The sequence below is a fragment of the Bradyrhizobium sp. CCBAU 53338 genome, assembly GCF_015291665.1.
GTDB lineage: Bacteria > Pseudomonadota > Alphaproteobacteria > Rhizobiales > Xanthobacteraceae > Bradyrhizobium.
On sequence record NZ_CP030048.1, the window covers coordinates 1,978,006 to 2,035,676 of the forward strand.

Sequence of the window (57,671 nt, forward strand, 5' to 3'; positions counted from 1 at the left end):
GGTGCGGTGATCGATCAACCGGTGCCGCTGAGGCGACGTCGGATCCCGCCCGGCGAACCATCCGAACGACTCGACACCCTGCCGGGGGCGGCCCCGGAAGATACCGGTTAAAGCCGGCCGATCGGTCCGGTCCGCCGTCGTGTCGAAGCCATTGTACTTACGCATGCAAACCTTTCAGGTCGACCCCATCCGTACTGCATCCATAGCAGCGACGTCTGGAAATGTCAATATCTAGATATCTAAATATCTTACGATGGTGCGATTCCGACGTGTTTCCCTTTAGTCAAGAGCCTAGGGAAATCCCGAGTACGGTACACGCTAGGCTGTGTGCAAGCCTACCGGCTCACTTTCGAGGGGGGCCAAGTGGGCTGGAGATCCGTTCGTTTGCTTCTTCATTTGTATTCCATGTGCCAGAACATGTTCGTATGCGCGACGCTAGGCCGCCGCGCCTCATCGATCAACATGTTTGGATTCCGAGCGAGAGGTCGGTTGCCCTTCCGTTGCCTGAGCGGAGCCTGAACGTATGGTCTGCCGGGTAAGATATCTGAGCAGCGCTGGCATTCACCGACGGGAGATTCCGGGCATCGGCGCGTTGTCAGCCGCCTTTCCGCAAGATTGGCTTCTATACGCCTCGCTTCAATGCTTCCCGAGGAACGACACGCCGATCGAAATGGACGCAATGGTCGTGATGCACGATCGCGTCCTCATTCTTGAGCTGAAGGACTTGGACGGGAAGCTGACGCACAACGGGGACCTGTGGCGCAACAAGAAGAGGACATTCCGTTCGCCCGTTCAGGCGGTGGCCTTGAAGGCCCGGAAGCTGAAGAGTTTCCTTAAGGAGCGCATCCCGGGCTTCGACTACTACGTTGATTCCCGCATCGTGCTGACGGGCACGTCGACGAAGCAGGAGCTGGACCCCGCGGAGCAGCCGATGGTGTGGTCGCTCCAGGAGGCGACATCGATCGCGACCCTGCAGGGAAGGAAGGCGCTCCTGAGGCCCGTCGCGCTCGGGCTGACGAAGGCGTTTCAACAGGAACCGGAGTTCGAGCGGGTCACACTCAATCCGAAGATGTTCGGCCCCCTCGAAACAGAATGGGACGGCTATAGGGTCGTCGAGCCCGACTTCGTCTCGCACCCCTCCGGCATATGGTCCGAACATCGGGCCGAGCAGGCTACCGATGACAGATTCAAGGCTCTCGTTCGCGTGTGGGCTTTCGACAAGCTACCCGCGGGCCTCAATAGCCAGGAGAACCGGGCCTTCATCGCAGACCGCGAAATGCGCGCCATCGGGCGGCTGTATGATCTCGGCAGTCCGCTTTTTCGGCGGAACGCGATCCTTGAGCCGATCGGTGACATCAAGCGCGAGATCCTGACCCAACATTTCGAGCTGCGCAGGCTGACAGCCGGCTTTACGACGATCGACCGATGGCTCGAAAGCCACTCGGACGACATCGACGTGGACGATCGCGTCACGACGGTGGCAAGCCTGCTCGAGATCGTGGCTGAACTTCACGCCCAAGGGATCGCGCACCGCGACCTCGGACCGAGGTCGATATGGGCGATGTCTCCCACGAGGATCTCGCTCACGGGCCTGATGGCCTGTCAGTTGCCCGACGATGAATCCCTGGCGGAGTGGATATCCATCCTGCGGGGCCATTCGGGCCGGCTTCCGGAGGATGCCGATAGAACCCTCGCAGGAACTGCCAAGCAACGGGACGTCTACGCGCTGGGGCAGTTGGCCTTTCGCATACTCGCCGGCGCGCCGGCGCCCGAGGATCCGGGGCAGTTCTCGCATGCGTTCCCGGTGCCGGAGCTCGTGCCATGGCTCGCCCGCGCTCTTCAGGCGAACGGTGGTGCGAGGTATTCCGACGCGCGGCAGCTCGCGGACGAATTTGCGTCGGCGGTGGATCGGATGGAGACGGCAGGGATCGACCAGCCGCTCATAGACCGGCACGAGACCAAGGATCTTCCCTATCTGCTCTGGCCACCGGTCCGCCAGCTCGAGGGCGACAACATCTACCTGGCCCGGGACGCAGACGGGGCCGAGGTGGTCGTCAAGACGTGGCCATCGGTCCGGCGCGGCGAGAGCACCGCTGGGGACCTCGCTCTCACGCGCCTGTTCGACGGCGTCGGCCGGCTGGTGAGCAGCCCTTTGCCCGGACTGCCGCGGTACGTCAGGGCCGGATTACACGCGATGGGACCCTTCGTGGCCTACCGTTACGAGCCCGGAACGCCCCTTTCGGTGTCGATGCCGAAAGACCCGGAGGTCGTCCTCCGACTATCGGATCGACTCGTGGAATGCGTCGTTGCAATCCACGCCATGAGCCATTCGCACGGCGACATCGCCTTCAAAAACATCCTCGTGTGCGAGGGCGACACGGATATCCGCCTGCTGGATCTGTTCGACATGACGCCACTGGGGGATGGACGCGTCAGAACGCCGGCAATGAGCCCCGACAACCGCGACGCTCTGACAGACGAGCAATTGGACCGGTATGCCACCGTCAAGGTCGTCCGGGCTCTCTTGGAAGGCACAAGCGACCCGAGCCTATCGGGAGAGATCGCGATATTGGACCGCGAACTCGAAAGGCCGAGGATCGAGACCTTCGAGCCGATCATCTCTTGCGTCAGAGAAGCCCTCGACCGCCTCCAGGCGGCCAAGCCTCAGCGTTTCACGATCACGTTCAAGGGTGGCAGTAAAGGGCCGTTTGTCTCCGACGGGGGGGCCTATTATTTGACCGTAGAACGCGGGGAGGCTTCCGAAGTCGAGTACCGCCTTTTCGGGATCGATCGCATGCTCGGCATCCAGGTGCGAGGAAGCGAGGTGATGGGCGTGCGTTATACGCCCGCGAATTTCACGATGCTTTCGGCTGCATCGCAGTTCGGCATAGCGGCGAACTTGGTCGTCGAGGTCAACGAAGGAGCCGAGGCCGGGATCGATAGCCTGCTGTCGTTCCTCGAGACGCTGGCTGGTCCGCCCGTCGCTTCCGAGGCAGAGGTCCACGAGACGCTACCCCAATCCATCGACGTCCCGCGCTACTGGCGTAAGTTGCTCGAACTGGAGGAGGCGTTCCAGCCTGGAGTAGAAATCCTTCAGGATATCGGGCCGCCTTCCGGACCGATCGCCGTCTACGCCTACGAACGCCTGGGGCGGGACTTCGACTTCGACACGGGAACGACCGTCGATGTGCTTTTGCCGACGGGGAGGCGTGTCGGAGAGGTCAATCTCGATCAGACCGACGGCCAGCGGCTGGTCGTCGAATTCTCCGATAGGCGTCTGGCCCCCGGCGACCGCGTCAACCTCGTCGAGCGAAGGTCCCGTACTTCGTTCGACCGCCGTATGAAGGCTGTCCAGCGCATCCTCGACGATCAAGCCGCCATTCAAGGCCTCATCGACTTTTTCAAGCCAGGCTCGTCGATCCGCGCGAACGACTACGGCGAGGCGGTATCGGACGAGGAGCTCAAGCGCTATCGGCTGAATAAGGGGCAGCGCCTTGCGTTCCGACACGTCATCTCAACCGGACCCGTCGCGATGCTGCAGGGACCGCCAGGCACGGGAAAGACGCTCTTCATTGCATCGCTGGTCCACTGGCTCACGGTCGAGCGGGGAGCGCGAAAAATACTGATCGCGAGCCAATCGCATGAGGCCGTCAACAACGCCATCGAAGCCTTGCTGGACCTTTTCAAGGGCCTCGGGGGAAGGCGACCAAGCCTCCTCCGCATTGGTTCGAAGGGCATCACCCAGAAGATCCGGCCCTACCATACCAGCTCGCTGCAGGAGCGCTCCAGATCCCGCTTCGAAAACGCCTTCCGGCAGCGCGTGCTAGGCCCCTGCAGCGCGGTCGGAATCGCCAAGTCGCTGGCGACCGATGCCATCGAAATCGATCGTACGATCGGTGAGAGGGCTCGCAGGCTGAAGACGCTCACGGAGGCCGAACGGGGCCGGTCGCGGTCACCCCGACGCGAATTCAAGCACCGGGATGCTACGCTTGAGCGAGCCGCAAAAGCCTTTTCCGAAGCCGCCGAAAGAATTCTGGGAAGGGCAGGCGATCCCACCAGCATCGACGCCGAACTGGATGAGGCTTTCGCGACGATATTGGCGCGCCATCCGGGTTCGTCCATGGCGGACGTGGTAAGGACGAGGCGGCTCATCGAGCTGTCGCGCGAGTGGGCTGCTTCTCTTGCATCGCCCTATCGCAATTTCGAGGAGTTTCTGGCCAAAACGCGCACAGTGGTCACCGCCACCTGTGTTGGCGTTGGGCAGACCAAGATTCGCATGGAAAGAAACGTCTACGATTGGGTCATCGTCGACGAGGCCGCCCGCTGCACGCCAGGCGAGCTCGCGGTGCCCATCCAACTCGGCCGGCGCGTGCTCCTCGTCGGCGACCACCGGCAACTGCTCCCCATGACGGAGCGGGCGGTGTTGCGCGGTCTCCGCGGCGAGATGCCCGACACGCCACGCCAGGAGTTCGAAAGGAGCGACTTCGAGCGTGCGTTTCTCTCCAGCTACGGTCGGGAAAACGGACACACTCTGACTGAACAGTACAGGATGGCTCCTGACATATGCGATCTTGTATCGCGTATCTTCTATGAACCGCACGGCGTGCAGCTCCGGACGTCCGAGGACCGCGAACCCGATCAGGCATTCCAACAGTCGCTCGAAGCTCCTCTGTCCTTCCCGGTGACCTGGATCGATACTTCGCACGAGCCGGATCACGCCGAACTGCCGGCACCGTGGGACCCCACCACTTTCACGAACCCCGCCGAGATCGAAGCGATCATGCGGCTGCTCGAGCGCATCGCGGCGGACGCGGCCCTCGTCAAGGCGCTGTCGTCCAGCAAGAGCGAGACGCCGATCGGCGTCATCTGCATGTACAGCGCGCAGAAGACCCGGATTCAGGACACGTTCGCTCGGCGGCCATGGGATTCGAAGTTCCGCAGCCTGGTGCGAGTCGATACGGTGGATTCCTATCAAGGCAAGGAAAACACCATCGTGATCGTGTCCCTTGTCCGGTGTAATCGGTCCGGAGACCAAGGGCACGTCCGCATTCCCAACCGCTGCAACGTCGCCATGTCGCGCGCAAAGGAGCGCCTGTTCATAGTCGGAGCAAGTCGGATGTGGGGGGCCGTCCCAGAGCGCTGGCCGATGCGCCGGGTCTTCGATGAGGTCAAGGGAGGAGCACAGGGCTGCAAGAAGATCGACTCGAGGACCATGCGATGACCGGCATTCCGGGGGCGACGATCATCCGCAGCTTCGGCTTCAACGTTCCTTGCAGGCGATACCTGATCAGGGCCAACGTTACGACTGATCGTCGCCTTCCCGTAGTAGACGAGTTCGTACTCCGCATCTTAAAGGTCTGCGACACCCTGCCAGTGCGGCGATTGTCTGCCTTCTTCGGCTTCAGCGGGACCGAGATCAATGCCGTCGTAGCAGATCTGTCGGCGGCTGGCCTGGTGACGGTCGAAGGCAATTCCCTACGGCTTCACCGTTCGGCTCTGGATTATTTCCGCGGCCCTGAAGAGGATGGACCCCGCATATTGGAGGTCGAAAGCTGGGTCCGACGCCTGTGGTTCGATCTGGTCAGTAAGAACATGGTGGCGCCGGACCGGACTAGGTCCGCACGCCATCTCGTCGACATCCGGCCCGCAGGCACGGCCAGAGATCTTCCGCTGTCATACGCGCGGGAGGCATTCGAAGCGAATTTCCCCGAGTACCTCCGAAGGGTTCTCAAAATGAGGAACCCCGATCGCTTTTCGCTGTATTCCGTGTCGGAGGTCATTGCCGAGCGCTTTGGTTCGCAGGTTTTCCGGATGGAGGAGGAGCTGACGTTCGATCCAGAACCGCGACTCCGTCCGAATTTGACGAGCATCGACAGCGATAGCGCGGGCCGGTTCAATCTGCTCTCCGAGGAGATTCTGAATGCGTATCGAAAGCTCGATTGGGTGCAGGCGGCACCGGGCGGCGTTTCGGAATTCTCAGCGCTCTCCGGCGAAGGTTCGGTAGCGGACGCCTACGGTGGATCCGCTCGCTTCGACATCACCAAATGGCTCAGGCTAAATCCCGATCGTAGGAAGCCCGATCGGCAGAACCTCGTCGGCGCCTCGTACATTCGGCGCAACGTTGATTTCCTCGTCAACCTGATCGATAACGCTGCGCTGGCCCCGTCGGTGCAGGCATCGCGGGAACGCGAGATCGTCTGGTATCGGCCAGGCGGGTCGAACTGGGGGCGATCGCCCGACCTCCAGGAAGCCTTGCGCTCGATCAAGATTGCGCTCAGGCGCAAATACGGCAAAGTCGAGATCCGTACGAGACTGGTTCTCCCCGACGACTCCCGCCGAGATCATCCCGAAAACTTCAAGAACCTGTTCGACGAAGGCTATCTCGCGCCGCCGGGTTTCCTTCATCCCTCCGTTGAGGTCGTCCACGTCCGCGGCATCGCCGCGATCATGCTGGTAACGGTGGCGCTTTCGCCGACCGTCGAAGTTCCGGTGGGATTCGCGACTAGCGCGACCGATCCCTTGGCAAGGATCGAGCGCAAGCTGACGAAAGTCGATGCCATCTTCGAGGAGGTCTGGAAGGGAGAGCGGATCGAGGAGGAGGAACACCCCGTCGGGCCGGAAGATGAGGAGCCCGAAGATTAACGGGGGCGCTCGGAGAGCCTTGCGCGACGAGCGAGACTCACCATAGTTTCAATCATCATCGATTTTTTCGTCATTCAGCAAAGCACGATAACGTATGCATAGAGCAAATCGCGACCTACCTGCGAGCGGCTTCGCCCTCATCGTCGATGGAAGAGTGAAGACGGAGTTCACCACGAGAGAAGGTGCAGATAGCGGCGCTAGAGATTTGAAACAGCGCTTCCCCAGCCTGCAGATCAGGATCTACGACGCCGAGAACAGGTCGCACGCTGATATCTGAGAGTTGTCGCACCCGAAAATTGGACGTCGTTATCCGGATCTTTCATCTTCCGTGAGCGCCGCTCCGATAAGGCGCCAGACGCTCTGACGACGATCGTGATCCCGCACGAAAACAGTGCGCGTGGCCGGGGCATTGCCGGTCAGCGGGTTCTCTCCCTCCGAAATATCTACCCGATAGTCGCTGCGGTTCGCGAGATCGGAGATGTTCCCGATATGCATCACCGCGATCGTGCGACGAAAATCTGCCGCTCCTCCAGGAAATAGTTCAACTGTTACTCTGAGCATCAATCCTCCGTTTGGTCTTCGTCGTGTAACTCGGGCTTTACGGTCTGCGTCAGCAGGAGCCGCTCGATCTCGGAGCGATCCAGATATCCCGTCGTCTGCAACCGAGCGGCTACTGCCTCTACGGCCGGGCGGTTCTTTTCGATGAGGGCGCGAGCACGCTCATGACAGCGGTCCAACCTCTTTCTGACAAGGGAGGTGACGCCGGGATCATGAAGGAACATCTCCCGCGTATTCTTCGCATAATGGACGACACCCAGTGAGCCCAATCCGTAGCCCAATTCGAGGTCCAGGGCGGCACCCGTAGCACGGGCGAAATCGCTGTCATCGCCGATGCCGGCACCTATGGTCGCTTCGGCCCGACCGAGCAGGATCTCCTCAGCGGCCCGGCCGCCGAGGAGTGCGGTGATCAGATTTTCGACGCCAGCCTCGGTTTGGGCGTTCGCACTGGAGAGATCGACCCGGGTCGTTCCGCCATGATCCAGGATGCTCAATGCCTGCGGCTCGAATACGTCGAGCGCGACACCGACGATCAGGTGACCCGACTCGTGGACGGCGCAGACCCGCCTGAGCTTGTCCGGCAGAGCTTCGCGGCCGGACCGTATCTCGTGAACGACATCTTCGATCGTAAGATCGCGTTGCGCGCGCCGTGCACGGGATCTCGCCCGCCGGACCCATGTCTCGACGTCGGCGCCGGTATGCCCGATCGCCGCGAGCGCGGCGTGGGTCAGGTCGGCGCCAGGCAGAAGGTTCGGCCCTAGATAGTAGCGCAAGATCTTTGCGAGCGCAGCGGCGTCGGGCAGCGGGATCTCGATGGTCCGGTCGAGTCGGCCGGCACGTCTTACCGCCGGATCGATCCGCTCGGGGAAGTTAGTGCAGCATACGACGATCACACCGGGAGGAACGGCCGACAGCTGCTCCAACAACAGATTCAGGATCTGAGTCCAGTATTCCCGGTATTCCCCGCCGATGCTGGCGCGGTCGCTTATTCCGTCCAGTTCGTCCACGAACAAAACGGCGGGCGCGAGCTGCTTCGCCTTGGAGAAGCTGTCCTTGATGGCTGCGAGCGTGCCCGATAAATATAGAGCGGAATTCCAGTCCGCGACGCTCGTCTTCACGATGGGCACGTTGCAGGATTTGGCCAGAGCCATGGCGTATTGCGTCTTGCCGACTCCGGGGGGGCCGAAGAGGAGCAGGGAGCTTTCGATATTTTCCCAGTCCAGGCGCCCCGTCCGATACGCCCGCAGGTCGGCTACGAGTTCGAGTCCCCAATCGCGCGCGGCGCCGTAACCGGGAAGGTCTTCCAGTGAGGGGCCGTCGTAATCGAGAACCGTCTTGTTCGAGACCATGGCGTCCATTCGGCGGATGCAATCGTCCGCCGAGCGGTCAGGTCGGATGGAGAGTGCCAAATCGGAGATGTCCACGACCTGCACCAACTGTTCGTCGACGGCGATAGTGGGCGCTTCCCCGGTCACCGCCTCGACAACCAGCGAGATCGCGGACGCATCCAAGCGCTCCAGCGACAGGTGATGCTCCGCGGCCCTCAACAGATCGCGAGGCAGATGGCGACGGGGATCGGGAGCGATACCGACGATGGGCGCAAGAGCATGAAGAGCCTTCGCCACCGCTTCGTTGCCGTTTTCGTTGCGATGCTGCTTCCCCGATCCGTCGCGGGACACCAACAGAACGGGGTTGGCGCAATTGGCTTCGAAGTGCTGCTCGTCCCTGATGGAGGCATCCTTGCCGAAGGCGCAGACCTTCAAGATCCCGCGGACGAGCGGTACGACGGCGGCCGAGTGCGTCGTGATCGAGACCACGGGGCACCCGCGGCGCAATTCCCGAGCGAGGCTGTCCACGCTCTCGACCGCCCGCGCGAGAAGGACAGCCGCCGCCGCCACGTCGGGTGGGATGGAGCCCTTGACCGCCGTCCGTGAGACGCCGGACAGATGGTCGATCGCCTTCTCGACAGGATCTCTTTTCTCGCTGCCACGAAGCGGCCGCGCGTGTGGCCCGGCGTTATGTCCCAGCATGTCGAGGTATGCTCTGGCCAGCAGATCTTTTCGCGCGTTCGTCTTCAGATGCTTCAAGCGTTCACCATTCATCGCACTAGCGGCGCGGACGGACGAGCGTCTTCGGCCCGAGCTGGTGGTTGTCGATGTCGAGTTCGAGCGCATTCTCGCACGCGAGGGTGCAGACCACGCTGAGGGCGCCCGATTCCGTGACGACGAGGCGATCGAGCTCGCCGACCGTCTGGGGGCCGCGTTCGCCGAGCGTTTCCAGGATACGGTGCCGGTCGCGGGCGGAATGGCGGTCGTTCCTGCATTCCCAGATGCGCCGCGCGTTCCCGAACCGCGGCTCGCTGCGGATATCTTCGCGAGCGATTTCGCGACGGCGGATGCCACGAGCGGTGAGACCCCGGTCGACGGTTTCGTCGTCGGCGGGGGTCCTGAGGGGCGACGGGCCGACGACTTCCATCATGTAGTCGCCGTCATCGCGGTGGACGATGATCGACCCGACAGTAACGGCGCGACCGCCGTGCACGACTTGGTGCATGAACTGAATGGACCTGACATGTGGGTCCAATGCCGTCTGGATAACGAGGTCGCGCCGGACCGTGTCTGGGACGGGAATGGCGGTCTTTGTCTTCGGAGTGCTGACGACGGGCGTACGCCGGCGGATCGTGCGCATGAAAGGGTCCTGGTCTGCGTGAAGGGCTGTGGTGCGGAAAAACGTGGCCGTCGCCGGCTTCGTCGTCGTCGTGATGCATGGGTTCTCCTTTTCAGATTTCGAAGGTGAAGTACGGGTCGAAGGCGCGGTTTTGCCAAGCGCTTGGGGTGGCGCAGGTGAAAGGGCCGTATCCCTTGGGATTGCTGATCAAGCGCGTACGGCCGACGACACGCTCATGACGCTCGTGAATGTGCCCCGACACCCAGCAATCGGCGCCGAGCTCTTCGACGAGCTCCAGCCCGTTGCTGCAGTAGGCGGATGCCGCCAGGTCGTGGCGGAAGGCACGCGGCAGCGCCGACGGGTCGACGGAATGATGCGTCGCGATGATTCGGCGGCGCCGGGGATCGCGTGCACAGTGGTTTCGCAGGAAGGCGACGCTTCGCCGGTGCGCCGCGAGGGTGTCCGTCGACCGCAACTTGCGGCTATACTGGTCTGCACGGATCTTGCCGTAGTCGTTCATGCGAGCCTCGGCGGCGCGCATGGCATCGGTGACAGTGTCGTCGCCGAACAGGGCGAAGTCGGTCCAAAGAGTGCATCCCACGAACTCGACGTCACCTATTGTCACCGCCTCGTTCTCGAGAACGTGGATGCGCGTACCGGCCGCTTCCGCTCTGGCCAGTTCGATGGTGGCATCGAAGTCGGTGCCGTACCGTTCGTGATTACCGGCGACATAGACCACGTCGTGCTCCGGGAAGCGCTCGCGGAGCCAGACGACGCCACGCTCGGCACGCGTGATCAAATCGCCGGCGACGACGAGAACATCGAATTGAGGACGCTTCTGCGGAAGATCCCAGACCGACATCTCAAGATGGATGTCGGAAAGCAGCCAAACGAGCACTGAAGGCACCTGGAGGAAAGAAGATCGGCGCGATCCGGCGGGGGGGGGGGACCGGACCGCGCCGCGGGACGCTCCCGGATCTAGCCGATCCGGCGCGGCCCATGGAAAGGACGGGTGAGGGTGAGGCTACGCTGCGTCGGCAACGCCGCGCTGCCCTCGAGCCACCCGAAGGTCTTCAGACCATGCAGGGCGGGGCCCCTGAACGGCTGAGGACGCGCCGACGCCGTGCGCGTCGTATCGCGGGCGCGATTTTTCGAGTGGTTGTCGTAGATGCCGGACATGGCCAGCTCCTTTCCTTCGATCCCGTCCATGATCGAAAAGTAGCACGCCGAGTCAGGTATGTCAATATCTAGATATCTAAATATTCAAGGCTGTCGGATTCTTTGGGAGGCCGACGGTGGCCGTCCTAGGCGGATATGAATGGAGCGGATCGTCTAGGAAGAGGTCTTCTCTTGGTCGCCGGCTTCGATCAGGACCGTCTCGAGGCTCGCGATTTCCGGCACGGCCTTTCCTGCGATCGCCTGCAGGTCACCTACCAGACCGACCGTCGAATCGACCACCGTCACGATCTGCATCTCCCGCTTCGCCCACTGCCGGCCCATGAACTTGCGCTCTTTCTCGAGATCGTCGCGCATATCGTTGAACTTCTCGACGACGGCTTCGACGCGTTGCCGGAATTTGGTGCCGGTGAGGTATCGGTAGACCAGTTCGGTCTTTGCCAGTTGTCCTTGCTGGGCGATCTTCGACTCCTCCACCTCCACGATGGTCTGTCTGAGCGCGATGGCCAGCACCACGGCATATCGGGGATGAGACACCCATACGCCTTCGACCAGATCGAAATGATCGACCTTCTTGGGCAGTGCGTGAGAGACGATGATCGCCATATCCGCACCGCAGCGCCGCTGGTCGTCACGCAGCTTGGCGAGCCAGGCGTCGCTCCAAGCCTTGGTGCGTTTTGTTTCCCAAAGGATGGTGCCGGCATTCCGTCCCACGTTCCCGTTGACCTTCTGGACGACGTCGGCGCCGATCTCTCCCTTTCCTACGGCCTCGACGAGATCCGCCGGAAAGCGGGAGCGGAGTACGTCCTCAAGTTCGAGCTCGAAGGCTTCGCCAAGTCCCTGCTGCGAGCTCAATTCCGCCTTGCGCTTCAGCTCCTCGATGGTGCGCCCCATGGATTCGATCGTCTGGTCGCGCTCGATCACGCGGAGGCGCGCCGAAGCATCTGCCTCCTGCTGGGCCTTCAACCTGATCGCCTGGAGCGAGGCCTCGACGCGTCTTTCGACCGTCAGGTCCAGCTCGCGCCTTTCCTCGTCGAGCTCGCGGTGCTTGCGCAGTAGCTCCGCCTGCGTCTTCTGGGCTTCGGCCAGCTTGGCGTTGTTGGCTTCGATCGCGTTCCGGAGTTCGACGGCCTCGGCGTCCTTCGAAGCGATCTCCGCCGCCACCGACTCGCGGGCCTTCCTGCTTTCCTGGGAGATGATCCGTCCGCGTTCCTCTCCGATCCGCCGGGCGATTTCACCCTCCATGCCGTCGCGGTCCCTGGCGAGCTGGTCGCGTTCCTGTCGGAGCGCATCGGTCCGGCGGGCCATTTCCGCGTCTTTCGCGACCAGTTGCTCCTGAAAAACGCGGCGGTTTTCCTCGATCAACGGGGCCGCGAGCGACTCGGTCAGCTTGATGGCGTGATTGCAGTTCGGACAATGAAGAACGGCCTCGGGTTTGACGACTCGAGGCAGACCGGTTTTGAAGTTCAATAGTCGCTCCAATCTAGGCGGCCCGAGAAGGCGGTACACGAACGCGTACGAGGGCATGCCGGCCGGGCCAGCCGTTTGCAGAGGCGATCGGCTGTTAGGAGGCCGTCGCTATCTCCCGGCGCAACGGACGTGCGTTAAGTGCTTGGTTCGGCGTTCAATTTAACATGGCTATCCAGAAATGTCAATATCTAGATATCTGTCGCAATGGCAGCGTGGATAACGTGCGTCACGCGGCTTTCAGCTGTGGCCACCGACTGATATGGACATCTAGGTATCCACGGGAAAGTCGAACATGAAGAGAGCCAAGAAGGATGAACCACCCGGAAGGCCAGACGGACGGAAGGCGACGTCGATGTACCTCATGCCTCACATTCTGGACGCCTTGAAGAAGGCCGCCATCGACGAGAAGAGGAATGCGTACGAGATCGTGGAAGACGCGGTGCTCGCATATCTCAAGAAGACAAGACAGATCTAGCTATGGCTTCGAACCGAGCGTTAGGGCCACCGTCCCGCATGAAGGGGGCGCAACGCCCACGAACGACCGCTCAGCCTCAAGAGGGCCGAGCTTCCGCCCTCGCAAACCTATTCCTCCTGGAGGCCATCCCGACGTGCCGGTGGAGAGTTGCCTCAAGGTTCTGCTCTCCAATGTGCTGAGCGAGAAAGGTCGCTCATCTGGTCAGATTAGCGTCGCATGGTATTATATAACCCTTCAAACCGCGATGCGCGAAACACCCATCGTCTTGCATTATCGCAAATAAAATTGCATGATCACATAGTTTTATGCATTATTAACGTCTTTCGTGCACTGGGCCCATTGATTGATGAGTTCGCGCGACATAGGTTCTGGCCATGAAACATGGTTCGATCATACTGACCATCTGCCGGCAGGGTCTGAAGAACGGCGATCCGGGGTTCCGGCGTCAGGTCGAGCGCTTGCAGTCCGCGCTTCTCGCCGAATCCGACAAGGACGCCGCGATGCTGAGCCGACTGCTCGAGACGGCCGCCGACAACACGCTCGAGCCGGCGCGCGCGCGGCTCGCGAGCGGACTGCTGCGAGGCGAAGCCTTGGAACGTGGGGTTCAGGCTCCCGTGGATCGGGACTCCGGCGCTTCGCTCGCCGACGTGGTGCACGAGTTCGAAACCTCCGGCGACCTCGAGCTCCCGGGCGAGGCGAAGGCTGCACTCGAGTCGGTCACCGCCGGCTGGCTTCGTTACGACGAACTCGATCGGTTGGGGGTGGCTCCTCCTCGGACATGTCTGCTGTTCGGTCTACCCGGAACGGGGAAGACGATGGCCGCGTATGCGATAGCGCGTAAGCTGGGTCTTCCCCTGGTGGTCGCGCGTCTCGACGGCATCGTTTCGTCCTTTCTAGGCACGACGGCTCGCAACATCGGCAGCCTGTTCGAATTCGCCAACCGCTATCGATGCGTGCTTCTGCTGGATGAGTTCGACGGCATCGCGAAACTCCGGGACGATCCCCAAGAGGTCGGCGAGATCAAGCGCGTGGTGAACGCGCTGCTTCAGAACCTGGACAAGCGAGAAAACATCGGGATCACGATCGCTGCGACCAACCATCCGAACCTCCTCGATCCCGCGGTATGGCGCAGGTTCGAGGTGAGGATGGAAATGCCGCTGCCCGGTCAGGCGCAGCGTCGTGCCATCATCGAGCGTTTCATCACCCCGCTGAAGCCGGACGACGCGACCGTCGACTTCCTGACCTGGGTGACCAGGGACCAGAGCGGCGCCGACATGAAATCGATGGTCAACGCGATCAAGAGATTCGTCGCGCTGAACGGAAACGGAGTGCCGATAACGCTCATCGATGGCGTGAAGGATTATGCGCTGACCAGCGCCTCCGTGCGCAATCCCGAGCGCCTACGCGTGCTCCGGGAAGGCGAACATGCGCTCGCGCGAGCATTGATAAGCGACGAGGAAACCCCCTTCACGCGGGCAGCAGTGGGAAGTCTACTCGACAAGGATCCCAGCACGATCGGCCGGTGGCTCTCGAAAGAGGGAGCCGCGGAGCTGGCCGGTTAGGATAAGGAACGATGGCGAACAACCCGGTCCAGATCGTTCTGAATCACGAGGATTTCATAACCGCGCCCGAGAAGGCGCGCGGTGGCCCCACTGCGGATCCTTTCAAGGGTAGGGATGAAGATTTCGTCTCGCACAAGAAGGAAATCCGGAAGCAGGTCGCGGTGATGGCTCAGGCGCTCGGAGCCTCCGAGTTCGGAGAGGTGGGCTATGCCCGCGTCGTCCTGCAGGAATCCGCATTGGCGAAGTCGAACCGGCCCGTGAGAGCCATGTTTCCCGTGCGCGGTTCGATTCCAGTCGGCGCCGGCAATCTCGGGGAGCTTTTCTACCGCGTCACGCGCAAAGACATCGACCGGCTCGCCGAAACTGTGGAATCCGCCGAGGAGACGGCGAGATGGACCAAGGACGCCAAAGGCAATAACGTTGCGCTCGCGTCTCCTGCGCGGGCCGACGTCGCCGCGATTGCCGAACTCAGCCTACCGGATCCGCAGGATAAGCGGGATTTCGACGTACGAGACGGCGTCGAATGGCTCGATGATCCCAACACCGACGGCCGCTATCAGGTCGAGCTGTTTGAGAAGATAACGGAGAAAGTATCCCGGACTGACCCGAGGGCAAAGCTTTTCAGCACTTTCAGAAGCTTGGTGAGGGACATCGACCGTTCAGCGGCACATATCGACGCCGACCGTCAGGACCAAGCTCTTCTATCCTTGCAGATCCATCAACCGACCGAAGGCGCTCAACTCGCCAGCGCCATCGAGCGCCGCAGAGCAAGACCGCCGACCGACAGAGTGGTCGTACATCATCGGGACGTACTGAACCGGTTGGCCGGTCATCCGCTCGTGCGGAAGATATCGCTGCCCCTGCGTCTTCAGCTCGCGGACAAGACCTCGTCATCAGTCGAGAACACCGATTTGCGTTACCGACCGACCAAGCGGAACGCGACCGCTCGCTATTCGAAGGTCGGGGTCATCGACTCCGGAGTCGACGACTCCTTGGCCGCCTGGATCGAAGCGAGGTCCGAGTATCTGGATCTCGAAAGGCTCAACCGCGAGCACGGGACCCAAGTCGCCGGGCTTCTGGTCGAGGCCCGGAACTTGAACGGCAATGGCATCGGTCGTGAAACCGACGGATGTCTGATCTATGATGTTCCCCTCTTCATCGAGGGCAAGTTTCGCGACTCCTTCGCCAGCTTCGAGGACTTTCTGAACCAGATCGATCTCGAAGTCGGCGAAATGGCGGAAAACCACGGTGTGCGCGTATTCAACATGAGCATCACCGCCGATTCGCCCGTCGATGGCGGTCATTACGGCCGACTTGCCAGCCGTCTGGACGAGATCCAGACCAAGCACGACGTGATCTTCGTGATCTCCGCCGGCAATCTGAAACAGACAGGCAGGCGCTCGCCTTGGCCGGCCAAAAACGGGGACGTGCTCAGATACTTCGCCGCGCGGACGGAGACGGATCCGATCTTTCAGCCCGCCGAGAGCGTGCTGTCGATCTGCGTCGGTGCAGTGAACCCCGATTCCGGCTCGCACGTGTTCGGAGCACCGACGACGTATACCTGCAGAGGCCCCGGCCTCAGGGTCGGATGCAAGCCGGACGTGGCGCACTTCGGTGGAGCGCTCCCTGCTGCGAAGACGGGATTGGCGACGGTGACGGTCGGCGGAGTTCCGATCTACAGCGCAGGCACTTCGCTGGCGGCTCCGCTCGTTGCCAAGACGCTCGCAACGATCGATGCCAAGATAGAAGACACCTTTCCGACGCACACGCTGCACGCCCTGCTGGTCCATCACTCCGAGCTGCCGGACTGCCTGATATCGCCGCGATTGAGGGAGCTGGCTCGGCAATTCTGCGGCTTCGGACTGCCGTGCGGCACCGACGACATGCTGACGACCGACGACTCGGCGATCACGCTGGTTTTCAACAGCGCGTTGCCCGCCGTAAGCGGTCGCGCGCAGATCATGCGTTTCGATTTCAACTGGCCCGCCCAACTGGTCGACGACTCTGGCAGGTGCACGGGGATTGCGAAGATGACGCTGGTCTCGCGCCCGCCCCTCGATCCGGCCTATGGCGCCGAGTTCGTCCGGGTCAATCTCGATGCGAAGCTCCAGCAGCGCCAGGCCAGGATCACTCGCAAGGACGGCGAGTACAGCTACAAGAACGAGATCGAATACGTGAGCTTCAGACGCGCCGGCGGACAGGTCGGATTCGAGCGTGAGCTCATTAAGCACGGCTTGAAATGGTGGCCGGTGAAGAAGTATGAGGTAGACCTCGGAACGGGGGTCGGAGCTTCGTCGCGCTGGCGCATCGAAGTCGACAGCGTCACGAGAAGTGGGCAGGACTTCCCCGAAAACGTGCCCTTCAGCCTGGTGCTGACGATCAGGGATCCGGAGCGACGCCCGATCTTCCAGGGGATGCGCAGGTCGCTGGAGGGGGGGAACGTCGCTCTACGCGATATTCGCGTGTCGAGCCGCGCGCGCCCGCGCAGCAGAGGCTGAGACTTATATCTCTATCGACAGGCATCCCTGGTCGGCCGGCTGCGGAAACACGCAGCGGAAATTGTTGTCCGCCATGAACGTCTCGTCTTTCCAGCCCGCCAGCCTCGGCTGGTCGTAGTTGAAGTAGATCGTCTTGAGGCGATCCGACGACCTCACGATACGGGCAAGGGCAACATCGTCGGGATGTTCGTGGTGCGAGCCGTTGGTCGAGATCGCGAATCGGGTGCAATCGACCACGGACAGAAGTCCGGCCGTCACGTTTCGGCCGCTGCCATGATGGGGCACCTTCATCAAGTGGAGCCGTAGAGGGTTCGTCTCCGAGTACGACATCCGCCGAAGCGCCTGCTCAAGAACATCGGGATGGGCATCCGCGCCACACAATATCGTCTTCCCGTCGTATTGGAGCAGGAAGGCAATGCTGGAGCCATTGGGTACCCCATCGTCGTTATCCTCCGGCTGCGCGCACAACGAATCGAGATCGGGAATTCCGCCGCCGAAGGACTCGATCTCCTGAACCTCGGGCTCGTCCGGCGGCTCCCCTTGTTCAGGCTTCAGCCCGGCCTCGATCAGCCATTTGTCCCAATCGCCCATGAGAGAACGCAGACCGTGCCGTGTCGGGGATAGCAGCGTCACGCGAAGGCAGCCTGCGAGAACGAGGGTTTCGAGCGGATCGTCGCCATCGGGGATCCTGATCGCCTTTCCGCCGAAGCGCGCGTTCCAGCTCCAGGCGCGATCCGCCAGGGCGGTCGACAGTTGCTCGCCTTGGGCAACACCGAATTCCTCGATCTCGTCGTCCGATGCTACGCCGTCCAGATGTTTGTAGGCGTTGAACCAGAAATCTCCTACCTCCGCCCGAAAGTCGTCGTCGGCGCAAAGCTTGAGCATACCTTCAATGTGGTCACGGTCGATGTGGGTCACCACGATCGCTTCGAACCGCGTGCCTTGACCGACCTCCAGAAGCTGCTTTTTCTTGACGTCCTTCCACGTTCCCGTTCGGCCTCCGTCGACGAGCATCCTATGCTCGCCGGCCGGGCCATAGGTCACAAGCAGGCAGTCACCCTCGCGGGCGGGCAGGAGAGTGAGCCGAAACGTCACGCGCTCTTCCCCTTGGGATAGCGCAGCACGGTGAACGGCTGCCCGGGATCGAGCCTGGTGGTCACCTTCAGGATCGAACGGTACATCCGCTCGACTTCCGGATCTTCACCGCTAAAGGTGAACAGTCCGTCCTGAAGATGCTGAACGCCCGCTGCGAAGAAGGGAAGGCCGCGCCGGAACGCCGTCATGAAAGCCCTCTTCGCGATATGCAACTGTTTCTCGTCGTCGGCCGTTTGCAGCATTCGCTTGGCGAAGATCACGGCTCCATCGGGAATCCCCGGGAATCTGGTCATGAGATTCTGGATCCAAGGCTTCCATTTCTCGAAGATGGCCTCGTCGCTTATCGCAATCGCGCAGTAGCCGGCGGCGCACGCCGCAAGCGGATTGGTCTGCTTGCTGAGAAGTGCGCTTTCGATCATACCGTTGTTGACGAGTTCGTGCAGGATCAGGCGACCGGCAGCGACCGAGCCCGCGGTCATGTAGGATAGAAGACCTCCCATCTCGGCATCGGCGACTGTCACCGTGGTGCGCACCGGCCGATAGGTCGCGCGCCGGTCCACGAGCACCTCGATCGAGATCGGCTTCGCATGGCGCTTAGGCGCTCCCCACGGAAAAGGTAGCCTTGCGATCTCGATTCCGAATTCGTGGCGAACCACAGCCCACCGGTTGAAGTGCGCCGAGCGGCGGGTCGCGTCCACCCTCCAATGATAGAAACTGCTGTCCTCGGACAAGGCGTAATTCGTGCGGAGGAGGCGGCCTTCGCGCGCGATCGGTGCGGAGGACCGACCAAGGCGCTTCCAGAACTCCTCCAAATCGGCAGGTCGTCCGACCTCCCGTAGGTGCAGGTCCGCCACCAGCGAGGTCTCGGCCCTGTCGGCATACTGCAGAAGCGCACCTTCGGTCGTGTCCTCGGAGAGGGTCCCGACGGCTTTCGTGAGGTCGTTCCAAGTGACCTTTCCGGCTCCGACGACATCCTTGACAAGACCCGCCAGCCTCGAGGCGCGAGGATCCGAGACCTCGAGAATTTGTCCGACGACAGCGTTGGTCACGGCCTCGAAGGCCGGACTGCTCTTGATCTGCTCCAACGAGGGCAACTCGACGCCCTTGTCCTCGGCGACGCGCTTCACCCAGTCGACTGTTGCCGTGGCTGCGGATTGCAAAGACGCCTTGCTGGGCACGATGCCGGCGAGCGTTTGCCAGCTCAGCCAGTTCTGAGGCGAGCCGCCGGTGTTCAGATCGACGTTGGCCTCTTCACCGGGACTCACAACGACGTCCTGATTGACCACGTCGCCGGACGGAAGAAGGACTTCGATCCGATAGTGACCGGCCGGACACTCGATCCGCTTCACCTCGTTCGTCCCGGCCGGCACGACGAACTCTTGTATGAACGGCTCCTCCGGCTGCGCTCCGCTTTCGGTGCCATACTGGATGGCCCTGGCCACGAGCGCGTACTTGATATCTTCGCCCAGGTTCGCCTTGTGCACCTTGACCGACATCGCCGACATCTCAGACCTCCAGCTCGACGAACGTAACCGGGCCGTAAACGGGGACGTGCTTCGTGACGAGAGGCTTTCCGGGCGGTTCCGCCCCGAATTCATAGCGGTTGGGCTCCAGTCCCAATTGCCAATATCGACCGTTCTTCGCGTCCCAGATCACGCGCAGGGGCTCAATTCCTTCACGCTGGCATAGGAGAGTCGCCGCGTCCATGGCCGCTAGATCCCGACACGTGACGAAGGTCGCGATTTCGACGGGATTAGGGCGATGCACCTCGAAGGTAGCCGAGCGGGTGGTCTCAGGGACCTGGAGGCGATTGGGCAGCGCGAGGCCTTTGCTGAGCAGGTGGTGAAGGGCCGTTTGCAGCGACGTGGTCTCTATTATCCATTCGCCGCTGCCCGAATGACCTCCCGACCCCCTCAGTGCTCTAAGAAGCGCTTCAGTGTACATGGATGGCTTGCCCTGCCGACCGTAGGCGGCCGCGCCTTCAAGCGTCGAATGCAGGACGCTCTGAAGGCAGGGATCTTTCGTCCCCAATCGCCCTCTAGGCTCCGCCTGTAGGCAAGTGCGGCCGATCGTCGTCTTCTGCCTGTTGAAGTCCGACAGCGGCGTCGAGACCCGGCACGCGTCGATCACGAAGAGCTGCCTGTTCGGCAGTTTCGTCGCCATCGCTGCGAGCAGCTCTCCCAAGTTGACCGCTCCGTCGAATGCATTCTGTTTTCTAAAGCCGAAATCGCGCATCAAAAGAGCGGATGCCGCTCCTTCCGAGACGCCATGGCCACAAAAGAAGAAGACCGCGAAGTTGTCCGGGTGCTTGGAACAGCGCAGTGCCCAGAGATCAATCGCCTCCTCGACGGCGTCCGCATCGCCGACCGGGATGTCGTACGACGCGCCCGTCCTGCCGTTCACGAACTGGGTCGGCTGGGCTTCAGAAAGGACCAATGCGACCGAGGCAAGAGGTCTTCCTGGATGATCGAGATCCCGGATGATCCAATCGGCGAAAGCTCGGCCCGATACCGGCGGCGAACTCAATTGCCCCATCCCTGCCGCGTGCTGCGAGAGCGTGCCGGAGCCGTTCACGAGGTGAGGGTAGTCCCCGATGCCGATCACGAGCACGTGGGTCGACGGTTGGTCTTCCATGTCAACGAAGTGGACGAGCGATGGGTCGGGTGCCTGCTCGTTCATTCGATCATGCCGTCCAATCGCGATGCGTGCACCATGCTGGAGTCCTCCTAGTCCCGTTGACGATCGACGGCGTCACTTATCGTTCAGGGAGACCGCAGAACTTGATCGTCCCGATGCAGTCGCCTCGCAACGCGATGTCTGTTCTCGATCTCTCGCGAGGGCCGGATCGTCGCTTCTGGAGGATGAAGCCAGAATCCAAAGGAAATGCCACCTAGTGAAAGCCCTAAGTCAGCGTAATTCGATGTGATTCAGGGCATATGGGGGAGTGTCTTGCCCCAGACTACAGGACGTGCCCCTTGGCGCGCTCAACCACGTGAACGGTATTACCGCACCTCTGGACGAGGCGCGTCCGATCGTTGTCCGACAGTCGGGCCACGATCGTGGTTCCGGTCGGCATGACGGTAGTGATTGCAATCTTCTCGTTTGTCAGAAAGTCGCTCAGGGTGTCCACCGAAGCGGGCAGATCCCTGACAGTCTTACCTTTCCGTAGGGAAATCACGAATTCCCGCATAGGCTTAGCCTCTCCGGAGCCGCCCTCGAGGGGGCGGGACGAATCCATTATATAACACCATTCCGGACCAAAAGGTTACGTCTCACCTCAAGAATGGAACTCCTCTCCCCACCTTGATAGGGTCGAGACCGACCGAACGGGTGATCGAGACGAGCTTTTTCCGGGCGAGATCATAGCGCTTGCGGCCGGATGAATGTAGGTAGGAATCATCCTTGGACAACTCGCACGCCAGGATCCCCGCAACGATAGGTGAGGCAAAGGACGTGCCGGAAAGGTCCGAGATCTGGCCGCCGGATTTGACGATCACTCCCATACTCGGGGCACTTACGTCGATGCCAGCCCCCTCGCTCGTCCTTCTGTCGTGAAAGGGCCTTCCTGGCCAGCGCCTGTATCGCTTTCCGAGCAGGCCATCTTTCGTGGCATCGGAAGCCAATTCACCCATCACGGAATCGGAAGGCGCGACGCCCGTAAAGCCGATCCCGCCCACTCCAATGGTAGTCGAGAGGTTCGCTGGGATTTCAACTGGATCTCCTCCCGAATTTCCGCCGGCGCAGATGCACAGGGTCCCTGCATCGGCGGCCTCGTCGATTCGGTCTTCGAGGTCGGGCAGGTCGATCTGGCCGAAGCCGCAGGAGATGTTGATGATGTGGACGCCATGTGTGATCGCAAGTGCCCGGACGCCATCAACTACTCTGGCAGAGTCCACTCCGGAAACTCCTTGCGGTCCGACGAAGGAGGCATCTACGAACAACAGCTCGGCATCCCATGCGAGGCCGCGGAAAGCATCTGGGCCGCGTGCGCCGACGATTGTGCTGACCCGCTGTCCATGCTGCTGCTTTCCAGCGTTGAGTTTCCGTATTGCGCTCTTCCAGTCGTCGGGATCGACGAAAGCGACGTGCTGAAGTTCCTGCGGTGCCTCGTACAGCAGATCTATGATGCCGATCTTCAACCGAGCAGCTGAGCGGGCTACGGCGGAATCACAGGATGCCAACTCCTGCCACCAGGGGACGTCGATATTCCCGCTAATCGGCGCACAGCTAACTTCCTGAAGGCTAGGGTCGTACTCGACCGTTTTCGACCAATGTCCGTCCAGCGGGCTGATCATGAGCAACGAGGCGTTTCCAGGATCGGCAAGGTGGTAGACCCCGCTGCACCGCACCGTCTGGAGAAGAGCCGTATCGGAGTATTCGGATATTCGGCTCACGACCGGGCTGCCCGCGGGGCCGCTGGAAATGATTCGGATGGATGACACTTGCGAATCTACTCCCTGGTACCCGCAGCTTTAGGCTGCAGGCATATTACGCCCGATGTCGTTCATTCTTGAGAGGAAACGCGAGCTCGTCAGCTAGGGATTGCCCGAGGTAGGCTTTACCTGACTGAGCTCGCTCTCACGTCATGAAAATGTCCAGTGAACCCCGGGTATACCCGAGTACATCGAAAGCGCCGTCGATGATCTGATCCTTCGCTGCCAAACGGAGGTGACATGATCGAAGCTTTCTCTCTAGCCAACGCCCACCGCTTCCAGGATGCTTTGGCTTCCCAAGCGCGCCTGCGCTACGAGACATTCGTCGAAAGACGGGGGCTGCCGCATTCCTTCCACGAGGGTCTGGAGTTCGATGAATTCGACACTCCGGCAGCCAGGTATCTGGTGTGGCGGGACGATAATCGTGTGGTTCGAGGACTGGTCAGGATGCTGCCTACGACCCGCGCTTACATGTTGCAATCGTATTGGCCGCACCTTGTTGCGGACGGAATTATTCCTTCATCGAGCGCCGTTTGGGAACTGACGCGCGTGTGCGTCGACAAATCGCTCGATCCGAAGGTTCGCCGGAAGGTGTTACCGGAATTGCTCTGTGCGGTCCAGGAACTGTTGTCGAGCTCGCAAGGAAGCGGGATCATCGGAGTGACCAGAGAACATCTGCTGACGCACTTCATCCGAAACGGCATCCGCTGGTTGGGAGAGCCGGACCTGATCGAGGGCGAAATCGAACGCGCGTTCTTCGTTCCGGCCGAGTTTATCCGGCCAGAATATCACTGTCGGATATTCGGGATTTCCGGCCAGGTTCTAGCGAATCCGGAGGATTTCGCCCTTGTCACGAAAGCCGCATAAGCGCTCTTCGGCCGAGCCCGGCCCCTGCAAGCGCACCGCCCAAAGGATGGCCGACGCCGTTTCCTACCTTTGCCGGGTAGCCGTGGAAGAAGGTTTCGAGAGCATCCTGCCGGACTTGCTCGAAGCGCAACAGAAGCTCGAAAGTATCGCAAGCGCCGGAAACCCCACGCCAAAGAAATGCTCCAGCTAGGAGAAGATGATGCATCTGGATGCCTTCGAGAACGAAGAATCTGTCGTACGCTACTACTGCCGTAAGCTCCCAAATCTACTGGACTCGGCGACGGGTGCGATCGTCCGGGACATCGAAGGCCGGCAGTTCATCGATTTCTTGTCGGCCTGCGGAACGCTGAATTACGGACATAACCACCCCAACCTAAAGGGCGCCGCGCTCGACTACCTCCGACGGGACGGCATCATCGCAAGTCTGGATCTTCACACGTCCGCCAAGCTGCACTTCATCGAGCGCTTTCGCGACGTCGTCCTCAAGCCGAGAGGCTTAAGCTACAAGCTGCAGTTCCCGGGCCCGACCGGCGCCAACTGCGTGGAAGCGGCGATCAAGCTGGCACGCAAGGTCACGGGCCGAACCTCGGTCGTCGCCTTCACGAATGCGTTTCATGGCATGTCGTTGGGCGCGCTCGCACTTACCGGATCGAGCGCCGCGCGAATGACTTCGGCAGGCCTGCTGAACGGCGTCGTACGACTTCCATACGACGCCTATCTGGGCGCCGGCGTCGCGGATCTGACAAGATTCGAAGCGATGGCGACCGACCCGTCGGGCGGTGTCGATCCGATCGCAGCCATAGTCGTCGAAGCCGTACAAGGGGAGGGCGGGCTCAACGTCGCATCTTCCGAGTGGCTACAGGCGCTTGCAGCCACGGCAAAGCGCCTAGGATCTCTCTTGATCGTCGACGATATACAGGCGGGCTGCGGACGGACGGGTACTTTCTTCAGCTTCGAAGGTGCCTCCATCGAGCCCGACATCGTCTGCCTCGCCAAGTCGATCAGCGGATTAGGTTTGCCGATGTCGCTGCTTTTGCTGAAAAGAGAGCTCGACGTCTGGTCGCCTGGCGAGCACAACGGAACGTTTCGCGGCAACTCGCTCGCCTTCGTCACGGCGTCGGCGGCCCTCGGATTGTGGGAGAACGGCGACATGACCGTCTCGCACGACAACGTCCGGATGCTTTCCAAGTGGACGAAAAACATGGCCGCACGGTTCGTGCACGTGAAGGCCAAGGGCAGAGGGATGATGCAGGGATTGAAATTCTCCGACGCTCGGCTTGCTCAGATGTCGGCGGCTTCCGCCGTCCAGCGGGGCGTCATCGTCGAGTGCTGCGGACCGCACGACGAAGTCCTCAAGATCATGCCGCCACTCAACATCGAGCCGGTGATCTTCGCGGATGGGCTTGAGAGACTCGGGCAGGCCATAAGCGAAGCGCTTTCGGACGGCGGTGGGCATCCGCCCGAAGACTTCGCTGCTCCGTCACAGCGGTATGAGACCCGTCTTGATGCCTACGATGACGGCAGTGATCCGGTTGTTCGCCCCGAGCTTGCGCATCCCGTTGCTTAGGTGAAATTCGACGGTCTTCTCCGATATGTTCAGGATTTCGCCGATTTCCCAGTTGGTCTTTCCCTCCTTGCACCAGCGTAGGCATTCCCGTTCTTGAAACGTGAGCGGCACGACTTCCTGGTCCCGCCGGTCAGACAACTCGCAATATTTCAACCAATACTGCACGCTCAGCATGTAGAGGTGCGTCATCCTGTGCGGCGGCAGTTCGGCCCGCTGCCGCAGGCTGAGGCTTATGAGATCCACGTCTCGCCCCGACCCGGGAATAGGAATTGTGATGCCGGAATGGACGCCGAGCTCCCGGCATTCCTCGAAGAACCGCATCTGATCCTTGGTGAAGCCACCACGGGGGCTCGTCTCGGACCACTTGAAAGGCCGTCGGGCGAGATGGGCCCGCTGGACTACCGGATCTCTCCTGTCCCATCCCTCGCTTCGATACGTGTCCACGTAGCCCGAGGGGAATTCGGCCCAGGGCAGCGAAACGAGGCCTCGCTCGTTTGTCCGCGCAAAAACCGCGTTCTCATATCCCTCTTCCGCCACGGCCGCCAAAAACGTCTTCTTGAGACCAGCGACCGATGCGATGCTCTGCGTGGTTTCGATGAAGTTCTCCAGACTCGTTCCCATGGCGTCCCCCGACCCAGGCTCGAAAACTAATGTGCTGTCACGAAATCCATCATGGCCTCGTTGAAGGCGCGCGGCGCTTGCCAATGAGCGGCGTGTCCCGCCGGGATGAGGATCGGCCGTCCCTGCCAAAGAGTGCTGAACGGCACCTTCTCGAGATAGTCGATGCGCAGAAAGGGATCGGCCGAGCCTTGCACCACCGCGACCGGCTTATCTGTATTCGTCACTGCGGCGAGTTCGTCAGCTCCCCGTCCGGCCATCCCGTTGGAAACCATCCAGCAGCGCGCGTCGCCATCGGTGCGTTCGACCATCCGGAGGAGGTGATGCCCCTCTGGCAATCGCGTGCCCATCATTGCATTCGCATAACGACGTACGTCGTCGGGCTTGAAATGCCTGCGCCCGGCGAGCGCCGTCGTCCCTGTCCACCGGAAGCCTTCCATCGCGCCTTCAGGTGTCAGCCGGATCGGCGGCGTTCCAGATATGAGCAGGGATCGTACGGATCGACTGCGCGCTAACAACTCCAACCCAATATGACCGCCAAGCGACCAGCCGAGAACATGATAGGACTCGTACCCCAGCTTGCTCATCAGGTCACCAACGAGCCGGGCATATCCAGGAAAGCTGTAGGTTGTCGACGGAAACATCGAGTTGTCGGAGCCGCCATGGCCGGGCAGATCCGGAGCGACGATCGACAGTTTCGTTTTCGCAAGCTCCTTGAGCTGCTTCGAAAAGACTTCCTTGCACGAGGAATTGCCGTGGAGGAGGAGGATTGCAGTCCTTCCCGCCCTGCAGTGGAAGAGATTCAGCCTATGGCCAGCTACAACGCAATGACGCCGCATCATCCAACAATCCCCCGAAACGGGGAGGCAGGTGAGCACCCGCCATAGAACGAAATTAAACACTCTTTGCAATTTTTAATTGTTCATCCTACACGTGTAGACCGCCCCGTCAAGCGAGTTCGAAAACCGAACCACGGCCTTTACGCTTAGACGCAGCGGGTCGTACTATGAAGGCCGGCTCGCTCACATTTCCATTCACCCGGCTTGATCCAAGCCGGCTATAGCGCGCCCACGAGCTTCCATACCGATTGTCCACGCGCGTGGCCCTTTAGAAGGTGCCAGCACATTGACGGCTCGCCGGTGAAGGGATTTGCCAGTCAAGATGCCGTAGTCCGATATGTCAGCTATTTCCGATACATTCGCTACTGCCGTGGCTGCCGTTGCCGTCATGGCTGCGAGATCAGTTTTCTGGTCGACGGATATCTGGACGTCGAGATATCGGAAGCAAGGCCCGATGTGGTTTTTGCGTTCCTGAAAGCCGGAGCCGACCTGGGAGCGGCAATCCTGGGAGCGGTTCTCAGCTCGGCAGCCTCGAGTGCGCTGAGACGAGCCCGTCTGCGGGCGGAACACTCCTCCCCATATCGGGGCTTGTAGATTGCTGCTATAGCGCTTCGACGCCGCTGAGCTTAGGGTTGACTGCCAGCGCTGACCGGATCTGGCTTCCCCAGCCGCGGACCAAGTCATCATGATCTCTGACTTGTAGCCGACGAAGCGCATCGAGAGCATAGTTTCCAGGAGTGACAAGCCTCCAACGCGTCTTCGGCATGATCCGGGATCAGTTTCACGCGCCAGAGTTTGAGGCTAGGCGCTTGCCCTGACCTTCCGCCGTCGCGCGGCTGGCATCTTCGGGACGGACCGGGGCCCCGGCTCTTCAGCCTCCATCGGCAGCCGGCCGGCTCCTTTCGCGCCGGGACCGCGTTCCACATGCACATGACGTGCGTTCAGCGGCTCCCCGCATTCCGAGCAGACCATCACGGGGTCGAATACGTGGCCGCAGTCCGTGTGGCGATGGAGGACCGGCCGCCCCTTCTTGTCGACCATGTGCACGTCGCCCCAATGCACGATCGATATCAGCACCTGATAGAGATCGAGGCCCTTCGGCGTCAGTCGGTATTCATATCGGGTAGGATTGGTCTGATAAGCCACCTTGGTGAGGACAAATGCGTCGACAAGCTTGTTGAGACGATCCGTCAGGATCGGCCTGCCGATGCCGATACGCTTTTGGAAGTCGTCGAACCGACGCACCTTCAGGAAGCATTCCCGAAGGATCAGCAGGGTCCAGCGATCCCCGATTACGGACAGCGTTCGGGCGACGGAGCACGGTTGATCCGCAAGTTCGTTCCAATTCATACTTAGTCCTTGGCGCTTGGCGCGCCCTAGAGTCAATGCGAAAAATGAACCAATATATCAGGTATGCAAATCAACAATCGATAAGGTGCAGGTTGGGGTGCCTTTTCGGCTTTGTATCCCACAAATGCTGGCGTCGGCCCGCCGCGTGTGCGGTGCCGGTCGAGTTCTTTTTCTTCACCATGCGAAATTTGAGGGCGCCATGCCTTCAACTTGGTTGGCCCCGTCTGCGACAGCACAGGCCGCAGCGCAAGACCCTTGACGGAACATCCGAGCCCGTCGAGATCACCTCAACCTCGGCCTCGAGCTTTCGAGCGCATGCGCGACAATGAGGCGGTTGGGGGTCGCATGCGGGCGAACTCAAGCCACGCGCTGGGAGCGGGCCGACCAGGGCGGTCTTCGCTGTTCGGCGGCGGAGGCTGCCAGGTTTCGCTTGCCTACGCGTCGCGCGGGTCCCCCCCACGCCATCTGGAGCCGGACCCGCCCACTGTTCAGGCTTTCCGGCATGGGCTTTCCCCAGCCCGCGCTTTTTAACGCATGCCTTCCGCCTGGCGACGCTCCAGCGGCGCCACCTCAACGACGGTGCGGTCACGCAGATCGACTGTGAGGCTCGCCGTTCCGTAGGGGGATGCGGTGAACTGGCCCGGCTCGGCGCCGCTCACCAGATACCGCGCGTGCGGAACGAGGCGCGCCAAGCCTAGGCTCTGCTCGCCGGACGCCCGCCCCGGATGGAGCACAAGCTCAAGGTTGCGGCCATCGCTGAAGGCACGGGCAACGAGAACGTCCGGATATGCGGCCTTATCCAGCATGGGACCTTGGAGGGCCGTCTTGGGGGGACCCTCGACAATGGCGCGGCGGAAGTCCCCGGTCCTCATCACGCGGCCAAGGATGGCGTTGGTGTTGGCGGAATTGGAGGCGGCGACGTAACGCAGAACCCCGGTGTCTTCTTCGCGTCCGCTGCAGGCGTCCAGGCTGTTCTGCGCGGCCTCGGCTAAGAGATCCTCACCGAACTCCCGGGCCGACAACAGGATCGCAGCGTAGCTGTAATGGTGTCCCGTCCTGTAGTTCCCGATGTCGAACCCTTCGCCCGGCAGAATGAGGCGCGGCTCACCCGCGACAGTGCGGATGGCGGGCGCCAGCTCGCGTCTTGCCACCGCCCAGAGCATGCGCGCGCGCGCCGGTGCGAAGGCGTTATGGAACGCCGCATAGACCACCTCGCTGGACGGGAAGGGGAGCGAAATGCCCGTGTATTCCGACTTGAGGCCGATGATCGAGCCGCTCTCATCGGTGAACTCGGTGTCGAGCTTCTCCAGCCAACCTGGCAGGTAGCGCGCCACGTTGCCCGTTCCGCACAGCGCCTCGTGTACGGTGACGGCGCCCATGCCGTAGTGGTTGCAGATCGGGTAGATCCAGTTTGGTTCGCAGGCGAAAAGCCCAAAGTCGGAGCGGGCGTAGTTCGAGGTGATCGAGCCGACCAGGCTGCCGAGGTCGTGCCGATAGCTCTTCTGGCTATTGAGACGGAAGGTGAGGCTGCCCGGCTGCAGATATCGCCGATCGCCGCTGTTCAGCATGTAAGCGCCCACATGCATCCCGAACCAGCCCGTCAGCATGACGTTGTCGCGGTCGGCTGGGTCCCAGTTAGTGAAGTTCAAGTGTCCCCAGCAGGATTCGTAGATCCAGTATCCCCAGACTTTCCGTTGCAGGTACTTCTCGATGAGGTTGCGCTGCGCCTGTCCCATGTAGCCCTGGAAATTGGGCGTATAAGCGCCATGGATCGTCGCCAGCGCCAGGCCCATGTGGTTGAGCTGATACCGAAGTGCTCCCGTCTGGAAGGGCTCGATATCATCAAAGCCGTCCCAGGACGCGATCGGCTGGAGCGCGCGATCCAGCAGGTAGCGCAAGGCGGACAAGTCTTCGCGGCTCATTTCGCGCGACGCGGGATCTGGGGGGGAGGCGGTTTGCGCCGCAACCTCCGCCAATGAGGCCGGAACGAAGGCTTGCCGAGCGGCCGCCTTGCGCCAACTCTGCTCGCGGCTGCGTAGGGTTGCGCGATTAACGGCAAGTGCGACCCCGGCCACGCTCAAGGCCGTGAGGATCGGCCCGCCGCTCCAGATCTGCTGCCCAACGACCGCGGAAGACAGGGCCGCGCTGCCGAACCAGACGATGACCGGAGCCATGACCATGCCCGCCCAGAACCATGCGATGAGCGAGAGGGCGAAGACGGCCAAGGTTAGAGGGAAGAGCAGGGCGGTCCATCCGCCCGCAGCGAGGAATCCGGCGCCGGGTGCCCAAAGGCCGACGCCAGCCGCCTGCCATGATGCGGGAGCGCCGAGGAGCAGGGGCGCTGCGCCCAGCAGGCAAATCGCCGAGTAGACGAGCACCGTTCGTCGTTGCCGCCTGGCGGTCACAGGTCCCTTGCGCAAGCGTTGCAGGCCCTGGTCGGAAAGAGGAGGATCAAGGGTCGTCATGGGCTGACTCCTACGAAGGCGGTGCAGATCGGGTCTGCCGCCGCCAGAACGGCCTGGGCTTGCGGGACGGAGCGGGTGACCAGAAGGGCGCTCACCGCCGCAATGCTTCCGGCCATGGCCTCGAAGGCGAGCAAAGCGACCAGTCCGGCCCCGAGGACTGGAAGCCGGCGCGGTTTGGCCGGCGGGACAGACGCTCCAGGGCGCCAAGCCGCGGCGCCGGAGGAGCGTGTAACGGTCCATCCCAGCCATCGCTGCAGTTTGATCAGGGGCAGCAGCAGTTGGTGCAGCAGGAAGACGGCGAAGGCGCAGCAGGCGAACATCGGCTTCACCCGCACGCTTTCGACTGCGCCATCGGACGGCGTTCGCAACTGGGGGCCCCGTTCCGGATCAGGGGATCCTCTCCTGTCAGCGCCTCTATGTCCTCGTCCTCGGCGAGCCAGCATAAGGACGCGCCTTCCTGCGCCCCGGTTGGCGTCGCAGGCCATCGCACGCCCAAATCCGTTCTCAGCATGAGCTTGCCTCCCCTCATGCGCCGAGGCGCAACCTTGCTTTCTTGTCGTACGCTCTGAGGCATCCTTGTAAGTATAAAAAACAAACTCACAATTCCATAATTCTCACGGGAGGTCCATATGAAGTTTGCAGGCCAGAAGATACTCCGGAACCGATAGTGCAAAAAATAAACCCACGGGAGGCAGCGGCGGTATGTCATCGTCGGAGGGCGCGCGCGACGCAACTCGGGTGGACCTGGGACTCCGGTGGACGTGATCTGTGGCTCCTTCGTGGAAGTCGCCCACCTCCGCGGAGTCGCTGCGATCGTGCTGGTCACGATTCCTAAATAGCGTTGGCAATCGTGTTGAAGAGCTACGCGGGGCGCAGCGTATCCGTGCTGCCGAGCCAAGACTCGATGGGCACGGACTTTCGTCCCTGCAAGCAACCTCCTCCTAGTCAAGGTGGTGCAGGGCGCCGGCACCTTCGGTTCGTCACTGGATTCCACCCGAGCGGAAACCGCCACGACCCCCGGGACCTCCCTAGGAGGCGACGATCGATCTTTGAGCCATCATTCCGGCCGACGGGTAGCGGCTGGAGACGACATGGCAGTCCATTTTACGATCGAGCGGAGCGGGCATCTTTTCAGTTCGCGTGCGGACGGAGGGGCGCCGTTCTTCGTCGGGTGCCAGACTAGCTATAGGGACCGATCTTCCGGGGAAGATTTCGAAGGCCTGTACAACGTGCCCCGGCGAGAACTGCCGAAGTTGGCGTACAAGGCGACCGACTATCGAGGTCTGTACAGATTCTGGGCCGACTTCATCGAGCCGACCTCGAAATGCGAGGGAGGAAACTTCCTCACCCTCAATACGTACGACAGAGCGCGCTTCACGTGGGGGTTCGGCCAGTTCGGAGCACATGTGCCCGATGGGGATTTCGTGGTTTTTTTCCGCGACATGATAGGCCGGCCGGAGAACGCCGACTACTTTCCCGATCTTGCCGTCAGAAACGGACGCATCGTCAAAATAACCGGTGCGAGTCCCGTTGCGCTGGAGACATCGACCTCGACCGCCCCGCTCATGGATTACCTGAATCCCAGCACTTCGGCCGTCGAGGATTCCGAGGTCGTGTGCGCCGCCAAACTGATCCATTGGACGACGAACGTCGCCCAGGCGCGGGAGCTACAGGTGATGCATATGGTCGGCGTATTCAACCGGCTGATGCGCGAGGCCGATGCAAGGCTGGGCCTCGACGGCCGAAGCGCCGATGTTTGCCTTGCGATCTGCGACATCAGGCATCAGGGTCGGGCGAAGTACCCCGCCATTCAATCGGCGCTGCGGTCCAATCGGCCTCTGGCAAATCTGCTTGCTCTCGGCAGCATCGCCTATCCCGAAAGGTGCGCGACCTTGAAAAGCGAGATTACCGCAAAGGGGGCGCTGCTTACGTCAAAGACGTGGAGCCGGCAGAACGGGGACTTCGTCTAAATGTCGATCCAGTCAGATCTGTTGACTACTGCGACGAACGAGTGGAAGCGTTGGGGCTTCTCCAGCGCTCCGGTCCAGGGTCCGAAGTCCATTGGCGGACGGGAATCGGAGCAGCCGTACGTCCAGTTCGTCAACGATTACTGGGTCACGGTAGGAAAGCCTGCGCGCAACGGAAAGTCGCCCTATCCTTGGTCCGCCGCATTCATATCGTTCTGCTTCAAGACGGCCGCTGCAGGGACAGGCTTTCCGTACAGCGAGTCGCATTGGGGATATTGCCAGGCCATACTGGCGCGTCCCAGGAGCTATCCGAAGCTTGAGCTGATGACTCCGGCCTCGAGTTCGCTGAGCGTAGGCGACCTGCTCTGGGCGGCAAGAGGCGGGCCCGATTGTCCGACTCCACCAGATTCCTACGACGGTGCAATAAGAGCCTTGCGAGCGGGCAATTGGTTCTGTTCGCATGCCGATCTGGTGGTAGAGCTACGCGATGGAGAAGTGGACGTCATCGGAGGCAACGTCTCCGACTCGGTCACTAGATCCAGCTACAAGACCGCAAACGGCAAGATACGTGATCCTCGACACGCATGGCTGGCGGTCATCCGAAACGGGCTCTGACGAAAAGCGGTCTGCACGAGAGCGGCGTGGACCGTATTCGCGGATTCGGCCTATTACTGTTGGTGGATGGAAGTCCCGTTCTAGCGGTTACGCTTAGATGCAGCGGGCCGTTCATCGAAGGCGGCTCGCTCACATTTCCATACACCCGGCTTGATCCAAACCAGCTATAGCAGCACCGACGAGCTTCCAGACCGATTGCCCCCGCGCGTAGTCATGTACTCGGTGCCAACACATCTTGGAGGGCTCGCCCGTCGAGGGATTTGCAGTCTCAGCCGTTACGATCTCGTAGTCTGAAACGTCCGCCAAATCAGAGAGATTGGTCACAGTCATGGCTGCGAGCGTTCGGGTCGACTCCGCCGAGCCGCCGGGATAAAGTTCAACAGTGACCTTCAGCATTTGTTTCTCGTGTTTCGCAAACCGTATCGGTCTGAAACCTCTCGACGGCGCCATAGATATCTGGATATCTTGAAAAAGTCAAGCCCAGATTTCTAAAATTGCGCCTGTTCAATGGGGCGCAGTCGTTAGAAGTATGCGAGTCCGACTAGATGCTGCCAAGCGGTCGGGCCGATCGAGATCGAGTTTGTTGCCGGGGCTCGGATGTGGATCACAGGTACGCGGTGACGATGAAGGCCGCCGTGGATTGCGACCGGCCACACCGATTTACGCCGCGCATGAACTCGCTGTCTTGCTGGTGCAGGAAGCGTTCACGCGAGACCCGCTCTGTGTTCCGTGGCAAAAGGGAAGAGCTGATCAAGATCCTCTGGCACGGTGACCGTCGTCGGTTGATGGAGTGTGACTCTGCTGGATGGCATGGCGATATCTGCGGTTCGGACATTGACCGCGTCTTTGATTCTCTGGTCGGCGATGGGCCCCGATGATACTCTTCCGACGATGTATCCAGGCCGCAGCGATGCTTCGCGCCGAGCGAGCGGCCCCGCTGGCCTCATCCGCGGCAAATCACCAGCAGCTTCCACGGTGAACTACCCTCACAGCACGTCGACAGGAGCACGGAGCAGCTCACGCCTACTGGCGCTGCATCAAAAGCAGATGGATCAGTTTGTTTCGCTGTCGATCTCCAGATCAATCAAGTCGGGTCGCCAACGGAATCAAGCAAACCGAACACGACGGATTGACCAAGAGTCACCGATAAAACTAGCCTCGCGATACGCACGAGCTCGCAATTGTCAAATTGTGGAAGTTTGAGCGCCACGTCAGGCAATCGAAATAGGAGGAAACTCGATGTTCTTGTTCACAAAGCTATCCAAGCTGGTCCAGCCGCGAGAGGTGAATACCGCCCCAAAAATGGTGGACTTGACGCAGCGGCAGGAAGTCCTCTCGCAGGTGTCGGGCGGCGCCACAAGTGGTAGCTGGGGTTCTGGCCGTTATGGCCTCGCATAGCAAAACGCTCTGAATCGCCCACGGTTCGCTACGCGCGAAACCGCTTGTTGCCAATCTGCGGCAGCTATCGGCAGGGCGGCAAACGCCGCCCGCCGGACGCAACCATCCCCGGATCTGTTCAAGCGGCATAACCGGAAACTTTATCGAGCGACGAAGTCTTGCAGGCTGACGGCCCAGAGACAACGGCCGATGCCTCGGGCCGCTCCCCTCCTGGCAGACCTACCATAATATCCCCTTGCGCCTGCTGTCGGTGTGGATTGCGACCGGCCGATATACCGGGCATGAGCTCGCCGGCCTTACTGATGCAGGAAGCGTTCACGCGAGACCCGCTCTGTGTTCCGTGGCAAAAGCGGAAAGCTGGTCAAGATTCTCTGGCACGGTGATCGTCGTCGGTTGATGGCGTGGTGGCTCTGCTGGCACTTCGCATAGACCGCGTCTTGTGAATCTCTGGTCGGCGATGGGCGCCGATGATTCTCTTCCCGACGAAGTGTCCACGCTCCAGGCGATGCTGCGCGGCCGAGCGAGCGGCCCCGCTGGCCTGCGCGGCCAATCGCAAGCAGTTTTCAAGACATCAATCCAATGAACCACCCTTACAGCACTCGACGGGAGCACGAAGCACCTCACGCCTGCGAATGACGCTGTCGGCAAGATCTCCAATGTGCGAGATCAATCCTGTCCGGATGACGAGGCTCGAGGATTTGGTAACCTCATGCAAGGCGAAGTCGATTCACTCGCGCAGCATCAAAAGCAGGCGGATCAGTTTGTTTCACTGCCAATCTCCAAGTCAATCAAGTCGGGTCGCCAACGAAATCAAGCAAACCGAACGCGATCAATTGACCAAGAGTCGGCGATAAAATTAAGCTGGCGATACGCACGAGCTCTGCAATTGTCGAATTGTTGAATTTGGGCGCCACATCAAGCAATAGAAATAGGAGGAAACTCGATGTTCTTGCTCACAAAGCTATCCAAACTGGTCCAGCCGCGCGAGCCGAATACCGCCCCAAAAATGGTGGACTTGACCCAGCGGCAGGAAGTCCTCTCGCAGGTACCGGGCGGCGGCGCCGCAAGCGGCTCGGGTTCTTGCCGCCCGGGTTTTGGCCTCGCGGCGTAGCGTAGCAAAAGGCTCTCAATCGCCTGCGGTTCGCTACGCGCGAGGCCGCAAAACTTGTCGCCAATCTTGCGACAGCTATCGGCGGGGCGGCCAGCGCCGCCCCGCCAGAACGCAACGGCGACTGTTCAAGCGCCATAACCGGACCTTGATCGAGCAGCTAGTCTTGGCAGCTGACGGCGTCGAGACAACGGCCTATGCCTCAGGCAGCAACCCCTATCGCGGGACGCCAAGGGCTCGCAACTCAATCAGGTGTGTCGATTGGTATGTCGAGCGCGCAAGTTTACGTTCTCTCCCAATCGCGGACCAAATCAGAGCTAAAACTCAATCATCGCCGCATCGGCCTGCTGAAAACATCGGCGATCGAACATGTCATTGCGAACCGGCGTGTAGCGCACGATCGTCAGCATCGCGTCCCAAAGTATTCCTGCCCAATGCAGAAAGACCTGCTGGTCCGTGGACAAAAAAGAGAATAGCCAAGCCCAGCTCGATGCCCCTCAGGCCGTGCGAATGGTGCGAAACGCCTCGAGCAAGGTAAAAAGTCACGGCAGCAGTCGGGGTTGCTGACGGCTGGATGGGAGGCAATGAGCTTGGACGAAATACGGAAATAGGCGGAGTGGAGGCAACTATGACGATCGGAGTTCGTTACAGATCGCGCGCTCTGCCGTACTGGCCCTGCTCATGGATGATGCCCCGCCGAGATGGCAACCTAAGACAAATCTTTGGCAATTTCAACAATCGCTCATCGGCATCTGTCGCACTAAGCAATACATATCGGATCAACGCAATGAATCCGTAACTAGGAAATGTCCACGAGGAAACATTGACCCGTCAAGGAGCGCGAAAGCGGCCTGGAGGCAATCGCCGATTTCCACTAGCGCTTCGGCGAAGTACCTGTCAGGCCCCCCCGGAAAAGCAGGCCGAAGTTTATCGGCTGACCGGCCCGCCTTGAATGCGGCGCGTCCAACGTGGACTATTCACCTCGTCGAAGATTAAAGTATCCGAAGCGCGAGTCCAAACGTTGACCCGTAGCATCCGGTATTCCCCGTGTTCTGTCTGAGGCTTCGAATGATGGCATCCCTTGCGCTAGAGCAATTTCTCACTCAGTGAGGCGGTTGCACGTATCGGCAGCATTGGAAGCACGCAGACGGCATGCATTGAATTTACAGGGGACCGGTGACCGCAGCGTCGACCCACTGAGGGAAGATTGCAAGCCTTGACATGATTGGAAAAGAATCTGTTTCGCTGGAAGAAGATCGATGTTGTTGCTTCACCTACCTGAATATCGAGGGTGCACCGAGCGCAACATGTTTCGAAATCGGATCTGCGAAGTTTTGCATAATCGAAGGTGGAGATGACTCTATAGAATACGTCCCGAAGCTGCATGCACGCGAGTCAACCGTTGCGATTTTGGTCTCGACTTCCAATGGGTTCGAGATTGTACAAAATTGTGAGTGGAAGAGAGTGCCGAGATGGGGGGCGTGTATAATAAGCAGTCGCCAAAGCTACAAAGTGCGTTGCGCGTCGGGCGTGACCATTTCTCTACAGCTTCCGCGCGAGATGCTGCTCCAGCGATATCCGAAGTTTCGACGTTCTGAGATGTTTGTTCTTGAACCCGGTGACTTGGGGACAATTTTGCTGCGAGGTGCTCTAACGAATTTGGCTGAAAATACCTCCAGAGCATCGCTCGTACAGCATTCTGGAATTCCCCATGCCTTGATAGATCTGCTGGGAACGTGTGAGATCCCTCTCGGGGCCACCGAATGGCGCTTGGAGCGAGCTCTCTCCTACATTGCACGGAATTTTTGGAGATCGGGTTTGTCTGCGAGCGATGTCGCCCGCCAGCAACGGTTAAGTCGACGATCGCTTGATGAAATGTTTGTACGGGCGCTGGGACGCACGGTTGCTGCCGAAATTCTTGAGCAGCGGATGGCACGAGCTTCAGCATATCTGATGGATGTTTCTAACCACCGCCGACAGATCCGTGATGTTGCCGCTTCGGTTGGCTTCGAGCATCCGCCACATTTCACCCGTGCCTTCCGAAAAAGATTCAGCCTGACGCCGAGCGCCTTTCGGAAAGGAAGGCTGAGCTCGCAACAAACACTCGATAAGCAGCGGTGATCCACTCGTCGCTGCTCACTTTGGAATAGTGCTTCTAGTTTGAATTAGTGTGATCTGGTTGAGTAGCACCGCCGAAGTACTCGGCAACACAAAACAGATCACTCCGTGAGCTTAACCGCGGCCGCCGCTATGTATCCGACCTCACTCTTCCGAGAGGAAGCAATACAGTTTCAGCGCAACAAGATGCATGGGAGTATCATACTGCGGCAATCGTGGCGTACCAAGTGGTTCGCTGCTGCGTCTGCAAGCTTTATTGCATTCGCAATTGCGTTCGTCACGTCGGCCTCTGTCGCGCGGAAGCAGAAGCTGGATGGCTTGGTGCTGCCGGAGCAAGGCTTGCTCTACATTTCGGCTCCGACAGCAGCTGTCGTTGTGGATCGCCGGGTCGTCGAAGGGCAAGAGGTACGCCGGGGCGATGTCCTATTCGTGCTCTCGGCCGAACGCACAACCCGACGTGGCGGAGCACAAGAAAGCATCACCCGTACGCTTTCCGACCGAGTTGAATCATTGACCGCAGAATTGGAGCTCGTGCGCTTGCGAGGGGAGCGAAGGCTCGCAACGCTGGCTCGCCGACGACAAAATCTGCTCAGTAGGCAGAGCGGACTGGAGAAGCAAATTCAACTGCAAGTCGACCGAGCGGGGCTCGCCGAAGAGGCGCTGAGACGCTCGAAGACCTTGTATGAGTCTAGCAATGCGCCGTTAGCGCAAGTTCAGGAGAAGACGTCGGCGATGCTTGAACAAAAGCAGAAAGTCTATGATCTGCTTCAGATCCGCGATGGTTTGCTGGCTGAATTGGAGAACGTTGAGAGCGATATCGAGATCGCACCCATCCAAACCAAGCAGGAAATTGCGGCTCTTCATCGCGCCATTGGTGATACGGAAAATTCGCTCGCGGTAAGTGAGATCGATCGGCAGATTTTGCTGCAAGCAAGTGGTCCTGGGGTAGTCTCATCGCTCGCCGTTCAGTCCGGACAGCAGATCAAGCCAGGGGATGCCCTCGCGGCCATCGAACCGGCCAATTCGACCTTATTCGCCGTCTTTTATGTTCCAAGCGGGGCCGTGGGATTGCTGCATCCCAAGATACCGGTGCGCCTAAGCTTCGATGCCTATCCCTCCGATAAGTACGGGACGGTCTTGGGATCCATCGAGGACATCTCCCGCAGCCCGGCCTTGCCCATGGAGACAGCGAACGCCGCACGCGCCGTCGATGCCGACACGCAGGCTTATCGCGTGCGGGTAGCAATCAACGCGGCGTCGATGCCGACGATCATGAAGCTAAAGCCGGGTATGCGGGTCCGTGCAACCGCCCTGCTGGACTATCGCCGGCTTTTTGAATGGTTGTATCAGCCGCTCGTGAAGACGTATGGGCGCGAAGCATGACCTATCGCTTGAAGATCGGCGCCGGGAGAGACTTGCCTGTTATACTGCAGGCCGAAGAATGCGAGTGTGGACTCGCAAGCATTGCTATGGTGGCGTTTTATCATGGAAACCGATTTCGCTTGGGAGATCTCAGGCAACGATTTCCGGTATCCCGAAGAGGGGCGTCGTTGGCGAGCCTGATCAAGATTGGCAACGCTCTCAAGCTCGATTGTCGGCCTCTCCGACTTGAGCTGGAAAATCTTAAGGAGCTGAGCCTCCCTTGCATTGTTCACTGGGACTTGAACCACTTCGTAGTTCTCAAGGCGATTGGACAAAAGCGGATTACCATTCACGATCCGGCAACAGGCGTGCGAAGTCTTGGCTGGAAGGAGTTCGGAAAGCACTTCACCGGCATTGCGCTGGAGATGCTTCCAAGTGATGATTTTACCAAGCAAGACGTGCGAACTCCCTTTAGTGTTCGCAGATTGATTGGACGCATTAGCGGTCTGAAGCGGTACATTGCCCAGGTGCTGAGTTTGGCGCTTGGGCTCGAGATTGTCGCTGTTGCCACGCCGTTCTACCTGCAATGGCTGGTCGATGAGGCGCTTGCAGCAGGAGATCGCGATCTCGTTACGATTCTTGGCACTGGATTTTGCCTGCTAGTATGTCTGCAGGCGGCGATTGGCGCAATGCGCAGCTGGCTCGTGGCGGTTCTTAGTGCTCAGTTGAATTTCCAATGGCTCGGCCGTGTATTCGGTCATCTCTTGCGGCTGCCAACGGAGTATTTCGAGAAGCGGCAGGTGGGCGGCGTTCTCGCAAGCTTTGCGTCGATAAACGTTATTCAAGAAACTCTCACTGTGGCCTTCGCTCAAGCTATTGTGGATGGTGGACTGATCATAGGCACGGGTTTTGTTATGTTTGCCTATAACTCCCTGTTAAGTGCCGCCGCTTGCGCATCCGTAGCATTATACGCCATCTTAAGGTTCGTGGTCTTCGCAAAACTTCGCAACGCGGCTGCTGAGGAGATCAGCTTTCAAGCGAGGCAGAGTACTCATTTTCTTGAATCTCTGCAGGGGATACAAGCGATTCGTCTCTTTGGCCGTGGTGATGAGCGAAAGATCACTTGGATGAATCTTCTCGCTGACAAGTTCAATGCTCACCTTCGCGTTCAAAAGGTGCAAATTACCCAGCAAGCGACTAACGTGCTGCTGTTTGGTATTGAGCGTGTGATCGTAATTTGGCTGGCTGGCTTGCTTGTTCTCCGGAATGAATTGACTATAGGAATGTTAATTGCCTTTCTTTCTTATCGAGAACAATTTTCCTCGCGAATGGCGGCCTTGGTCGACAAGATCTTTGAATTCCGCATGCTAGGACTTCATGCTGAGCGCGTGGCGGAAGTTGTTGACGCTGCGCCAGAGGCGCATGGCCCAGAACATGAAGCGGAATTGTTGACCAAACCCGATTATATCGAGCTTCGTGACATCTCATACGCATACTCGCCCCATGAAGACAATGTTCTTGACAGCGTCAATTTGCGTATCGAAGCAGGTGAATGTGTTGCGATCACAGGCCCGTCTGGTAGCGGGAAGACGACTCTGGTCAAAATTCTTCTGGGGCTATTAGAGCCGAGCTCTGGTGAGGTTCGGATCGGCGGTCGTCCTCTGCATCAAGTAGGGCTGCAGACGTTTCGGCGAACAGTCGGAACGGTGATGCAAGATGATATGCTGTTCACCGGCTCGCTGGCCGACAACATAAGCTTTTTTGATCCGACTGCGGAGCACGCATGGATCGAAGAATGCGCGCGGCAGGCCGCCATTCATGATGAGATCATGTCGATGCCGATGAGGTACGAGACACTGATCGGAACAATCGGTGTCGGACTTTCTGGTGGGCAGAGGCAACGCATACTGTTGGCTCGCGCCTTATACAAGCGACCGCAGATTCTGGTTCTCGACGAGGCAACGAGCCATCTCGACCTAGATAATGAACGGTGTGTCAATCACGTGGTGCGTACCCTAAGGCTGACGCGGATCATCATCGCTCATCGGGCGGAAACGATAGAGGCGGCCGACCGTGCAATCGTCGTTCGCAATGGACGAATCCAAGCAAGAGGTGAGGGAGCGAAGAGCAAAGTCTCGGGAGATCAACCTTCCTGCCTGGCTTCGAGTTGAGATGTTTGGCTTGGGATGGCTGCGTCGCTGGTGGATCATCGAAGTCCTCATAATAATCAGAGCCTCGTGATAGTGAGGTAGGGTCATTGCGGAGACACGCTCGAAAGACGTGAGTGCTTCGGTTGGTGTTCGAAATGTGGCGCCGCAAGCAAGAGGCGGCGGACTTTGGCCGCTGCGCGCGCATCATGATGAGCGCCATGATCGCCACGATCATGAGCGAGCGGATGACCGCACTGACGGATATCATAATCGTTCGCGCGCGAACCTTGGTGCGCCGATACCCTCCTGCGCTACGCGGGCCGTCAACACCTGGCCCATGCCGGTCGTGGCCGTCAATGAGCGGGATCGCGGCCGTTGGGATCCGAAACCCAAGTCATTGCGGCAGGGCGCTCTACTTCATGCTGATGGCGGCGCGCGAAGGCCGGGCGAGAGCGAAGCGCGCAATGCCGTTAAGAACCGGGAGGCGGCCTTTCGCGTCCCGAAACATTGTTCCACTTGAGAAAGCTGGCCGATCAATATCGGCTGCAAGAGCTGGTGCCCTTCTGATCCCGATCTGACAACGATCAACCTAGCAAACGGAGCGCACGGCCGTCTCGGGCGCGTCCGCTGAGTGCTGGAAGGAGCTGCCAAACAGCAGAACGTCGCACGCAGAATCGGGCTTAAGCTGCTCCGTGACGCCTGGTTAATAGAGATGGACGATTCGTGCGTCGGGCCACAGCTCATCTTGACGTGTGGAGACGTTCTTACGGGTGGCGAGAGGAGGGACTATTCGGCCGCGTCGAGAAGCGTTGAGGCTCGTTCTTCGTCTTTCCGGTTGATGCGCTCTTTGCCGTATCGAGCGAGATAGATTGCATCCTTCAGCGCCTCTACGTCGAGCAGCCCGGGATCGGCGGCGATGGCTTCCTTCACGCGCGTTTCGAGCCACTCCGACCAGGCGAGCAGGATCTCGCGCTTTCTTCCGAGCAAGGGATCGAGAGCGTAATTGCCGGCTGTGACGTCGCAGGGCGGCGCACCTTCGGAATGATCGAGGACCATCTTGATCTCGACAAGGTCCAGACCGAGTTCGCGCTGCCCGTGGCTGGCAAAACCTCGACGCCATGCGTGACAGCTCATCTCGGCGCCTGGGAGGAACTGCAGGGCGTGATTGATGAAGCTCGGATCCGCGTGAGGATTTTTCGTCTTCTTGTCTTGCCCCGCTCGAACGGGGAAGTAATAGGCCTGGTCGCCGGCGAGGGTGTCCAACCGTCGGACCGCCAGCACCGTCGGGTGCACCAGAACAATCTTGTGGGGCAGGTGGGCGCGACGTCGGTTCGAACGTTTGCGCATGAACGGGGGGATGGACCAAAGGATGTCCGCGCTCTGATCCTCCCAATCTCCCATCACTCGAAATTCGGCCCTGTGGCTGCCGATGACAGCCCGCCGGCGCTGCAACGACCCGGCTAATAGCTCGATTGACAGAGCTGCCGTTTCCTTCATCGCTCTAGATCGGGCGATCGCGAGAGCCCGTCCCAGGCGTGCAGGGGAGGGAACGTCTCGGTTTGGATCTTCGGAGTCGTCTTCGAACAGGGCGATGATATCCGGAGTATCCCTCACAATGGTTGGGCGCTGCCTCTCGGGGGTCTTCAAGCGGAGGAGCAGGTTAGGGGCGACAGACGTTTCCTCCCGACGGCAATCGTCGGCGAGAAAGGTCCACATCGAGCCCAGGACGCTCTTGAGGTGTTCACCGGTCCGGTGAGCTCGATTGCAGACTTCGGCAACGCACTTCGCGACGTCTTCGCGCGTGATCGCTGCGACGTCCTTGTCTTCGAACCGTTCTAGTTCGGGCACCTTGGAGTGTCGCTTTTTCTCGTCAAGGCGCATCTTGCCGCCCAGCGTCCGCGCATAGTCGTCGTAGGTCTCCGGCGAGCGAAACTTTAGGATGTGATCGAGGAAAGCGTCGACGGATCTCGCCCAGCTCCAAGAGGGGACTGGTCGCTTGCCTCCGACGCGGGTCTGATTGGCGATCGGGACGCCCGTCATGTACTGGATGACGAGCATCTCCGGATCCATGCCGCGGCGGCACCACCCCTTCACCTCGCCGGCTCGTTCCCTTGCAATATCGGGCTTGATCTCCGGGCCGCCAATCGCCCAGCGGCGCTGCTTTCCCCACAGCCGTGATCGCACGGTCCATGTCACGCTTCCGCGGACGCGAAGCTGCAGCCCTCCACATTGAAGGTCAGATACCTCGTACTGGTTGCCCGCGGCGCAGTCGCTCACGGCCTTTTCCAGTGTCTTGGCGGTGATCTTCTGGCGGCTTTCGTGCTCGGCGTTCACTGGGTCACATCCGCTTTTCTGGGTCACGTGGGGTCACAAAACGACCAATTAGGAGCCAGAAACGCAAAACGCAACCGTTGCGGCTGTTTAGCGAGAAAAATCAGGAAAACCCTCTGATTTCAGTGGGAAGTTAACTGAGTTAGCTTCCCACTTTTGAGACTGCGACAGGCCCAAGAGCTTGGGTCACTCTGACTCTTAATCAGCGGGTCCCAGGTTCGAGCCCTGGTGCGCCCACCAAACAAATCAAGACCTTAGCGACAGAAACCGTTTGAGAGAGCCGAACTAAAACGGTTTTTCAAACGGTGATTTTGGCGGTCGATCGGCGGATCCACTCGCGGCATTGTGATCTACTTTGCTCGGCCGGGCGCAAGCGAAGCCGACTCGAGGGCCGCCCGGCAGAACCGCTTTTCAATGCGCTATCTGGGTCAGAGCCGCCCGACATAGCCGGCATTTTCCCACTTCTGTTCTATATCATCGGCGACGCATTGGGGCAGCTGCGCCGCGCTCCCATCGAAATAGTGCTTAAAGTCGACGTGAACCCTCATGTTGTCCGGCCGGTAAGCCGCCATGCGGTCATAGAGGAGAACTGATCCTGCCTCGAAGCGCTGATAGACTGATTTGTGCATCGGCGATTTTGATTCCCCACTCTCAATATCGGTAGGAAGATCGCGTACGCCGGCCTTGAGGAAGCCGCCCGCCTGCTCGTTGTGCTGGGGACCCGCGGGATTGGGCGACAGCCGCAGAACACTGCCGTCGTGTTTCAGGCCGCCCGGGATGAGCGAGGCTCCGGCGAGCAGCCAGTTGAGGGCGACGTCCGAGAGCCGCGCCTCATTCTCGAGATAGCCGCCGCCGACATCGGCGTGCACACCCGGAAACCAGACCTGTTCGAAATAGAGGTTGCCGTGCGCGTCGCGTACGTCCTGCTTCTCGGCCGTGGGCGACCAGCCAACGCGCTTGAAGTCGGCGCGGTTCTCGTCAATCGAGATCGCATGCTTGGCGTAACCGACATTGGGATTCAGCGTCGTGTCGTAGAATTTGTGCTTCGGCGGGGCGAAATGCACGGTCTGGAGGCGCTTCAAGATTCCATAGCCGGGCAAGGACGGCGCGATCTTCAGATAGTTCTTGAGAAAGACAATCAGGGCTGTGGCGATGCCGAGGTAACTCAGAAGCCAGGCCCCCCATCCCGCCCATGGAACGACCGGCTGAAGGAAGCCACCGAGCCAGTGCAGCCCGATCAGCAGCGCAATGCCGGAGGTCACGAGCGTAGTGCCAAGATATTTGTGGCCGAGGGCGGCGACCGTATCAAACACGCCGATGAAGTATGGAAACACGTTCGCCCGCTCGGCGCCGTCGATGGTGGTTGTGCTACCGTACTGCTGTCTGAATTGTGCGGCGATCGCGTCCCGGGTCTTCAACAGAAACTGCCGGTACCCAAGAGTCTTGCGCGAGTAGGATGGGCAGAATTGATAGACATCCTTGACGGCGTGCTCGGCCAGCTTGTGGATGCTCTTTGGATCGCGGCGCAGCGGCGAGCCATCGGGCATATGGCGCGGGACGCCGCAATAGGTCATGACGCCGGCAACCGATCGCACAGTGTAGGCCCCGCGGCTGAAACCGATCAGGAAGACGCGGTCGCCTTCCTCATAAAGGGCAATGATCGCGGCGTAGCAATCAACGATGTTCCTGGTGATCCCCAGGCCCGTCGCCATGCTGGCGAGGTTGTAGAGCCAGCGCATCCAGCCGATCCTGAAATGACCTCCGTCGGACGCCGAACCCAGACCGGGGTCGTAGAAGGCGACCTGTTCGGATGGTTCGACCTTCGTGTCCGGACCGACACGGCAGGCGCGGTAGAGCTTGTAAACGTTCGTCCGCGCTTCGTCGAAATTGATGCCGCCGGCCTGGCCTGTACCGTCGGAAAAGATCACGACATTCTTCGGCATTGCATACTGTCCCACCAAACTGCCAAACGCTAACCCATATCGCAGATTGCGCGTGTCGACATTCGCGTCGGCGCACTTGCACAGCCCTCGATTGTTTGGGCCGATGCAGTCTAAAGCTTCTTGATGTTGATCTGTGAAACAGGTACTGCCGTCCAGTCGTCATTGTCCAGCCGGTAAGCATTTCCGGCCGCGTCCCAAACATATCCAAGCTTTTTCTTGACCAGCAAGCCTGGACGCAGGCGGTCTGTCCTCGGGTCGTTCCGTATCGCCCCTGTCTTTGCATCAAAGAGTATGGCGTCTACATAATCCTTTCCCTGACCAAGAGCCGATACAAAGGCAGTAAACCGGGATGGGCTTTCGAACACCTGCTTGGACAGCACGTACCATCCGTTCGATTTCGATAGTGCACATGGATTGAGAAGGCAGGAGGCAAGCATTTGCGCCTGAATCTGGTCCCGCAACGAGCCGGGATTGGTCTTGCACCAGTCTGACCAGAAACTGGAGAGCTCCGTTGCTGCTCCGACACCGGATTTGAGCCCGCCGGAAAACTGCTCATACCACTTCAGCAGATCGTTCGGGGAGGGTGTGCCCGACAACAGAATCAGAAACTTCTTGATAAATGTAGCCGGGCTCTGATTGTAGGTCTTCATGCCGATGGCGAGTATCAGGTCAGCAACGGCAACCGCGTTCTCCGCTGCGTACTTCTTGAAAGCCTTGGTCGCTTCGACCTGCCGCCCGACCCCCACGAGGCTGAGACCGTGCTTTTTTCCGAGCACGATGATGTTGAGCTGCTTGTCGCTTCCGATCAGTTTCTGATCAATATTGATATTGACCCAGGTGCAGCAGATCTGCTTTCTCCCAAGCCGAGAAGAGAGACGCGATGTGTGCAGCAGCGAGACGATGACACCGAACATAGCCAGGGTAGCCTTTGGCGAACTCTAGCTGATTGACTTCGATATCGATGATGTTCTGCTTGATCCAATCGGAATAGGCGCCGTCGCAACTTCCCAGGATCACGATCGATTCGGCATCCGCTCGATAGGGGCGCGCGAGCTGCTTGAACTTGAAGCAGCCGAACTGCTCGTTTCGCCACCTGTTGGTGGGACTGGCTGTCCCTTCCGGCTTGGAAGGCCAACTCGCCTTGCTGCGCTTTGCGTAGTAGTCGTCCGGCGGCACGGTGTAGCCCATCATTGCCGCCACCTCCAAGGTCCTGGCATCGAGCGCACCGGTCGGCTTCAGTTCTTGCGCGACCTGGAAAAACTTTGTGGCCTTCTCGGTCTTTTCACCGAACTCGGCGTCGATGCCCCCCGTCTGGTTAAATCCTTTTCTCAGCAGAAAGTATTGCCATCGCTGCACCTCAGCGGGAACATTCTTGGCTCCGCGAGCCAACAAGAAACTCATTCCTGGCACTCCGATCCGCCGACTCTCTGGATGCGTGCTGCGTCGCCTCGGCTAGTCCTGTGCTCGTGCAGGACTAAGTCCTGTGGCGGCGAGCACAGCGCCCGCGCCGAACGACAGCAAGCACCTGCGATTGAGGTCAAAGCCGTTGGCGCACGGCGCCGTGCTGTCCGTGATCTCGCTGCGACCGAACGGTGTCATCCCGGACTGGACCTCCCGACTGTGTCTTGTTCTGCAAGACCTGGAATCGTCCGGGACAGGAGTCGTCGGGGATGAGCGCCAGGTTCGCGAGTTTCTGCGCCTGGACCGTAGTTAGCAGGCCATTGCGGCCGTGATGCCGGCTGGTCTCAAAACTTACCAACGCGTCTCATTTTGCAGCGGGCGCGACATCTTGTCCGTGCGGAATTCTGCATTCAGGAGATCGGTTTCCTGCGCGCGTTGCGCGAAGGCGAAGTTGCGTTGCGCGAGGCGGGCTCCACGAACCCGCTCGCCACGGCGGCGGCCTGCGCAAGATCCTGGCTGATGACATCGAGCACGGCCTTGGCCGCGACCGACACGGCGCGCCTGGGGTGATGCACCCAGGCAATCGAGCGCACGATCCTCTGCTCGTCGAAGCGATGCGCCCGGATGCTGCCGCTGGCGAGCGATTGCCGGAGTGCAATGGTCGGCAGCACCGTCGCGAAATCGGTAGTCGCGATCACGTCGCAGAGCGCGGGCAGGGTGTCGAGCTCAAGGCGTGGCCGCAGGTCAATTCCGATTGGGGCGGCATGCTCGTCGAGGATCAGGCGCAAGCCGTGGCGCTTCGACGGCAGCACGAGATCGACCTTGGCGATGTGGTCGAAGCGTAGTTTTGCAGGCGGCCTGATCGGGCCGTCCTTCCGGCAGGCGAACACCATCTCTTCGTCCATGACGTGGTGCGCGGCTAACGGCGTCTTGCGGCGCGGCACGTTGATCAGCGCGAAATCGAGCTGGCCGGTGCTGACCCAGTCGACCAGCGTTTCGGTATAGCCCTCGCAGACCGACAGCGTGATCTCGGGATAGCGGCTGGCGACTGTCGCCGACGACCTCGCCATCGTGCTTTGCGCCACCGAGGTGATGAGGCCAACCGAGACGCGGCCCGAGATGCGCCCGCCGAGCTGCGCCATCTCCTGCCGCGCGTATTCGGCATCGCGCACGATCGGGGCCGTCAACCGCACCAGCGCTTCGCCGGCGCTGGTCAGCGTCATGCCCTGGACGCTGCGGTCGAACAGTTTTTGCCCGAGCTCCGCCTCGAGCTTGGCGATCTGCATGCTGAGCGCCGGCTGCACGATGTTGAGCTGGCGCGCGGCCCTTGTGACGTTCTTTTCCTCGGCTAGGCACAGGAAATATTGCATCTGCCTGAGTTCCACGGGGGCCTGTCCTTCGTTCGGCAATCCAGCTCAGGCCATCATCTCAGTTGATGAACGACATAATCAATCATTATTTGTGGTGATGGGTGGGATTGCGTAGTCTTGCGGCGGACCGCGTGACCTCAGAGGCGCGTCCCCAGGGAGCGAAACCAGCCATATGCAGGACACCACGCCCAAGCGCATGATCATCGGCATTTCCGGCGCCTCCGGCGTGACCTATGGCGTGCGCCTGCTGCAGCTCCTGCGCAATGCCGGCGTCGAGACGCATCTCGTGATGTCGAAGACCGCCGAGCAGACCTTTGCCTACGAGACCGACCTGAAGATCGCGGAGGTGAGGGCGCTCGCCAACGTCAACCATGCTATCGACGACATGGCCTCAGCCATCGCGAGCGGCTCGTTCCGCACCGCCGGCATGATCGTGGCACCGTGCTCGATGCGCTCGATGTCCGAGATCGCCTCGGGCGTGACAACGACGCTGCTGACCCGTGCTGCCGACGTCGTGCTTAAGGAGCGCCGCCGTCTGGTGCTGATGGTGCGCGAGACCCCGCTGCACACCGGGCACCTCAGGACCATGACGGCGCTATCGGAGATGGGCGCGATCATCGCGCCGCCCGTGCCGGCCTTCTACGTCAAGCCGGAAAATCTCGAAGACATGGTCGAGCACACCGTCGGCCGCGTGCTCGACTTGTTCGATATCGACATCGGCGTGGTGCGCCGCTGGGGCGAGGACGAGGCCCTCAAGCGCCGCTCGCCGACGCTGCGCAAGATCGCGCCCTGATTTGAGACCTTGAGGAAAGACCTGTATGCCAATGGACAATGTTGCGAGGAACGCGCCCGCCGATCTGCGCGCCTGGCTCGCTTATCTTGCCGAACGCGGCAAGCTCGCGATCGCGCGCGAGGGCGTTGCGCTGGTGGACGAGCTCGCCGCCATCGCCAAGCGGCTGGAGCGCGACAGCGCGGTGCTGTTTCCGCGCCCTGACGGGCACGCGATCCCCGTGGTCGCGAACCTCTTTGCCGGCCGCGACTGGGTCGCTGATTCCATCGGTGTGACCGAGGACCAGTTGCTGCCGCGGTTCCTGGCGGCTGCCAGCCATCCGTTGCCGACGCACGAGGTCGCGAGCGGTCCAGTGCAGGAGGTCGTCCATGACGACGTCGACCTGCTGCGCCAGCTTCCGGTCCCCAAGCACAATGAGCGCGACAGCGGTCCCTATATCACAGCCGGCCTGCTGATCGCTCGCAACCCGAAGACCGGCGTCCAGAACGTCTCGATCCATCGTTGCCAGATCTCCGACAAGAAGCGCATCGGCGTACTGCTGCTGCCGCGGCACACTTTCTCCTATTATCGCCTCGCCGAGCAGCTGGGCCAGGCGCTGGAGATTGCGATCGTGATCGGCGCGCATCCGGCCTTGATGCTGGCCTCGCAGGCGATCGCGGCACTGGACGAGGACGAGATGGCAATTGCCGGTGCGCTGTTAGGCGCGCCCGTCGATGTCGTGAAGTGCCGGACCAATTCGGTCCGGGTTCCCGCCCATGCGGAGATCGTGATCGAGGGGCGCGTTCTGCAAGACGTGCGCGAGCCGGAGGGGCCGTTCGGCGAATTCCCCCAATATTACGGCCCGCGCGCCAATCGCGAGGTGATCGAGGTCGACGCAATCACGCATCGCAAGAAGCCGATCTTCCACACCATCGTCGGCGGCGGCTTCGAGCACCTGGTCCTCGGCGGCGTGCCGCGCGAGGCGACGCTGCTCCAGCATCTGCGACGCAGCTTCCCCAACGTGCTCGACGTTCGACTGACGCGCGGCGGTACATGCCGCTATCATCTCGCGATCAAGATCGACAAGGCCAATGACGGCGAGCCCAAGAACATCATGATGTGCTCCTTCGGCGCGCATTACGACATCAAGCAGGTGGTCGTCGTGGACAAGGACGTCGACATCTCCTCGTCGGACGAGATCGAATGGGCGGTGGCGACGCGCTTCCAGGCTGATTGCGATCTCATGGTCGTCTCAGGCGCGCTCGGCTCTAAGCTTGATCCGACCACCGACAACGGCATCAGCGCCAAGATGGGCCTGGATGCGACCGCACCGGTCAGCGCGCCCGAGCTCGCCTTCAAGCGCATCCGCGTCAAGGGCGAGGAGGATGTCGATCTCGTCACCGCGTTGCAGGCCGACCCCAGCGCCGCCATCGTGCGGCTTCTTGCGGAGGCACGAACGTGATCCGATCAACGCGTGCGAGAAACTTGCGTCGGTTTGCGCGGTTGGAATATGAAGCGGGTGCCGCATATAGTGCCGCTCGAGTAAGCCAATCGTGTTGCAGCGCAATGCTGTTGGGAGGAAGGAACTGATGTCGACGGCCCTGCGCATCGCTCACGGCGCTTTCGGCAGGGTCGCGCTGCTCGACATGGACCGTTCGCTGGTCCGTCACGCTCATCATCACTGTCACGTTCTGCTCAAGGTTGAGGGCGCCGACACGCAGTTCCTGGTCGGCGACCAAGTCACGCCGCTTACCGATACCGCGGCCGTGCTCGTCGACGGCTGGAAGTCGCATGCTTACGTGCACGACGTCAATCGTCCGCGCACGCTGATCATGGCCCTCTATATCGAGCCGGAATGGCTGAAGGAGTTTCGCCCCGGTTGGGCCGCCAGCGGCGCGCCGGGTTTTTTCGAGCGTCCTTCGGGCGAGGTGTCGCCGCGCATCCGCCAGCTCACGCTGCATCTGGCCGCTGAAATGATGGCGAATCCGGATGCGGTGCGCACCCATGAGCAGACCCTGTCTGATCTGATGATCGCGGTGATCGAGCGTTTCACGCCCTGGCGCAGCTTTGCGACCTCGATCCGCGGCATGAGGGCGGTGGGCTGCGACTGGCGCATCCGCCGCGCCATGGACGCGATGCGCGTCCATGATTCCTATTCCAATGTCGATCAGTTCGTGAAGGGCGCGGGCCTCTCGCGCGCGCAGTTCTTCCGCCTGTTCGACGCTTCGCTCGGCGTCTCGCCGAAGATCTATCTCAACGTCGTGCGCATGGAGCGCGCGCTGGAGGCGGTGATGCGCGAGGAGACGCCGCTCGGCGAGCTCAGCGAGCGTTTTGGTTTTCCGGAGCCGGCGCATTTCACGCGTTTTTTCCGCGATCATGCCGGCGTCAGCCCGCGCGAATTCCGCAACGTCTCGCGTCTCGCGGGGTGATGCTCGCGGATCGATGCTGCGCTGCACTCTCTCGAATGAGACGATTTGGTAAGTCGTGAGAGTGCGCGGTATGGCGCCCGCACCCCCTGTCCTGACAACTGTCACCGTCGCGTCAAAGAGCGCGTCGGGAGGTATGCCGGGACATGTTGCAGGCGGTCACATCCGCAAATCCGGGGAGTGGCGACGAACCGTGGGTCGGGCGTTCGATCGAGCGCGTCGAGGACGCTGCGCTGCTGTCCGGCCGCGGCCGCTTCATCGACGATCTCGGCGTCCAGCCCGGCACGCTGCATGCGACCATCCTGCGCTCGCCGCACGCCCATGCCGACATTCTCTCCATCGACGTTGAAGCGGCAAAGCGCTGGCCGGGCGTTGCCGCGGTTCTGACCGGCAGCGACGTCAAGGCCGTCACCACCAGTCTCGTCGTCGGCGTGAAGGCGCCGGTCGAGTGCTGGCCGATTGCGATGGATCGCGTGCGCTATGTCGGCGAGCCTGTCGCTGTGGTCGTGGCGACAGATCGCGCGCGCGCGGAAGACGCGGCTGAGCTGATCAATGTCGACTATCGTCCGCGTGGGGCCGTCGTCGATCCGCTGGGCGCGATCTCGACGGGCGCGCCGGTGCTGCATGACGGCTTTCCGGGCAATCTCGCCAGCGACCGTGCGTTCCGCTATGGCGACCCCGAGACGGCCTTTGCGGACGCGCCGCATCGGTTCTCCATCGATATCCGCTACCCCCGCAATTCCTGTACGCCGATCGAGACCTACGGCGTCATCGCCTCGCACGATGCCGGCGAAGATGCCTATGAAGTTCTCGCCAATTTCCAGGGACCGTTCAGCATCCACACCGTGATTGCGCGTGCGCTGAAGGTGCCGGGCAATCGGCTGCGACTGCGCACGCCGCCGGATTCCGGCGGCAGCTTTGGCGTCAAGCAAGGCGTCTTTCCCTACATTGTGCTGATCGCGGCGGCCGCGCGCGTCACGGGACGGCCGGTGAAGTGGATCGAGGACCGGCTCGAGCATCTCACCGCATCGGTGTCGGCGACCAACCGTGCGACGACCTTGGCGGCGGCGGTAGCCGCCGATGGCAAGATCCTCGCGCTCGACTGGGATCAGGTCGAGGATTGCGGCGCGCATCTGCGCGCGCCCGAGCCAGCGACGCTCTACCGCATGCACGGCAATCTGACCGGCGCCTACGACATCCACAACGTCAAGATCCGCAACCGCGTCGTCGTCACCAACAAGACGCCGACCGGTCTCAACCGCGGCTTTGGCGGACCGCAGGTCTATTTCGCGCTGGAACGACTGGTGCAGCGCATCGCGATCGGCCTCGGCCTCGATCCGCTCGATGTCATCAAGCGCAATCTGATCGATGCCGGCGCGTTTCCCTATCGGACCGCGACGGGTGCGTTGCTCGATTCCGGCAATTACCAGGAAGCCGTTGCGCTCGCAGTCGAGCAGGGCAGGCTCGCTGCACTCAGGGCGAAGCGCGATGAGGCGCGCGCACAGGGGCGTCTCTACGGCATCGGCTTCACCGCGGTGGTCGAGCCCAGCGTCTCCAACATGGGCTACATCACCACCGTGCTGACCGCCGCCGAGCGCCGCAAGGCAGGTCCCAAGAACGGAGCGCAGGCGACCGCGACCGTCGGGCTCGATCCGGTCGGCAGCGTCACGGTTCACGTCGCCTCGGTGCCGCAGGGGCAGGGGCATCGCACCGTACTGGCGCAGGTTGTTGCGGACGTCTTTGGCCTTCATCCGAAGGATATCCGCGTCAACACCGAGATCGACACCGCCAAGGATGCCTGGTCGATCGCATCGGGTAACTACGCCAGCCGTTTTGCCGCGGCGGTCGCGGGCACCGCTAAGATCGCTGCCGAGCGCGTCGCCGGCCGCCTTGCGCGCATCGCCGCCAGTCAGCTCAACGTCGAAGCGACCGACATCGTGTTCGCAAGGGGCTTCGTCGCCTCCAGGCACAATCCGGAGAACCGGATCGCGTTCTCGCGCGTCGCCGCGCTCAGCCATTGGTCGCCGGGCTCGCTGCCCGACGATGCCGGCCAGACCATCCGCGAGACCGTGTTCTGGACGCCGCCGGAGCTGACGCCGCCCGACGAGGATGACCGCATCAACTCCTCGCTCTGCCACGGCTTCATCTTCGACTTCTGCGGCGTGGAGATCGATCCGACCACGCTGGAGACGCGGATCGACCGCTACGTCACCATGCACGATTGCGGCACCATTTTGCATCCCGGCATGGTCAACGGCCAGATCCGCGGCGGCTTTACCCAGGCGCTCGGGGCCGCACTTCTTGAGGAATATGCCTATGCCGAGGATGGCAGTTTTCTGACGGCAACGCTTGCCGACTACCTGCTGCCGACCACCACAGAGGTACCGGAGCCCGAGATCCTCCACATGGAGACGCCGTCGCCGTTCACGCCGCTCGGGGCGAAAGGCGTTGGCGAAGGCAATTGCATGTCGACGCCGGTGTGCCTTGCCAATGCGGTCGCGGATGCGCTCGGCGTCGCCGACGTCACGCTGCCGCTGGTGCCGGCGCGGCTGGCAGGATTGGTGCGCGGCGCTGAGCCGCCGCCACCTACGGGCGGCGCGACTGCCGCGCCCGCGCGCGAAAGCGATCGGCGGCTGCGCGGCGAGGGGCAGGCTTCGGTGAAGGGTGCGCCCGAGCAGGTCTGGGCCATGCTGCTCGATCCCGCCACACTGCAATCGGTCATTCCCGGCTGCCAGCGCGTCGACAAGATCACCGACACGCATTTTCGCGCTGACGTCACGCTCGGCGTCGGTCCCGTCAGCGGGCGCTATCGCGCCGACGTCGAGCTGTTCGATCTCGATCCGCCGCGCGCGGTGACGCTGCGCGGGGACGCCACCGGCGCGCTCGGGTTTGGTAACGCCGAGGGACGGATCACGCTCGCACCTGACGGCAACGGCGGCACGAAGCTGACCTACAGCTATGACGTCGCGATCGGCGGCAAGGTCGCCAGCATCGGCGGCCGCCTGCTCGACGGCGCGACGCGCGTCATCATCGGCCAGTTTTTCACCGCGCTCGCCCGCAAGGCCGGCGGCGGCAGTGCAGAGAGCGGCGGCTTCTCGCTGTTTGCCGTGCTGGCGAAGCTGGCCGCCAGCCTGTTCGGGGGGCGCCGATGAAGCCGCCCGCATTCGACTATCTCCGCGCTGAAACCACAGGCGACGTCCTCGATGGCCTCGCGCAGCAAGGCGGCGATGCCCGCGTGCTCGCGGGCGGGCAATCGCTGATGGCGATGCTCAACATGCGCCTCGCCAAGCCCAAACTGCTGATCGACATCATGCGGTTGAAGGAGCTCCGCCAGATCGAACGCAAGGGTGATGCAATCGTCATCGGCGCCGGCGTGCGCCAGGCCGATCTCTTGGCCTGGCCTCAGCTTGCCGAAACGCTGCCGCTGGTCGCGCTGGCGTTGCCCTGGGTCGGGCACATGCAGACGCGGAGCCGCGGCACCATTTGCGGCTCGCTCGCCCATGCCGATCCCAGCGCCGAGATGCCGCTGACGCTGGTTGCGCTCGGCGGCGAAGTGCGTTTGCGCAGCGCCAAGCGCCGCCGCCGCGTTACCGCGAAGGACTTCTTCGCCGGCATGATGCTGACCGCGCGCGCCGATGACGAGTTGATCGAAGGCATCTCGCTGCCTCTCGTCAAGGGATCACGCGTCGCCTTTCGCGAGGTCGCGCGCCGTCACGGCGATTTCGCCATCGTCGCCTGCGCCGCGATGAGGACGCCGACCGGCGTGCGTCTCGCCGTCGGGGGCGTCGCCGACGTCCCGACCGCGCGCGATTGGCCTGTTCTCGACGGCAGCGCGCTCGACGACGCCCTCAATGCCTTCGCCTACGAGCTCGGTGCGCGTGACGACGTCCACGCCACCGCGCGCTACCGCCGCGACCTGGTCCGCATGATCGGCCGCGATCTGATCGGCGAGGTGCTGCGATGACCCGTCTCAAGGCCGATCAGCGCCACTCTGTGCGCTTCACGCTCAACGGCAGGCCCGTCGAGGGAGAAGCCGAGCCGCGCATGCTGCTGTCTGATTTTCTACGGCATCAGTTGGGCGCGACCGGGACCCATGTCGGCTGCGAGCACGGCGTCTGTGGCGCCTGCACCATCGTCGTCGACGGCATGCTGACGCGGTCGTGCCTGACGCTCGCCGCGCAGGTCGACGGCTGCGAGCTCAAAACGGTCGAAGGGCTCGCGCCCTCGGCTGACCGGCTCGGCGTGCTGCAGCAGGCGTTCCGCCGCAACCACGCGCTCCAATGCGGCTTCTGCACCGCGGGCATCTTGATGTCGCTCGACCATTATCTCGCGACGAATCCGGCGCCGACCGAAGCTGACATCCGTGACCTCCTCAGCGGCCATATCTGCCGCTGCACCGGTTACACCCCGATCATCCAGGCGGCGCTGGAAGCCGCCGCCCAGCTCGCTTCATCCACAAAAGAGACGTCAGATGCTTGATCTCGCCAGCAGCTTCATGGGCAGCGCCGCGCGCGATCCGAACGCGATTGCCCTGGTCGACGGCGACCTTCGCCTGACTTACCGGCAATGGTACGACAAGATCTCCGCGCTGGTGGCCTCGTTCGATCGCCTCGGTCTCAAGCCCGGCGACCACGTCGTCACGCTGCTGCAGAACCGCTGGGAGGCAGCGACGCTGCATTGGGCCTGCCAGTTTGCCGGCCTCGTCATCACGCCGATCAACTGGCGCGCCAAGGCGGACGAGCTCGATTATTGCATCGAGAACGCCGAAGCCTGCGCGGTGTTCTATCAGGATATTTCCGCCGAAGCGGTGCAGGGCTCGGCGCTATCAGGCGGGCGGCTGCGGGTATCGGTCGATCCCGGGATCGGCGATGCAACGAGCTTTGCTGATCTGATCAAGGATGGTGCGCCGGATGCCGAGCCGCGCGTCGGTGCCGATGCCTGGTCGATCATGCTCTACACGTCGGGGACGACCTCACGTCCGAAAGGCGTGCCGCGCCGGCATCGTGCCGAGCGGGCCGCGGCGATCGCCCATGTCGCGCAGAATCTCTACGGCCGCGGCGAGCGCACGCTCGGCGTGATGCCGCTCTATCACACCATGGGCGTCCGCTCGCTGCTGGCGATGTCGCTGATCGGCGGCAGCTTCGTCTGTCTGCCGCGCTATGACAGCCGCCAGGCGCTGGCGCTGATCGCGAAGGAGGCGATCACCAACCTCTACCTGGTGCCGACCCTCTATCACGACCTCGTTCATCACGAGGCCTTTGCCAGGACCGACGTTTCCAGCGTGCGCAAGCTCGGCTTTGCCGGCGCGTCGATGACCGATGGCCTGCTGAAGAAGCTGAACGAGGCGTTCAAGCCCGACCTGTTCGTCAACCATTACGGCAGCTCCGAGATCTACACCTTTACGATCGACCAGAACGCCACGGCAAAGCCTGGCTCGGCCGGCAAGGCCGGTCTGAACCAGCACGTCAAGGTGGTGCGCATCGGCGCGAAGTCGATCGCAGATCTTGTCGCGGTCGGCGAGGAGGGCGAGATCATCGCGACGCTGAGAGGCGACGAGGCCTTTGAGGGCTATTGGCGCCGTCCCGGGGCCGACGCCAAGTCGCTGCGCGAAGGCTGGTATTTTACGGGCGACACTGGCTTCGTCGATCCCGACGGCGATCTGTTCGTCACCGGCCGCGTCGACGACATGATCATCACCGGCGGTGAGAACGTCTCGCCGGTCGAGATCGAAAGCTGCCTGTCGCTGCATCCCGCCGTGGACGAGGTTGCGGTGGTCGGCGTTGCCGACGAGAAATGGGGCAAGATCGTCGCCGCCTTCGTCAAGCGCAATCGCGCCGTCTCCGACGTCGAGCTGGAGCAGTTCTGCCGCACCTCGGGCCTTGCCAATTTCAAGCGGCCGCGCCGCTACGTCTTCGTCGACGCGATCCCGAAATCGCCGGTCGGCAAGCTGCTGCGGCGACTGCTCGTCGCCGGAGAATACGAGGCCGAGCGCCTGCCGCCGTCGGACGCGGCCTGATCATCACCCATCAACGATCAACAGAAGGAAGCCAAAATGCCGTCATCCTATACGTTCGCCGATCCTCGGCTTGCAAAGCTCGACGGGTTCAAGGTCGAGATCGACGAGGCGCATGAGCGCGCCGACATCATCCTGGGACGTCCGCCCTACAACGTCGTGGCGATGCCGCAGCGCGACCAGCTGCGTCTGACCTTCGAGACGCTGGACGAGGATCCGCGCGTTCGCGTCATCGTGGTGCGCGGCGAGGGCGAGCACTTCTCCAGCGGCGGCAATATCGGCGGCTTCATGGAGGCGAGCCCCGAGCACGTCTCCAAGCTTGCCTGGAACATCGCGGCGCCCGCGCGCTGCGCCAAGCCGGTGATCGTCGCCAACCGCGGCTATTGCTTCGGCGTCGGCTTCGAGCTGTCGCTCGCCT

General features: G+C 61.2%; 41 protein-coding genes (1 of these 41 running past the window's edge). 20 read left to right on the plus strand and 21 right to left on the minus strand.

The window, feature by feature from the left end:
* The first annotated feature begins 523 nt into the window (after positions 1-523).
* Positions 524-5,221 carry an AAA domain-containing protein gene (locus tag XH90_RS09345; protein ID WP_194480677.1) on the plus strand — a complete coding sequence of 1,566 codons (4,698 nt, stop codon included), beginning with the start codon at positions 524-526 and terminating at the stop codon, positions 5,219-5,221.
* Positions 5,218-6,642 (plus strand): hypothetical protein, encoded by a 1,425-nt coding sequence (locus XH90_RS09350; protein WP_194480679.1) that lies wholly within the window; start codon positions 5,218-5,220, stop codon positions 6,640-6,642. Before XH90_RS09345 ends, XH90_RS09350 begins: the two co-directional genes overlap by 4 nt.
* A gap of 306 nt (positions 6,643-6,948) precedes the next feature.
* Here the strand turns inward: XH90_RS09350 and XH90_RS09355 are convergent, their stop codons facing one another.
* The 6 genes from XH90_RS09355 to XH90_RS09380 form a co-directional block, all read right to left on the minus strand.
* On the minus strand, positions 6,949-7,203 hold the full coding sequence (locus XH90_RS09355) for a hypothetical protein (protein ID WP_194480681.1): 255 nt from the start codon (positions 7,201-7,203) through the stop codon (positions 6,949-6,951).
* The gene (locus XH90_RS09360; protein WP_246755743.1) at positions 7,203-9,287 is read right to left on the minus strand and encodes an AAA family ATPase; all 2,085 of its coding nucleotides are present in this window, start codon (positions 9,285-9,287) and stop codon (positions 7,203-7,205) included. Before XH90_RS09360 ends, XH90_RS09355 begins: the two co-directional genes overlap by 1 nt.
* A 19-nt stretch (positions 9,288-9,306) precedes the next feature.
* A complete protein-coding gene (locus XH90_RS09365) occupies positions 9,307-9,888 on the minus strand; it encodes a hypothetical protein (RefSeq protein ID WP_194480685.1) in 582 nt (193 codons plus the stop codon).
* A 91-nt stretch (positions 9,889-9,979) separates the two neighbouring features.
* Positions 9,980-10,765: a metallophosphoesterase gene (locus XH90_RS09370; protein WP_194480687.1), complete on the minus strand. Its 786-nt coding sequence runs from the start codon at positions 10,763-10,765 to the stop codon at positions 9,980-9,982.
* Between the two features lie 80 nt (positions 10,766-10,845).
* Complete coding sequence (locus XH90_RS09375) at positions 10,846-11,046, minus strand: hypothetical protein (RefSeq protein ID WP_194480689.1); 201 nt, start codon at positions 11,044-11,046, stop codon at positions 10,846-10,848.
* Positions 11,047-11,199: 153 nt separating this feature from the next.
* A complete protein-coding gene (locus XH90_RS09380; protein ID WP_246755744.1) occupies positions 11,200-12,513 on the minus strand; it encodes a DUF2130 domain-containing protein in 1,314 nt (437 codons plus the stop codon).
* Between the two features lie 292 nt (positions 12,514-12,805).
* On the opposite strand from XH90_RS09380, the gene XH90_RS09385 reads away from it, so the two are divergent.
* From XH90_RS09385 to XH90_RS09395, 3 genes are all read left to right on the plus strand, one after another.
* Positions 12,806-12,988, plus strand: a complete 183-nt coding sequence (locus XH90_RS09385; RefSeq protein ID WP_194480692.1) for a hypothetical protein — start codon at positions 12,806-12,808, stop codon at positions 12,986-12,988.
* Between the two features lie 374 nt (positions 12,989-13,362).
* On the plus strand, positions 13,363-14,550 hold the full coding sequence (locus tag XH90_RS09390) for an AAA family ATPase (protein WP_194480693.1): 1,188 nt from the start codon (positions 13,363-13,365) through the stop codon (positions 14,548-14,550).
* Between the two features lie 11 nt (positions 14,551-14,561).
* Complete coding sequence (locus tag XH90_RS09395; protein ID WP_194480695.1) at positions 14,562-17,048, plus strand: S8 family peptidase; 2,487 nt, start codon at positions 14,562-14,564, stop codon at positions 17,046-17,048.
* Positions 17,049-17,051: 3 nt separating this feature from the next.
* Here the strand turns inward: XH90_RS09395 and XH90_RS09400 are convergent, their stop codons facing one another.
* From XH90_RS09400 to XH90_RS09415, 4 genes are all read right to left on the minus strand, one after another.
* Positions 17,052-18,143: a hypothetical protein gene (locus XH90_RS09400; protein ID WP_194480697.1), complete on the minus strand. Its 1,092-nt coding sequence runs from the start codon at positions 18,141-18,143 to the stop codon at positions 17,052-17,054.
* Positions 18,140-19,648, minus strand: a complete 1,509-nt coding sequence (locus tag XH90_RS09405; RefSeq protein WP_194480698.1) for a hypothetical protein — start codon at positions 19,646-19,648, stop codon at positions 18,140-18,142. The genes XH90_RS09400 and XH90_RS09405 overlap by 4 nt, the downstream gene beginning before the upstream one ends.
* A gap of 1 nt (position 19,649) precedes the next feature.
* Positions 19,650-20,822: a caspase family protein gene (locus XH90_RS09410; RefSeq protein WP_194480700.1), complete on the minus strand. Its 1,173-nt coding sequence runs from the start codon at positions 20,820-20,822 to the stop codon at positions 19,650-19,652.
* 593 nt (positions 20,823-21,415) lie between these two features.
* Positions 21,416-22,438 (minus strand): S8/S53 family peptidase, encoded by a 1,023-nt coding sequence (locus XH90_RS09415; protein ID WP_246755852.1) that lies wholly within the window; start codon positions 22,436-22,438, stop codon positions 21,416-21,418.
* 378 nt (positions 22,439-22,816) lie between these two features.
* Here XH90_RS09415 and XH90_RS09420 point away from each other — a divergent pair, with 378 nt between their 5' ends.
* Positions 22,817-23,443 (plus strand): acyl-homoserine-lactone synthase, encoded by a 627-nt coding sequence (locus XH90_RS09420; protein ID WP_194480704.1) that lies wholly within the window; start codon positions 22,817-22,819, stop codon positions 23,441-23,443.
* A 199-nt stretch (positions 23,444-23,642) separates the two neighbouring features.
* Positions 23,643-25,010, plus strand: a complete 1,368-nt coding sequence (locus XH90_RS09425) for a diaminobutyrate--2-oxoglutarate transaminase (RefSeq protein WP_194480706.1) — start codon at positions 23,643-23,645, stop codon at positions 25,008-25,010.
* Here the strand turns inward: XH90_RS09425 and XH90_RS39700 are convergent.
* The 5 genes from XH90_RS39700 to XH90_RS09450 form a co-directional block, all read right to left on the minus strand.
* Positions 24,924-25,631, minus strand: coding sequence for a LuxR family transcriptional regulator (locus XH90_RS39700; RefSeq protein WP_194480708.1), 708 nt, complete (start codon positions 25,629-25,631; stop codon positions 24,924-24,926). The two genes, XH90_RS09425 and XH90_RS39700, sit on opposite strands and share 87 nt — an antisense overlap.
* 26 nt (positions 25,632-25,657) lie before the next feature.
* Positions 25,658-26,470, minus strand: coding sequence for an alpha/beta fold hydrolase (locus XH90_RS09435; protein ID WP_194480709.1), 813 nt, complete (start codon positions 26,468-26,470; stop codon positions 25,658-25,660).
* A 798-nt stretch (positions 26,471-27,268) separates the two neighbouring features.
* Positions 27,269-27,817: a helix-turn-helix domain-containing protein gene (locus XH90_RS09440; RefSeq protein ID WP_194480711.1), complete on the minus strand. Its 549-nt coding sequence runs from the start codon at positions 27,815-27,817 to the stop codon at positions 27,269-27,271.
* Positions 27,818-28,344: 527 nt separating this feature from the next.
* On the minus strand, positions 28,345-30,282 hold the full coding sequence (locus XH90_RS09445) for a hypothetical protein (protein ID WP_194480713.1): 1,938 nt from the start codon (positions 30,280-30,282) through the stop codon (positions 28,345-28,347).
* Entirely contained in the window at positions 30,279-30,611 is a 333-nt protein-coding gene (locus XH90_RS09450; protein ID WP_194480715.1) for a hypothetical protein, read from the minus strand. The genes XH90_RS09445 and XH90_RS09450 overlap by 4 nt, the downstream gene beginning before the upstream one ends.
* A 762-nt stretch (positions 30,612-31,373) precedes the next feature.
* On the opposite strand from XH90_RS09450, the gene XH90_RS09455 reads away from it, so the two are divergent.
* Together XH90_RS09455 and XH90_RS09460 are read left to right on the plus strand one after the other, a co-directional pair.
* Positions 31,374-32,252 (plus strand): hypothetical protein, encoded by an 879-nt coding sequence (locus tag XH90_RS09455; protein WP_194480717.1) that lies wholly within the window; start codon positions 31,374-31,376, stop codon positions 32,250-32,252.
* On the plus strand, positions 32,253-32,864 hold the full coding sequence (locus XH90_RS09460; RefSeq protein WP_194480718.1) for a DUF2272 domain-containing protein: 612 nt from the start codon (positions 32,253-32,255) through the stop codon (positions 32,862-32,864).
* A gap of 129 nt (positions 32,865-32,993) precedes the next feature.
* On the opposite strand, the gene XH90_RS09465 is transcribed toward XH90_RS09460, so the two are convergent.
* The gene (locus tag XH90_RS09465) at positions 32,994-33,260 is read right to left on the minus strand and encodes a hypothetical protein (protein WP_194480720.1); all 267 of its coding nucleotides are present in this window, start codon (positions 33,258-33,260) and stop codon (positions 32,994-32,996) included.
* A gap of 3,640 nt (positions 33,261-36,900) precedes the next feature.
* Between XH90_RS09465 and XH90_RS09470 the strand changes: the two genes are divergently transcribed.
* From XH90_RS09470 to XH90_RS09480, 3 genes are all read left to right on the plus strand, one after another.
* Complete coding sequence (locus XH90_RS09470; RefSeq protein ID WP_194480723.1) at positions 36,901-37,491, plus strand: helix-turn-helix transcriptional regulator; 591 nt, start codon at positions 36,901-36,903, stop codon at positions 37,489-37,491.
* 105 nt (positions 37,492-37,596) lie between these two features.
* Entirely contained in the window at positions 37,597-38,871 is a 1,275-nt protein-coding gene (locus tag XH90_RS09475; protein WP_194480724.1) for an HlyD family secretion protein, read from the plus strand.
* On the plus strand, positions 38,868-41,021 hold the full coding sequence (locus XH90_RS09480; protein ID WP_194480727.1) for a peptidase domain-containing ABC transporter: 2,154 nt from the start codon (positions 38,868-38,870) through the stop codon (positions 41,019-41,021). The genes XH90_RS09475 and XH90_RS09480 overlap by 4 nt, the downstream gene beginning before the upstream one ends.
* 765 nt (positions 41,022-41,786) lie before the next feature.
* Here the strand turns inward: XH90_RS09480 and XH90_RS09485 are convergent.
* The 5 genes from XH90_RS09485 to XH90_RS09505 form a co-directional block, all read right to left on the minus strand.
* Entirely contained in the window at positions 41,787-43,334 is a 1,548-nt protein-coding gene (locus tag XH90_RS09485) for an integrase family protein (RefSeq protein ID WP_194480730.1), read from the minus strand.
* 425 nt (positions 43,335-43,759) lie between these two features.
* Positions 43,760-45,274 carry a DUF2235 domain-containing protein gene (locus tag XH90_RS09490; RefSeq protein ID WP_194480732.1) on the minus strand — a complete coding sequence of 505 codons (1,515 nt, stop codon included), beginning with the start codon at positions 45,272-45,274 and terminating at the stop codon, positions 43,760-43,762.
* A 110-nt stretch (positions 45,275-45,384) separates the two neighbouring features.
* On the minus strand, positions 45,385-46,188 hold the full coding sequence (locus XH90_RS09495) for a hypothetical protein (protein WP_194480735.1): 804 nt from the start codon (positions 46,186-46,188) through the stop codon (positions 45,385-45,387).
* On the minus strand, positions 46,091-46,675 hold the full coding sequence (locus tag XH90_RS09500) for a peptidoglycan-binding protein (protein ID WP_194480737.1): 585 nt from the start codon (positions 46,673-46,675) through the stop codon (positions 46,091-46,093). Before XH90_RS09500 ends, XH90_RS09495 begins: the two co-directional genes overlap by 98 nt.
* A 410-nt stretch (positions 46,676-47,085) precedes the next feature.
* Entirely contained in the window at positions 47,086-48,045 is a 960-nt protein-coding gene (locus XH90_RS09505; RefSeq protein WP_194482638.1) for a LysR family transcriptional regulator, read from the minus strand.
* 172 nt (positions 48,046-48,217) lie between these two features.
* Between XH90_RS09505 and XH90_RS09510 the strand changes: the two genes are divergently transcribed.
* From XH90_RS09510 to XH90_RS09545, 8 genes are all read left to right on the plus strand, one after another.
* Positions 48,218-48,838 (plus strand): UbiX family flavin prenyltransferase, encoded by a 621-nt coding sequence (locus XH90_RS09510; RefSeq protein ID WP_194480739.1) that lies wholly within the window; start codon positions 48,218-48,220, stop codon positions 48,836-48,838.
* 25 nt (positions 48,839-48,863) lie between these two features.
* Entirely contained in the window at positions 48,864-50,276 is a 1,413-nt protein-coding gene (locus XH90_RS09515) for a UbiD family decarboxylase (RefSeq protein ID WP_194480742.1), read from the plus strand.
* A gap of 127 nt (positions 50,277-50,403) precedes the next feature.
* Positions 50,404-51,243 (plus strand): AraC family transcriptional regulator, encoded by an 840-nt coding sequence (locus XH90_RS09520; protein ID WP_194480745.1) that lies wholly within the window; start codon positions 50,404-50,406, stop codon positions 51,241-51,243.
* Between the two features lie 143 nt (positions 51,244-51,386).
* Positions 51,387-54,392: a molybdopterin cofactor-binding domain-containing protein gene (locus tag XH90_RS09525; RefSeq protein ID WP_194480755.1), complete on the plus strand. Its 3,006-nt coding sequence runs from the start codon at positions 51,387-51,389 to the stop codon at positions 54,390-54,392.
* Complete coding sequence (locus XH90_RS09530; RefSeq protein ID WP_194480757.1) at positions 54,389-55,204, plus strand: xanthine dehydrogenase family protein subunit M; 816 nt, start codon at positions 54,389-54,391, stop codon at positions 55,202-55,204. Before XH90_RS09525 ends, XH90_RS09530 begins: the two co-directional genes overlap by 4 nt.
* Positions 55,201-55,719 (plus strand): (2Fe-2S)-binding protein, encoded by a 519-nt coding sequence (locus XH90_RS09535; RefSeq protein WP_194480759.1) that lies wholly within the window; start codon positions 55,201-55,203, stop codon positions 55,717-55,719. Before XH90_RS09530 ends, XH90_RS09535 begins: the two co-directional genes overlap by 4 nt.
* On the plus strand, positions 55,712-57,256 hold the full coding sequence (locus tag XH90_RS09540) for an AMP-binding protein (protein ID WP_194480761.1): 1,545 nt from the start codon (positions 55,712-55,714) through the stop codon (positions 57,254-57,256). Before XH90_RS09535 ends, XH90_RS09540 begins: the two co-directional genes overlap by 8 nt.
* Before the next feature lie 36 nt (positions 57,257-57,292).
* Positions 57,293-57,671, plus strand: partial view of an enoyl-CoA hydratase/isomerase family protein gene (locus XH90_RS09545; protein ID WP_194480762.1) — the 5' portion only. Its footprint extends 428 nt past the window's final position; only the first 379 of its 807 coding nucleotides appear in the window; the start codon lies at positions 57,293-57,295; the stop codon falls past the right edge of the window.

Coding starts and splice junctions, on each gene's coding strand:
- XH90_RS09345 (WP_194480677.1), top strand. CDS start 524: ATGGTCTGCCGGGTAAGATATCTGAGCAGCGCTGGCATTCACCGACGG.
- XH90_RS09350 (WP_194480679.1), top strand. CDS start 5,218: ATGACCGGCATTCCGGGGGCGACGATCATCCGCAGCTTCGGCTTCAAC.
- XH90_RS09355 (WP_194480681.1), bottom strand. CDS start 7,203: ATGCTCAGAGTAACAGTTGAACTATTTCCTGGAGGAGCGGCAGATTTT.
- XH90_RS09365 (WP_194480685.1), bottom strand. CDS start 9,888: ATGCGCACGATCCGCCGGCGTACGCCCGTCGTCAGCACTCCGAAGACA.
- XH90_RS09375 (WP_194480689.1), bottom strand. CDS start 11,046: ATGTCCGGCATCTACGACAACCACTCGAAAAATCGCGCCCGCGATACG.
- XH90_RS09385 (WP_194480692.1), top strand. CDS start 12,806: ATGAAGAGAGCCAAGAAGGATGAACCACCCGGAAGGCCAGACGGACGG.
- XH90_RS09390 (WP_194480693.1), top strand. CDS start 13,363: ATGAAACATGGTTCGATCATACTGACCATCTGCCGGCAGGGTCTGAAG.
- XH90_RS09395 (WP_194480695.1), top strand. CDS start 14,562: ATGGCGAACAACCCGGTCCAGATCGTTCTGAATCACGAGGATTTCATA.
- XH90_RS09405 (WP_194480698.1), bottom strand. CDS start 19,648: ATGTCGGCGATGTCGGTCAAGGTGCACAAGGCGAACCTGGGCGAAGAT.
- XH90_RS09410 (WP_194480700.1), bottom strand. CDS start 20,822: ATGAACGAGCAGGCACCCGACCCATCGCTCGTCCACTTCGTTGACATG.
- XH90_RS09415 (WP_246755852.1), bottom strand. CDS start 22,438: ATGATCAGCCCGCTGGACGGACATTGGTCGAAAACGGTCGAGTACGAC.
- XH90_RS09420 (WP_194480704.1), top strand. CDS start 22,817: ATGATCGAAGCTTTCTCTCTAGCCAACGCCCACCGCTTCCAGGATGCT.
- XH90_RS09425 (WP_194480706.1), top strand. CDS start 23,643: ATGCATCTGGATGCCTTCGAGAACGAAGAATCTGTCGTACGCTACTAC.
- XH90_RS39700 (WP_194480708.1), bottom strand. CDS start 25,631: ATGGGAACGAGTCTGGAGAACTTCATCGAAACCACGCAGAGCATCGCA.
- XH90_RS09435 (WP_194480709.1), bottom strand. CDS start 26,470: ATGATGCGGCGTCATTGCGTTGTAGCTGGCCATAGGCTGAATCTCTTC.
- XH90_RS09440 (WP_194480711.1), bottom strand. CDS start 27,817: ATGAATTGGAACGAACTTGCGGATCAACCGTGCTCCGTCGCCCGAACG.
- XH90_RS09445 (WP_194480713.1), bottom strand. CDS start 30,282: ATGACGACCCTTGATCCTCCTCTTTCCGACCAGGGCCTGCAACGCTTG.
- XH90_RS09455 (WP_194480717.1), top strand. CDS start 31,374: ATGGCAGTCCATTTTACGATCGAGCGGAGCGGGCATCTTTTCAGTTCG.
- XH90_RS09460 (WP_194480718.1), top strand. CDS start 32,253: ATGTCGATCCAGTCAGATCTGTTGACTACTGCGACGAACGAGTGGAAG.
- XH90_RS09465 (WP_194480720.1), bottom strand. CDS start 33,260: ATGCTGAAGGTCACTGTTGAACTTTATCCCGGCGGCTCGGCGGAGTCG.
- XH90_RS09480 (WP_194480727.1), top strand. CDS start 38,868: ATGACCTATCGCTTGAAGATCGGCGCCGGGAGAGACTTGCCTGTTATA.
- XH90_RS09490 (WP_194480732.1), bottom strand. CDS start 45,274: ATGCCGAAGAATGTCGTGATCTTTTCCGACGGTACAGGCCAGGCCGGC.
- XH90_RS09495 (WP_194480735.1), bottom strand. CDS start 46,188: ATGTTCGGTGTCATCGTCTCGCTGCTGCACACATCGCGTCTCTCTTCT.
- XH90_RS09500 (WP_194480737.1), bottom strand. CDS start 46,675: ATGAGTTTCTTGTTGGCTCGCGGAGCCAAGAATGTTCCCGCTGAGGTG.
- XH90_RS09505 (WP_194482638.1), bottom strand. CDS start 48,045: ATGCAATATTTCCTGTGCCTAGCCGAGGAAAAGAACGTCACAAGGGCC.
- XH90_RS09510 (WP_194480739.1), top strand. CDS start 48,218: ATGCAGGACACCACGCCCAAGCGCATGATCATCGGCATTTCCGGCGCC.
- XH90_RS09515 (WP_194480742.1), top strand. CDS start 48,864: ATGCCAATGGACAATGTTGCGAGGAACGCGCCCGCCGATCTGCGCGCC.
- XH90_RS09520 (WP_194480745.1), top strand. CDS start 50,404: ATGTCGACGGCCCTGCGCATCGCTCACGGCGCTTTCGGCAGGGTCGCG.
- XH90_RS09525 (WP_194480755.1), top strand. CDS start 51,387: ATGTTGCAGGCGGTCACATCCGCAAATCCGGGGAGTGGCGACGAACCG.
- XH90_RS09530 (WP_194480757.1), top strand. CDS start 54,389: ATGAAGCCGCCCGCATTCGACTATCTCCGCGCTGAAACCACAGGCGAC.
- XH90_RS09535 (WP_194480759.1), top strand. CDS start 55,201: ATGACCCGTCTCAAGGCCGATCAGCGCCACTCTGTGCGCTTCACGCTC.
- XH90_RS09540 (WP_194480761.1), top strand. CDS start 55,712: ATGCTTGATCTCGCCAGCAGCTTCATGGGCAGCGCCGCGCGCGATCCG.